Annotated in this window: 57 protein-coding genes (2 of these 57 only partly in view); 31 read left to right on the top strand and 26 right to left on the bottom strand. The window is 58.7% G+C overall.

Features of this window, described 5'->3' with window-relative positions; genetic code table 11:
• Positions 1-589, top strand: partial view of an alpha/beta hydrolase gene (locus V476_RS04200; RefSeq protein WP_024961146.1) — the 3' portion only. The gene continues 440 nt to the left of window position 1, outside the view; the window shows 589 of its 1,029 coding nt (coding positions 441-1,029); the start codon falls outside the window, past its left edge; the stop codon is at positions 587-589.
• A gap of 82 nt (positions 590-671) precedes the next feature.
• Here the strand turns inward: V476_RS04200 and V476_RS04195 are convergent, their stop codons facing one another.
• On the bottom strand, positions 672-1,472 hold the full coding sequence (locus V476_RS04195) for an NAD(P)H-dependent oxidoreductase (RefSeq protein ID WP_024961145.1): 801 nt from the start codon (positions 1,470-1,472) through the stop codon (positions 672-674).
• A gap of 88 nt (positions 1,473-1,560) precedes the next feature.
• Between V476_RS04195 and V476_RS04190 the strand changes: the two genes are divergently transcribed.
• The 3 genes from V476_RS04190 to V476_RS04180 all read left to right on the top strand — a co-directional run bounded on the left by V476_RS04190 (position 1,561) and on the right by V476_RS04180 (position 4,600).
• Positions 1,561-2,460 (top strand): LysR family transcriptional regulator, encoded by a 900-nt coding sequence (locus V476_RS04190; protein WP_024961144.1) that lies wholly within the window; start codon positions 1,561-1,563, stop codon positions 2,458-2,460.
• Between the two features lie 315 nt (positions 2,461-2,775).
• Entirely contained in the window at positions 2,776-4,113 is a 1,338-nt protein-coding gene (locus tag V476_RS04185) for a DEAD/DEAH box helicase (protein ID WP_024961143.1), read from the top strand.
• A gap of 184 nt (positions 4,114-4,297) precedes the next feature.
• On the top strand, positions 4,298-4,600 hold the full coding sequence (locus V476_RS04180) for a hypothetical protein (protein WP_024664873.1): 303 nt from the start codon (positions 4,298-4,300) through the stop codon (positions 4,598-4,600).
• A 106-nt stretch (positions 4,601-4,706) separates the two neighbouring features.
• On the opposite strand, the gene V476_RS04175 is transcribed toward V476_RS04180, so the two are convergent.
• From V476_RS04175 to V476_RS04160, 4 genes are all read right to left on the bottom strand, one after another.
• Complete coding sequence (locus tag V476_RS04175) at positions 4,707-5,570, bottom strand: DUF6279 family lipoprotein (RefSeq protein WP_003425465.1); 864 nt, start codon at positions 5,568-5,570, stop codon at positions 4,707-4,709.
• Between the two features lie 69 nt (positions 5,571-5,639).
• Positions 5,640-6,368, bottom strand: coding sequence for a TorF family putative porin (locus V476_RS04170; protein ID WP_003314494.1), 729 nt, complete (start codon positions 6,366-6,368; stop codon positions 5,640-5,642).
• A gap of 144 nt (positions 6,369-6,512) precedes the next feature.
• On the bottom strand, positions 6,513-7,025 hold the full coding sequence (locus V476_RS04165; RefSeq protein ID WP_003314495.1) for a hypothetical protein: 513 nt from the start codon (positions 7,023-7,025) through the stop codon (positions 6,513-6,515).
• Positions 7,026-7,192: 167 nt separating this feature from the next.
• A complete protein-coding gene (locus tag V476_RS04160) occupies positions 7,193-7,381 on the bottom strand; it encodes a hypothetical protein (protein ID WP_002554403.1) in 189 nt (62 codons plus the stop codon).
• A 306-nt stretch (positions 7,382-7,687) separates the two neighbouring features.
• On the opposite strand from V476_RS04160, the gene V476_RS04155 reads away from it, so the two are divergent.
• Positions 7,688-8,524: a CvfB family protein gene (locus V476_RS04155; RefSeq protein WP_024961142.1), complete on the top strand. Its 837-nt coding sequence runs from the start codon at positions 7,688-7,690 to the stop codon at positions 8,522-8,524.
• Between the two features lie 69 nt (positions 8,525-8,593).
• Here the strand turns inward: V476_RS04155 and V476_RS04150 are convergent, their stop codons facing one another.
• Positions 8,594-9,226: a DsbA family oxidoreductase gene (locus V476_RS04150; protein WP_024961141.1), complete on the bottom strand. Its 633-nt coding sequence runs from the start codon at positions 9,224-9,226 to the stop codon at positions 8,594-8,596.
• A gap of 144 nt (positions 9,227-9,370) precedes the next feature.
• On the opposite strand from V476_RS04150, the gene V476_RS04145 reads away from it, so the two are divergent.
• On the top strand, positions 9,371-9,772 hold the full coding sequence (locus V476_RS04145) for a DUF2177 family protein (protein WP_024961140.1): 402 nt from the start codon (positions 9,371-9,373) through the stop codon (positions 9,770-9,772).
• A gap of 89 nt (positions 9,773-9,861) precedes the next feature.
• Here V476_RS04145 and V476_RS04140 read toward each other — a convergent pair whose 3' ends face one another.
• On the bottom strand, positions 9,862-10,242 hold the full coding sequence (locus V476_RS04140; protein ID WP_003314501.1) for a hypothetical protein: 381 nt from the start codon (positions 10,240-10,242) through the stop codon (positions 9,862-9,864).
• Positions 10,243-10,462: 220 nt separating this feature from the next.
• On the opposite strand from V476_RS04140, the gene V476_RS04135 reads away from it, so the two are divergent.
• The 3 genes from V476_RS04135 to def all read left to right on the top strand — a co-directional run bounded on the left by V476_RS04135 (position 10,463) and on the right by def (position 12,435).
• Positions 10,463-10,654 carry a CsbD family protein gene (locus V476_RS04135; RefSeq protein ID WP_003314503.1) on the top strand — a complete coding sequence of 64 codons (192 nt, stop codon included), beginning with the start codon at positions 10,463-10,465 and terminating at the stop codon, positions 10,652-10,654.
• A 225-nt stretch (positions 10,655-10,879) separates the two neighbouring features.
• A complete protein-coding gene (locus V476_RS04130) occupies positions 10,880-11,845 on the top strand; it encodes a YihY/virulence factor BrkB family protein (protein WP_024961139.1) in 966 nt (321 codons plus the stop codon).
• 50 nt (positions 11,846-11,895) lie between these two features.
• On the top strand, positions 11,896-12,435 hold the full coding sequence (gene def / locus V476_RS04125; RefSeq protein ID WP_003314505.1) for a peptide deformylase: 540 nt from the start codon (positions 11,896-11,898) through the stop codon (positions 12,433-12,435).
• A gap of 24 nt (positions 12,436-12,459) precedes the next feature.
• Here def and V476_RS04120 read toward each other — a convergent pair whose 3' ends face one another.
• The gene (locus tag V476_RS04120) at positions 12,460-12,870 is read right to left on the bottom strand and encodes a GNAT family N-acetyltransferase (protein ID WP_024961138.1); all 411 of its coding nucleotides are present in this window, start codon (positions 12,868-12,870) and stop codon (positions 12,460-12,462) included.
• 120 nt (positions 12,871-12,990) lie between these two features.
• On the opposite strand from V476_RS04120, the gene V476_RS04115 reads away from it, so the two are divergent.
• From V476_RS04115 to V476_RS04080, 8 genes are all read left to right on the top strand, one after another.
• Complete coding sequence (locus tag V476_RS04115) at positions 12,991-14,004, top strand: ABC transporter substrate-binding protein (protein ID WP_024961137.1); 1,014 nt, start codon at positions 12,991-12,993, stop codon at positions 14,002-14,004.
• Positions 14,005-14,137: 133 nt separating this feature from the next.
• On the top strand, positions 14,138-14,638 hold the full coding sequence (locus V476_RS04110; RefSeq protein ID WP_004416660.1) for a hypothetical protein: 501 nt from the start codon (positions 14,138-14,140) through the stop codon (positions 14,636-14,638).
• Positions 14,639-14,669: 31 nt separating this feature from the next.
• Positions 14,670-15,107 carry a nucleoside deaminase gene (locus V476_RS04105; protein ID WP_003393272.1) on the top strand — a complete coding sequence of 146 codons (438 nt, stop codon included), beginning with the start codon at positions 14,670-14,672 and terminating at the stop codon, positions 15,105-15,107.
• A 209-nt stretch (positions 15,108-15,316) separates the two neighbouring features.
• The gene (locus V476_RS04100; RefSeq protein WP_024961136.1) at positions 15,317-16,138 is read left to right on the top strand and encodes an alpha/beta fold hydrolase; all 822 of its coding nucleotides are present in this window, start codon (positions 15,317-15,319) and stop codon (positions 16,136-16,138) included.
• Complete coding sequence (locus V476_RS04095) at positions 16,128-17,315, top strand: PAS domain-containing sensor histidine kinase (RefSeq protein ID WP_024649932.1); 1,188 nt, start codon at positions 16,128-16,130, stop codon at positions 17,313-17,315. Before V476_RS04100 ends, V476_RS04095 begins: the two co-directional genes overlap by 11 nt.
• A 113-nt stretch (positions 17,316-17,428) precedes the next feature.
• Positions 17,429-18,613, top strand: a complete 1,185-nt coding sequence (locus V476_RS04090) for a GAF domain-containing sensor histidine kinase (RefSeq protein WP_024961135.1) — start codon at positions 17,429-17,431, stop codon at positions 18,611-18,613.
• Between the two features lie 250 nt (positions 18,614-18,863).
• Positions 18,864-19,184 (top strand): hypothetical protein, encoded by a 321-nt coding sequence (locus V476_RS04085; RefSeq protein WP_024961134.1) that lies wholly within the window; start codon positions 18,864-18,866, stop codon positions 19,182-19,184.
• Positions 19,185-19,239: 55 nt separating this feature from the next.
• Positions 19,240-20,403: a PQQ-dependent sugar dehydrogenase gene (locus V476_RS04080; protein WP_024961133.1), complete on the top strand. Its 1,164-nt coding sequence runs from the start codon at positions 19,240-19,242 to the stop codon at positions 20,401-20,403.
• Positions 20,404-20,496: 93 nt separating this feature from the next.
• On the opposite strand, the gene V476_RS04075 is transcribed toward V476_RS04080, so the two are convergent.
• Complete coding sequence (locus V476_RS04075; RefSeq protein WP_024961132.1) at positions 20,497-20,805, bottom strand: PepSY domain-containing protein; 309 nt, start codon at positions 20,803-20,805, stop codon at positions 20,497-20,499.
• A 302-nt stretch (positions 20,806-21,107) separates the two neighbouring features.
• Here V476_RS04075 and V476_RS04070 point away from each other — a divergent pair, with 302 nt between their 5' ends.
• The 5 genes from V476_RS04070 to V476_RS04055 all read left to right on the top strand — a co-directional run bounded on the left by V476_RS04070 (position 21,108) and on the right by V476_RS04055 (position 27,810).
• On the top strand, positions 21,108-23,282 hold the full coding sequence (locus V476_RS04070) for a TonB-dependent siderophore receptor (protein ID WP_024961131.1): 2,175 nt from the start codon (positions 21,108-21,110) through the stop codon (positions 23,280-23,282).
• 258 nt (positions 23,283-23,540) lie between these two features.
• Positions 23,541-24,857, top strand: coding sequence for an MFS transporter (locus V476_RS04065; RefSeq protein WP_024961130.1), 1,317 nt, complete (start codon positions 23,541-23,543; stop codon positions 24,855-24,857).
• A 505-nt stretch (positions 24,858-25,362) separates the two neighbouring features.
• A complete protein-coding gene (locus V476_RS26610; protein ID WP_003320199.1) occupies positions 25,363-25,632 on the top strand; it encodes a helix-turn-helix domain-containing protein in 270 nt (89 codons plus the stop codon).
• 181 nt (positions 25,633-25,813) lie between these two features.
• On the top strand, positions 25,814-26,548 hold the full coding sequence (locus tag V476_RS04060; protein WP_024961129.1) for a hypothetical protein: 735 nt from the start codon (positions 25,814-25,816) through the stop codon (positions 26,546-26,548).
• A gap of 392 nt (positions 26,549-26,940) precedes the next feature.
• The gene (locus V476_RS04055) at positions 26,941-27,810 is read left to right on the top strand and encodes a hypothetical protein (RefSeq protein ID WP_024961128.1); all 870 of its coding nucleotides are present in this window, start codon (positions 26,941-26,943) and stop codon (positions 27,808-27,810) included.
• A gap of 4 nt (positions 27,811-27,814) precedes the next feature.
• On the opposite strand, the gene V476_RS04050 is transcribed toward V476_RS04055, so the two are convergent.
• The 6 genes from V476_RS04050 to V476_RS04025 form a co-directional block, all read right to left on the bottom strand.
• Positions 27,815-28,891: a diguanylate cyclase gene (locus tag V476_RS04050; protein ID WP_024961127.1), complete on the bottom strand. Its 1,077-nt coding sequence runs from the start codon at positions 28,889-28,891 to the stop codon at positions 27,815-27,817.
• 298 nt (positions 28,892-29,189) lie between these two features.
• Entirely contained in the window at positions 29,190-30,392 is a 1,203-nt protein-coding gene (locus tag V476_RS04045) for an MFS transporter (RefSeq protein ID WP_024961126.1), read from the bottom strand.
• A 203-nt stretch (positions 30,393-30,595) separates the two neighbouring features.
• Complete coding sequence (locus V476_RS04040; RefSeq protein ID WP_003314521.1) at positions 30,596-31,186, bottom strand: DcrB/PsbP domain-containing protein; 591 nt, start codon at positions 31,184-31,186, stop codon at positions 30,596-30,598.
• Positions 31,187-31,319: 133 nt separating this feature from the next.
• Positions 31,320-32,132 carry an MlaA family lipoprotein gene (locus V476_RS04035; RefSeq protein WP_003393253.1) on the bottom strand — a complete coding sequence of 271 codons (813 nt, stop codon included), beginning with the start codon at positions 32,130-32,132 and terminating at the stop codon, positions 31,320-31,322.
• Positions 32,125-33,423, bottom strand: coding sequence for a lipoprotein (locus tag V476_RS04030; protein ID WP_003314524.1), 1,299 nt, complete (start codon positions 33,421-33,423; stop codon positions 32,125-32,127). Before V476_RS04030 ends, V476_RS04035 begins: the two co-directional genes overlap by 8 nt.
• 887 nt (positions 33,424-34,310) lie before the next feature.
• On the bottom strand, positions 34,311-34,562 hold the full coding sequence (locus V476_RS04025) for a hypothetical protein (RefSeq protein ID WP_027902962.1): 252 nt from the start codon (positions 34,560-34,562) through the stop codon (positions 34,311-34,313).
• A 40-nt stretch (positions 34,563-34,602) separates the two neighbouring features.
• Here V476_RS04025 and V476_RS04020 point away from each other — a divergent pair, with 40 nt between their 5' ends.
• The 3 genes from V476_RS04020 (at position 34,603) to V476_RS04010 (ending at position 37,658) form a co-directional block, all read left to right on the top strand.
• On the top strand, positions 34,603-35,457 hold the full coding sequence (locus V476_RS04020; protein WP_003412711.1) for a glycine betaine ABC transporter substrate-binding protein: 855 nt from the start codon (positions 34,603-34,605) through the stop codon (positions 35,455-35,457).
• 234 nt (positions 35,458-35,691) lie between these two features.
• Entirely contained in the window at positions 35,692-36,003 is a 312-nt protein-coding gene (locus tag V476_RS04015) for a DUF485 domain-containing protein (RefSeq protein WP_003314526.1), read from the top strand.
• A complete protein-coding gene (locus V476_RS04010) occupies positions 36,000-37,658 on the top strand; it encodes a cation acetate symporter (RefSeq protein ID WP_003425409.1) in 1,659 nt (552 codons plus the stop codon). The genes V476_RS04015 and V476_RS04010 overlap by 4 nt, the downstream gene beginning before the upstream one ends.
• A gap of 118 nt (positions 37,659-37,776) precedes the next feature.
• Here the strand turns inward: V476_RS04010 and V476_RS04005 are convergent, their stop codons facing one another.
• Positions 37,777-37,935, bottom strand: coding sequence for a DUF3309 family protein (locus V476_RS04005; RefSeq protein ID WP_002552554.1), 159 nt, complete (start codon positions 37,933-37,935; stop codon positions 37,777-37,779).
• A gap of 316 nt (positions 37,936-38,251) precedes the next feature.
• Here V476_RS04005 and V476_RS04000 point away from each other — a divergent pair, with 316 nt between their 5' ends.
• The 4 genes from V476_RS04000 (at position 38,252) to csrA (ending at position 40,349) form a co-directional block, all read left to right on the top strand.
• Positions 38,252-38,629, top strand: coding sequence for a DUF2784 domain-containing protein (locus tag V476_RS04000; protein ID WP_024961125.1), 378 nt, complete (start codon positions 38,252-38,254; stop codon positions 38,627-38,629).
• Positions 38,630-38,731: 102 nt separating this feature from the next.
• Positions 38,732-39,547: an SDR family oxidoreductase gene (locus V476_RS03995; RefSeq protein WP_016568743.1), complete on the top strand. Its 816-nt coding sequence runs from the start codon at positions 38,732-38,734 to the stop codon at positions 39,545-39,547.
• 104 nt (positions 39,548-39,651) lie between these two features.
• Positions 39,652-39,984: a YnfA family protein gene (locus V476_RS03990; protein ID WP_024961124.1), complete on the top strand. Its 333-nt coding sequence runs from the start codon at positions 39,652-39,654 to the stop codon at positions 39,982-39,984.
• 170 nt (positions 39,985-40,154) lie between these two features.
• Positions 40,155-40,349 (top strand): carbon storage regulator CsrA, encoded by a 195-nt coding sequence (csrA, locus tag V476_RS03985; RefSeq protein ID WP_003314532.1) that lies wholly within the window; start codon positions 40,155-40,157, stop codon positions 40,347-40,349.
• Positions 40,350-40,407: 58 nt separating this feature from the next.
• On the opposite strand, the gene V476_RS03980 is transcribed toward csrA, so the two are convergent.
• From V476_RS03980 to V476_RS03965, 4 genes are all read right to left on the bottom strand, one after another.
• Positions 40,408-40,635: a YheU family protein gene (locus tag V476_RS03980; protein WP_003314533.1), complete on the bottom strand. Its 228-nt coding sequence runs from the start codon at positions 40,633-40,635 to the stop codon at positions 40,408-40,410.
• Between the two features lie 67 nt (positions 40,636-40,702).
• Positions 40,703-41,899: an osmoprotectant NAGGN system M42 family peptidase gene (locus V476_RS03975; RefSeq protein ID WP_003314534.1), complete on the bottom strand. Its 1,197-nt coding sequence runs from the start codon at positions 41,897-41,899 to the stop codon at positions 40,703-40,705.
• A gap of 79 nt (positions 41,900-41,978) precedes the next feature.
• Positions 41,979-43,727 carry an N-acetylglutaminylglutamine synthetase gene (gene ngg / locus V476_RS03970; protein WP_003418255.1) on the bottom strand — a complete coding sequence of 583 codons (1,749 nt, stop codon included), beginning with the start codon at positions 43,725-43,727 and terminating at the stop codon, positions 41,979-41,981.
• 3 nt (positions 43,728-43,730) lie between these two features.
• Positions 43,731-45,503 carry an N-acetylglutaminylglutamine amidotransferase gene (locus tag V476_RS03965; protein WP_003402540.1) on the bottom strand — a complete coding sequence of 591 codons (1,773 nt, stop codon included), beginning with the start codon at positions 45,501-45,503 and terminating at the stop codon, positions 43,731-43,733.
• A 421-nt stretch (positions 45,504-45,924) separates the two neighbouring features.
• Here V476_RS03965 and V476_RS03960 point away from each other — a divergent pair, with 421 nt between their 5' ends.
• Positions 45,925-46,455: a DUF4760 domain-containing protein gene (locus tag V476_RS03960; RefSeq protein WP_024961123.1), complete on the top strand. Its 531-nt coding sequence runs from the start codon at positions 45,925-45,927 to the stop codon at positions 46,453-46,455.
• A gap of 70 nt (positions 46,456-46,525) precedes the next feature.
• On the opposite strand, the gene V476_RS03955 is transcribed toward V476_RS03960, so the two are convergent.
• From V476_RS03955 to mnmC, 4 genes are all read right to left on the bottom strand, one after another.
• Positions 46,526-47,605 carry a lipocalin-like domain-containing protein gene (locus V476_RS03955; protein ID WP_024961122.1) on the bottom strand — a complete coding sequence of 360 codons (1,080 nt, stop codon included), beginning with the start codon at positions 47,603-47,605 and terminating at the stop codon, positions 46,526-46,528.
• Entirely contained in the window at positions 47,595-50,075 is a 2,481-nt protein-coding gene (locus tag V476_RS03950; RefSeq protein WP_024961121.1) for an ABC transporter permease, read from the bottom strand. Before V476_RS03950 ends, V476_RS03955 begins: the two co-directional genes overlap by 11 nt.
• A complete protein-coding gene (locus V476_RS03945) occupies positions 50,075-50,743 on the bottom strand; it encodes an ABC transporter ATP-binding protein (RefSeq protein ID WP_024683928.1) in 669 nt (222 codons plus the stop codon). Before V476_RS03945 ends, V476_RS03950 begins: the two co-directional genes overlap by 1 nt.
• A 170-nt stretch (positions 50,744-50,913) precedes the next feature.
• A complete protein-coding gene (gene mnmC / locus V476_RS03940; protein ID WP_024961120.1) occupies positions 50,914-52,938 on the bottom strand; it encodes a bifunctional tRNA (5-methylaminomethyl-2-thiouridine)(34)-methyltransferase MnmC2/FAD-dependent 5-carboxymethylaminomethyl-2-thiouridine(34) oxidoreductase MnmC1 in 2,025 nt (674 codons plus the stop codon).
• 148 nt (positions 52,939-53,086) lie between these two features.
• On the opposite strand from mnmC, the gene pap reads away from it, so the two are divergent.
• Entirely contained in the window at positions 53,087-54,583 is a 1,497-nt protein-coding gene (gene pap, locus V476_RS03935) for a polyphosphate:AMP phosphotransferase (protein WP_024961119.1), read from the top strand.
• A gap of 38 nt (positions 54,584-54,621) precedes the next feature.
• Here pap and V476_RS03930 read toward each other — a convergent pair whose 3' ends face one another.
• Positions 54,622-55,035 (bottom strand): YbaN family protein, encoded by a 414-nt coding sequence (locus tag V476_RS03930; RefSeq protein ID WP_024961118.1) that lies wholly within the window; start codon positions 55,033-55,035, stop codon positions 54,622-54,624.
• 10 nt (positions 55,036-55,045) lie between these two features.
• On the bottom strand, positions 55,046-55,538 hold the 3' portion of the coding sequence (locus V476_RS03925; RefSeq protein WP_003314545.1) for a UPF0149 family protein. Its footprint extends 95 nt past the window's final position; only the last 493 of its 588 coding nucleotides appear in the window; its start codon lies off the right edge, out of view; its stop codon occupies positions 55,046-55,048.

Here is a 55,538-nt window from a genome sequence, read left to right as displayed (position 1 = left end):
GATTTGCGGCAGTGGCAGCTTTGTCATCAGTGCCGCGAAGATCGACCCGCGCATGAAAGCCATTGCCACGGTGAGCATGTATGACATGGGCGCCGCCAACCGCAACGGCCTGAAACACTCGCAGACGCTGGCGCAGCGCAAGACGATCATTGAGCAGGCGGCATTGCAGCGCGACGTGGAATACAGCGGCGGCGACACCGCGTATACCAGCGGCACCGTACACAAACTGACTGAAAAATCCGGCCCGATCGAACGCGAGTTCTACGATTTCTATCGCACGCCACGGGGCGAGTTCACGCCCGAAGGCCAGTCCCCCGAGTTGACCACTCACCCGACGCTGACCAGCAACGTCAAGTTCATGAACTTCTATCCGTTCAACGACATCGCGACCATCTCGCCACGCCCTATGTTGTTCATCGCCGGTTCAAAGGCGCACTCTCTGGAGTTCAGCGAGGAAGCGTACAAACTGGCCGGCCAGCCCAAGCAACTGATCATCGTGCCGGAAGCCGGGCATGTGGATCTGTACGATCGGGTCGATCTGATCCCGTTCGACAAACTGGGCGAGTTCTTCAAGAACAACCTGAAGTAATCCGCCGGAAGGCAATACGTATGAAAAGGCCCTGCACAAGCAGGGTCTTTTCGTTATCTGTCAGAGACGGTTTCAAATCTGCCTAAAGATCCGCCGGCTCATCCTCATCGCGCAGGTGAATGTCCAGCCCCTGCCGACCCGGTGCAAGATCCGCTCGCAATTTCAGTGCCGGGATCTCGTAGTCGCCGTCGTTCTGCCTGCGAAAGGGCAAGGGCTCGAGGGTGAACAGGGTATCCAGGCGGTCGCCGTAGTCGGCGCAAATCCGCGCAAAGGTTGCGCTGTCCACTTTGCCTGCCCGGTACACAGGGAAGGGCGCGAGCACATCGAAGCCTGGATAGAACAGGATGCCGTGCTGGATAGGAAAGAGCACGTCGTTCAGCGCCCCGTTTACGCCCCGCTCGCTGTAGTGGGACTCCCAGCCGCCCATGGTCACCGTCAGCATGGCGCGCTTGCCTGCCAGCGTTCCTTCGCCGTATCGGTCACCCCAGTGCTGGTCGCTGTGCTCGCCCACGCCGTAGGCGAAACCACAGGCGTATACACGCTCTATCCAGCCTTTCATGATCGCAGGCATCGAAAACCACCAGAGCGGAAACTGGAATATGACGGCGTCTGCCCAGAGCAATCTGGCCTGTTCGGCCTCGATGTCCGGCGGCTGAATACCGGCGGCAAACACGCGTTGCGACTCAAGGGCAGGGTCAAAGCGGCGGTTGTTCTCAAGACCGGGTGCATCGTTGGCGTCGATGATCGCCTTCCAGCCCATCTGGTAAAGGTCGGACACCTGCACCTGATGGCCGTTGTTCTGCAGATGATCGACGGCGAAGTCTTTCAACGACCCGTTCAGCGAGCGCGGTTCTGGGTGGGCGTAGACAATAAGTACGTTCATGAAGGGCTCCGGTTTGTCTGTCATGAGGTAACGCTACAGACTCGATCGGGTATGCTGGAAATCAATCTCCCAAACACTTGGTATGTGCATGAACAATACCTTGCGGCGTATCGACCTCAATCTGCTGGTCACGCTGGATGCATTGCTCTCGGAGCAGAACGTGACCCGCGCGGCGCATCGGCTGAACCTGACCCAGCCCACCGTCAGCCTGCAATTGGGCAGGCTGAGGCAGGTGCTGGAGGATCCCTTGCTGTTGCCGGGACCGCGGGGCATGACCCCGACCGCGCGGGCTGAAGAGCTGCGCGAACCACTCCGTCAGGCACTTGCAGCGCTGGAGTCTGCGTTACTGCCCGGCCGGGATTTCGATCCGGCAACGGCCGATCACACCTGGCGTGTGGCTGCCAGCGACTACGCGACCATCGCATTGATATGGCCGTCGCTCGGCAGGCTGCGCAGCAGTGCTCCGGGTACGCGCCTGGCTCTGTTGAACAAGCACCCTGTCAGCCTGGCCGCGGATCTTGAAAGCGGTCGGCTGGATCTGGCGTTGCACACCCGCGAGGAGGCGCCGCCCAAGCTGCGCCAGCGGTCGTTGATTCATGAGCATTACGTGCTTGCTGCCCGGCATGATCATCCGGACCTTGCGCGACCAGTATCGTTGACACGTTTCTGTGAGCTGGAGCATGCGGTCATGTCTCCCAACGGCGGCGGCTTTGCCGGAAGCACCGACCAGGCCTTGGCGGCGCTGGGTTTAAGTCGGCGGGTCGTGTTGTCGGCACCGCATTTCGGCTCGCTGGTGTCTGCATTGACCAGCAGCGACCTGGTTGCAGTGGTGCCTGAACGGCTGGTGCGCAATCAGCCGATGCTCGTGGTTCAGGAACCACCGCTTTCGATTCCCGGGTTTGAAATGCTCATGCTGTGGCCAGAGCGTTTGCACCGCGATCCGGCTCATATCTGGCTGCGAGAACTGATGGTCTCGGCCATTGATTAAGCCGTGTCAGCGACCGGACTTGACCCGTCGACTGGCTGCCGCCGTGCATGCGACTCAGAGTTTTGCGGTGTTCGAGCATGGCTTTCATGCGTGTGGCGAGGGTAAAAATAACGTCGATGAAACCACCTTGGACTTTGTCTTGATGCTGGATGCGCAGCCCCGTGACGGCGCTCTATGGTTTTGCAACGTTTCGAATGACCGTTATCCGCCCGTTGGTAAACAAAATCGGCCTTTGGTGGTAAAGAAACTCGGCCCCGGCGCTCGAAACCGTTACGCTATGCAGCTGTATTTTTGTTTTTCGTCGAGGTAGCACCCGTGTTTTCCGAATTCGCCCTGCACGAACGCCTGCTCAAAGCTGTGGCCGAGCTTAAATTTGTCGAGCCTACGCCCGTGCAGGCGGCCGCCATTCCGCTCGCACTGCAAGGGCGCGACCTGCGGGTGACTGCGCAAACCGGTAGCGGCAAGACCGCCGCATTTGTGCTGCCGATCCTCAACCGTCTGATCGGCCCGGCCAAGGTTCGCGTCGACATCCGTGCGGTGATCCTGCTGCCGACCCGTGAGCTGGCTCAGCAGACGCTCAAGGAAGTCGAGCGCTTTTCGCAGTTCACTTTCGTCAAGGCCGGGTTGATCACCGGTGGCGAGGACTTCAAGGTTCAGGCCGCCATGCTGCGCAAGGTGCCGGACATTCTGATCGGCACGCCGGGTCGTCTGCTGGAGCAGTTGAACGCAGGCAATCTGGACCTCAAGCACGTTGAAGTGCTGGTACTGGACGAAGCCGACCGCATGCTGGACATGGGCTTCTCCGAAGACGTCGAGCGTCTGGCCGGCGAATGTGCCGGTCGTGAGCAGACCATGCTGTTCTCGGCAACCACCGGCGGCGCTGGCCTGCGGGAAATGATCGGCAAGGTGCTCAAGGATCCACAGCACCTGCAAGTCAACAGCGTCAGCGAGCTGGCTTCCGGCACACGCCACCAGATCATCACTGCTGACCACAACGTGCACAAAGAGCAGGTTCTCAACTGGCTGCTGGCCAACGAGACTTACCAGAAAGCCATTATCTTCACCAACACCAAGGCCATGGCCGACCGTCTGTATGGCCGCCTGGTGGCGCTGGAATACAAGGCGTTCGTGCTGCACGGCGACAAGGACCAGAAGGACCGCAAGGCGGCCATCGACCGTCTCAAGCAAGGCGGCGCGAAAATCATGGTCGCCACCGATGTGGCGGCTCGCGGCCTTGATGTCGAAGGTCTGGACATGGTGATCAACTTCGACATGCCACGCAGCGGCGATGACTACGTCCACCGCGTCGGGCGTACCGGCCGCGCAGGCAGCGACGGTCTGGCGATCTCGCTGATCTGTCATGGCGACTGGAACCTGATGTCGAGCGTGGAGCGCTACCTCAAGCAGAGCTTCGAGCGTCGCGTTATCAAGGAAGTCAAAGGCACCTACGGCGGGCCGAAGAAGGTCAAGGCCTCCGGCAAGGCGGTAGGCGTCAAGAAGAAAAAGACCGACGCGAAGGGCGACAAGAAGAAAGTCGCGGCCAAAGGGCCGACCAAACGCAAGGCGGTCAACCGTCCCAAGTCTGACCTGGTCAGCCAGGACGGCATGGCCCCGCTGAAAAAACGCAGCACCCCGGCCCCGGCTGCCGAGTGATTGCCGTGATCGCTCCCGTGCATTCGGGAGCGATCAACCTCTTTAAAGTACTGACAACGCCTCGCTACACCGCCCGCCAGCTTCTCTGAACCGTCATACGCCTCGCAGGTCACACCCTTTGAGTCGCATGCCCGTGGCTGGAGGTCATGGGTGATCATTCCATGCTGGACGGAGGTTTAGAGAAATGACTTACAACTGGGATCTTATCGAGCGTTTGTTGCACGATGTGCAGAACAACGGCACCGCCTCGACATCCACTGAATTCGAGACGCTGCTCAATCGCAGCTACATCGAACCGCGCCCTCGCGAGGAAGGCGGAGGTGGCTCGACGTACATGCTGACAAAGCGCGGCGCGAGCCTGCTGGCTTTGATCGACAGCAGCATTCCGGGGAATGACCACCCACGTCAGGTGCTCAATGAGCAGGTCGGCGACCCCCTTGACCCCGCGCTCTTCGACACCATCGCCAAAAAGCCCCAGATCGCCTAACACCGCCGACCCCGCGCATGCCGATTCCGGGCAGGACGCAGAGCGTCCGGAACGGCATACCCACCCGGAGCATGGGTGCGATAGCTGTGGTGAGAGGGCTATCGGACTACTTCTGCGACTTCAGGCAATCGAGGTCGGTGAAGTCTTTGCGCATGTCGGCGATGCGGCTCAGCAATTTGGCGCGTTGTTCCGGGGTGCTCAGGGCGGTGATGTCGACGATCAGCGATATCGCGGCTTTCTCGGTCTGGTCGTAGGCCTTGCGGTATTCAGGGGTCCAGAACGTTTCGCGGTCCTGCAGTAGTGCGGCGATGCGTTGCGGAAAGTCGCTGGCCTGCCGCTGCTGCACGGTGGCCAGGAACAGGTTTTGCCAACGCGTACGGTTTTCAATCCAGGCCTTGTTCTGTTCGCCCAGCGATGCAGACCAGGCCTGAATGCGGTCTTTCTGCGCCTGATTGAGCTTGCCGACCCACGGCGTCACGCGTTTCTGCATACGGTCGGCACGTTCTGCGATCTGGCGTTCCAGTGGCTGGTCGAGGTATTTGTTTTCGCGCTTGCGCTGATCCTTGGCGAACGACTCCTGCATCTCCTGCACCTGCTTGTCATCAAAGCGCGACAGCAACTCCACCGCAGACGGGGTGATTTCCTTCGAGATCTTGGCAATCGCCTCTTTGGCTTCGCTGGTACGAGCCTGCAGCCCTTCGTACGTCACCTGGTCGGTCTTGACCATGTCTTCGAGCTTGTCCAGCCAGGTCAGGTATTCCGGCAGCTGGGTGCTGCAGTGCCAGCTCAAATGTTGCTTGAGGCGCACGTCCAGCCAGCCTTTCTGTTCCGAATTCATGTCCAGGTAGTCGCTGAGCGTCCACGGAATGATCACGTCGAGGTTGCGATACGCCAGTCCTACCTGATTGCATCCTGCGAGCAGTGCAACGGTCATCAACAGCGTGACGAATGCTTTGAATAAAGACTGCATGACATCTCCTTGGCGTACTGACGTGCGGTAGAGGAGTGTAGCGTCTGGCAGTTCAACCGGTTTGGGCCTTTAAAAGAATGAACGCACCGCTTTGAGGGTAAACGTCCCGTCACAGCGTGCGTTGTGGCCGCTGTAAACGCTGCAATCGCCGCCGCTCAGGCTGGAGCCGCTGTAGATGAGGTTCATGTCGATGCCCAGCCAGGGGCGTGACAGGTTCAGCGACCAGTCGTTGAAGCCGTTGATCAACCCGCCGTCGGCTGCGGACTGCGGGGTATCGAACTGGTGATTGGCGTACTGCATGCGCACCCCGACGCCGAGTTGCTCGATGGCGCCCAGATCGACGAATACCGTGCTGTCGCGGGTACCGACATCGTTGCTGAAGGCCGCACCGATCCGGCTGTCACGCATGCGCAGACCGGCATAGAACTCGTGGCTGTCGATCTGGCTGGTGTCGGGGTAACTGTAACGAATCATCCCCAGCTCGTAGCCAAGGGTGTTATCGAAGGGCTTCTTGAAGCCCATGTAGGAATCGAGCTCCATCGCGGTATCGGAGGCCAGGCCCACGTTGGGCGCCCACTGCCCGAAGTAGAAACCGCTCTCGTGAGTCAGGTCCATGCCGCCGTGAAAGGAGCCGGAGCCGCCGGTGGGCGTTACCAGACCCTGGGCCATGCTGCGCGTAGGCGTGGTGGCGAGTTTCAGGTCGAAGTCGCCCAGATCCCGCTCCAGAACCTGGGCAGAGACGGACTGACAAACAAGCATGGCGCTGAAAGACAGCACGTGTAAGCGATGGCTGAGCATGGCTCACTCCTTGATCTGCGAGGAGTGTGGTCAGGGATGGCGTATCGAAAATGGCTCAGGAGCCGACACATGCCGCGAGCTAGAGCCTCGCAAGCATACCGTCGAAATGAGCAGAGGGCGGACCGTTCGTCGATCCGTTGTGTGTCAGTTGGCCGCAGTGGTGCGCGCAGAGGGGATGATCAGACCGCGAATCACCACCAGCGCCTGCTCGAACGACGGGTAGCCGCTCTTGGCGACGTCCAGTTGGGCGTATTCAGCCTGGTAACGTTCGGCAAGCTTTGGATCGCTGACGCTCAATTGCTGGGAGAGCAGGGCGATGGCCAGGGGATGCTTGTGTTTCGCAGCGGTTTGCAGCAAATCGATAATCTGCTTTGGGTCGGCCTGCTGGCGAATCAGCAACACGGCCTGATAGAACTCGGCTTCGCCCGACGCGTCGTCAAGTGCGGCGCGGCGCAGCATGGCTTCGGCCAGCTCATAGTTTTCGCGGTTGTCTTCGCTGATCAGCAGTTTGGCCTGCAGCATGTCGTTCTGATACAGCAGGTGCTCCGCCCGGCAAGGGCTGTCGGTGAGCTGACTGTCGTTGGGGCCATTTTCGCAGTGGTGCGACGCGCAGCCGCCAAGGTAGACAAGTGCACCGAAAAGCATCCAGTTCTTCATTCGAGCATTCCACAAAGAAGATAACGTCCAGAGCGTGATCCAGCTCGTGGTCATAGTGATATCAGAGGAGAGAGTAGCAGCGTGGCCGGAAGAATATCCAGCGAAGGATGGTCAATCTAGCGCCTTGAGTGTCAAGGCGCGTAGAGATCGACAGGCAGGACGCGGTTTTACTTTTTACCGAGATTGATCTGCTTGGAAGGTGCGAAGGTCTGGCCACTCACGCCTTTGGCAATTTGCTGGATTTCACCGCCGGACTTCAGGAAAGCTGCAATCTGCGCGTTGATCGAGTCGCTCGTTTCAACGGCTGGGGCGGGTTTGGCTTTCGAGTGGGATGCTTTGATACGCATGGCTGCCATTTACCTTCATAAACGTAATACGGCCAGCCAGAGTACAGGAAACGCTTGATTATTGCTTGGTGAATATGGCATTCGCCCGAGCCGGGCCTGTAATCGGTGGCTGGCCGGATTTCCTATAAATGGTGCTAACCGACTGTTTTCAGATATAAATTTTCGATGAGGCGCTGCGCCGCCGCCCAGCAAGACCGATCAATGGGTAACCGGGAAACTGACGAGTGGAGGCTGCATCGCCACCTTCGGCCACGCAACGCGAACCGGGACTCAAAGTCGGGTAGAATGCCGCCCACGTAATGAGGGTATCTGGAAATGGCTTTAATCGGGCGCTACAACAGCTTGCAAATCGTCAAGCACACGAACTTCGGTCTGTATCTGGACGGTGCGCAGGATGGTGAAATCCTTCTGCCCAATCGGTACATCCCCAAGGACGTTCCTACGGAAGATGAAGACTGGCTCAATGTGTTCGTCTATCTGGACAGCGAAGACAAGCTGCTCGCCACCACTGAAAAGCCCAAGGTGCAGGTCGGTGAGTTCGCCAGCCTGAAGGTGGTTGAAGTCAACAGCATCGGTGTGTTCCTCGACTGGGGCCTGCCCAAGGACCTGTTGCTGCCGTACTCCGAAGAGAAGCGCACGCTGCAGGCCGGTGATTACTGCGTGGTTCACGTCTACCTCGACAAGCACACACGGCGCATCACCGCCACTGCGCGTCTGGACCGCTACCTGGATAAAACTCCCGCCAATTACAGCGTGGGGCAGGAAGTCGATTTGCTGGTCGCCGAAGCGACCGACATGGGCTTCAAGGCGATCATCAACAACAAGCACTGGGGCCTGATTCACAAGAACGAAGTGTTCAAGTTCATGCGCGCCGGCAAGCAGGAAAAAGGCTACATCAAGGAAATTCGCAGCGACGGCAATATCAGCCTGAGCCTGCAGCCCGTCGGTGCAGAGGCCGCAAGCAGCCTGAATTCGAAGATTCTTGCCAAGCTGCGCGAGAACGACGGCACGCTGCCGGTCAGCGATAAAAGTGATCCGCAGGTCATCAGCGGCCTGTTTGGCGTCAGCAAGGGCAACTTCAAAAAGGCCATTGGTGCGTTGTACAAGCAGGGCCAGATCGTGATTTACGCCGACCGTATCGAGCTGGTCTGATACGGCATCGCAGCCTGGGTGCCCTTGAGTTAATCGATGTGAGCTGCAATCGACGCAGCTTGCGGCACCTCAGGCCCAGGTGGCGAGCGCGTCTATTTCCTGGCTCAGGCGCTCGAACGGCAAGGTGCCGTTGAATACCCGGGCGTCTTCCAGTGCCTCGCCACTGCGTCGCAGCAGCAGGACCGGCACCGCTCTGAGTCCAAGCTTTTGCGCCAATTGCTGGTCGTCCATCACGGCCTTTTCGAAATGACCGGCGTTGAGTGCCTGCTCCATCGCTTGCCGATCCAGTCCGGTGGTGGCGGCCAGCTCGAGCAACGTGTGCGTCTCGCCGATATCCAGCCCCTTTTCGAAGAAAGCCCGATAAGCCTCTTTGTGGAAGGCTTCAAAACTTCCTGCGTTCCTGGAAAACGCCGCGGCTTCCAGCACCTTGCGGCTGCGCGGCTGAACGCTGGGCATCTTCATTGTCACCTGACGCCTGTCGGCCATCGGCAGCACTGAGCGAGACCAGGTTTCACGCAGATAATCGGCACTCGGGTCGAGCAGTGCCAGCGGATCAGGGCGCAGTTCAAAGGCATGCCAATTGAATTCGAGCCGTTCACCGTAGGTTTGCTGAAGCTGTTCCAGGACGGCCAGTTGCAGGTAGCAGAAGGGGCAGACGTAGTCGCTCCAGACATCTATTTTCAGGGGACCAACAGTGTTCATGTGCTTGAAACTCCATAACGCTCGTTAACACTGACTCCCTTAACCTTTTAAAAGTCCTGAAGTTGGATGGATCAATGTCTACCTTTGGTCGGTCATACCCTCAAGCGGGCTTTCCCGGCCCTGAAACTTCATCAAGGACGCGCCATGAAAAGAATACTGATCGCTTACTTCGGCACATTGCTGGCGTTTCTGATCCTCGACGGACTGTGGCTGGGCGTGTTGATGGGGCCGACCTACCGTGAATGGCTCGGACCGCTGATGCTCGATACGCCCGTATTAGGACCTGCCGTCGCGTTTTATCTGCTGTATGGGGCGGGGGTGGTGTTTTTCGGCGTCATGCCTGCGCTCAGAGCGCAACGACTGAGCCATGCGACATTGTGCAGCGGTCTGCTGGGGCTGATTGCCTATGGCACCTATGACCTGACCAACTGGGCCACCTTGCAGGGCTGGCCGGGGCAGCTGGCGCTGGTGGATCATGCGTGGGGCACGATTGTGTCGGCGCTGGCCGGTACGGCGGGCTATCTGGCGGTACGTCGATTTGCGTGAAGCAGTGGGCGGGGTGGGCGTTGCCGGTTCGCAACGTTCACCCCGCACAGTACGGGAACGCAGCAACTGATTTGCCGCCGCGTTGACAGCTACTTCTGCAGGAAACTGGCAAAACTCAGGTTGCTGCCCTTGGGGCGCATGTCCTTGAGGAAAGAGTCCTTGTCGGCGCTCAGCTCCAGGCTGACGGTCGGCTTGCGCTTGTCGGCATTGCGCACTTCAAGGCCTTCCATGTGATCGCGCATGAAGACCGTGGTCACTTTCAAATGCAGCAACTGGTCGGTTTCAGGCGTGTGCAGCAGCAGGTGCAGCCACTCGTACTGACCTACTTGCAGGCGCGGGACAGGCAGGTCGAACCACCAGATGTTTCTTTTGTGGTCCAGCACGGCGAAATGCGTGTTGTTGACGCCCAGCACTGCACCACCCAGATCCTGGTTTCTGCGTGCGATGGCCAGCTTTTTATCGAGTTTCATAACGTTCCTGTGAATCGGTGTGTTCAGCGTGTCGGCCCTGCCGGACAACGGTGGCGCGCATTCTCGCACAAACTCTGCCGCAAACCTGCCCCAATGCACGGCAGATGAGCGGCAACAGGGCCCCGAAAATAGTTGAAACTCTTTGCCTCCCACACAGGTCAATCTTTCGTCGAGTACGACATCCGATTCCAGTGCGGTCTTCAGACCCAGGAGATTTTCGATGAGCAGCACCAGCGATAAAGCCAAAGGTATGGCCAACGAAGCAGTTGGTAACGTCAAGCAGGCTGTTGGCAAGGCTACCGACAATGACAAGCTGCAGGCTGAAGGCAAGGTACAAGAGCTGAAAGGCGAAGGCCAGCAGGCCGTAGGCAAGGTCAAGGACGCGATCAAGAAGGGCGTTGACAAGGCTTGAGTCGATTGTTTCCGGCGCGTTGGCGCCGGGAGCGGGCATTACCGATAACGGTCATCCACGGATGGCCGTTATGCTTTCTGCTCTGCGGGACTGAAACCTTTCATGGCCTGTCCAGTCAATGTGCCATCGGTATTCGTGTGTGGCTCTGTCAGCGCGATATGGCACCTACGGCATGCCGGTTTTCAGGATGTAAGGTTTTCCAGTAAGGGAGCGAGAGGAAGCGCCATGATTTTCCCCCATTTGCGTAAATTGAAAGTCGGCAAGGTGCTGGTGAGAACCGTCAACGAGTTCCTCGATGACGAGATGTCCACCTATGCATCGGCACTGGCTTACCAGATGCTGTTTTCTCTGTTTCCGTTCCTGCTGTTTCTGATCGCGCTGATCGGTTTCTTGCATCTGCCGGACTTTTTCTCCTGGTTGCGATTGCAATCGGAGTTCCTCTTGCCGCCGCAGGCGCTCGAGCAGGTCAACCCGGTCATCGACCAGTTGCAGCAGTCCAAGGGTGGCTTGCTGTCGATCGGTATCGTCATCGCGCTTTGGACCGCGTCAGCGGGCGTGCGCCTGATGATGAGCGCCATGAACGCTGCGTACGACGTCGTCGAAGGGCGTCCTATCTGGAAGCGTCTGCCGCTGTCGATTCTCTACACCGTAGGCATTGCCGGCATGTTGCTGGCGGCGGCCGCCTTCATGGTGCTCGGGCCGCAGGTCATGAACTGGATTGCCGCGCAGATCGGCATGGAAGACTTCATCGTCACACTGTGGACCATCCTGCGCTGGCCCGCGATCATCATTCTGCTGATGGTCGCTGTGGCACTGATCTATTACGTGATGCCTGACGTCAAACAGGAGTTTCGCTTCATCACCCCAGGCTCGGTGCTGGCCGTGGTGGTGTGGATCTTTGCTTCCCTGGCCTTCGGTTTTTACGTCAAGACCTTTGCCGACTACAACGCCATGTACGGCAGCATCGGCGCGATCATCGTGCTGCTGCTGTATTTCTACATCTCGGCGGCGGTGCTGTTGCTGGGGGCGGAAATGAATGCGGTGATCGAGCACATGTCCGCTGAAGGCAAGGACGCAGGCGAGAAGGAAGCCGGTGACGGCGGGGAAGAAAGCAGCGAGACAGACAAGCAGCATGTCTCCGGTCTGGGCCGCGACCACTCAGTGCCGCTGCAGAAGGCTGACGAAGCCTGATCGATTTCTGTGGCAAGATCGCTTTTTAAGTCGGCAAGAGACAGGCAGTCATGATCCACAAAATCCTGAAGATGGGCGATGAGCGCTTGTTGCGCATCGCCCCTCCGGTGCCCGCAGAGATGTTCGGCAGCAGCGAGCTCGATACGCTGATTGCTGACATGTTCGAAACCATGCACAGCGTCGGCGGTGTTGGCTTGGCGGCACCGCAGATCGGCATTGACCTGCAACTGGTGATTTTCGGTTTCGAGCGCAACGAGCGCTATCCCCAGGCCGAGGCGGTCCCGCAGACGATCCTCATCAACCCGCTGATTACCCCGCTGAGCCCGACGCTGGAAGAGGGCTGGGAAGGGTGTCTGTCAGTGCCCGGATTGCGCGGCATGGTGGACCGTTATCAGAGCATTCGTTACGAAGGCTTCGATCCTCAAGGCCAGCCCATCGAGCGTGTTGCCCATGGCTTTCACGCGCGGGTCGTTCAGCATGAATGCGACCACCTGATCGGTCGGCTTTACCCGTCGCGTATCACCGATTTCAGCAAATTCGGCTTCATGGACGTGATGTTTCCGGACATGGACCCCAACGCCGACGAGTGATCGTCGTGTGGCACAGCGAAGCCGTCAGGCTTCGCGGCACAGTGCGATCAGCGGCTTGCTGCGGCTGTAACGCATGAATCTTTCGCCCAGAGCCTGTGGCAGACGCTGTGCCGTCTCGAACCCTGAGCGCTGGTAGAAGCCCAGCAGATCAGGATGGCAGAACAGCCACACCGGCCCGCCCAGAGGTTGCAATGCCGCTTCGATCAGGCCCCGCGCCACTGCTTGTCCACGCAGCGCCGGCGCCACGAACAGCCCGGTCAGCCAATGCCCCTCTGCAACAGGCGTCAAGCACAACGCGCCGATGATTTCTGCCTGCTTTGCAACCCATGCCTGGCCTTGGCTGGCAGCGCGCATTGACGACTGGTGCTCGCGGTAGAACTTGCCCAGCAATGGGCGACATTCATCAGGTAGCGGGTAGAACTGGATTTCGGACATCGCGGCTGCGCTTGAAATAGGAGCCTTGCATCATACAGAGGCTCAAGCCGTGACAACTAATCGGCGCAGGCTGGTGTCGATACTTTCAGACCCGTTTCTTCCGCGCCATTTGAGGTGAGCATGAAATCAATAACACGACTACTGGGCTGTTCACTTCTGGCGCTGGGCCTACTGGGGCAGACCGCGACAGCGGCTGAAAAAACCAAGCCTATCCAGTTTGGCGCGCTGACCTGGGAAAGCGGCAGCCTGATCACTGAAGTCCTGCGTACCATTGTCGAGAAGGGCTATGGCTACCCGACCGATACCCTGCCAGGCAGTACGGTCAGCCTGGAAACCGCGCTGGCGAAAAATGACATTCAGGTGATCGCCGAAGAGTGGACCGGACGCAGTCCGGTGTGGGTCAAGGCTGAAGAGGAAGGCAAGGTGCTCGGCCTGGGCAACATCGTCAAAGATGCGACCGAAGGCTGGTGGGTGCCCGAGTACGTGATCAAGGGCGACGCCGCCAAAGGTATCAAGCCGCTGGCGCCTGACCTGAAGTCTGTCGCGGACCTGGCGCGCTACAAGGACGTCTTCAAAGACCCGGAATCGCCGGACAAGGGCCGATTCCTCAACAGCCCGAGCGGCTGGACCTCGGAAATCGTCAACACCCAGAAACTCAAGGCTTATGGCCTGGCCGACAGTTTCGTCAATTTCCGCACCGGCTCGGGCGCAGCACTGGACGCCGAGGTCGCATCGTCCATCCGGCTCGGCAAGCCGGTGTTGTTTTACTACTGGTCACCTACGCCCCTGTTGGGCAAGTACAAGCTGATTAAACTGGACGAGCCCGCCTTTGACGCTGAAGCCTGGAAAACCCTGACCGACGCCAGCAACCCCAACCCGCGCGGCACGTCTTCGCTGGCGGCAACGCTGTCGATCGGCGTATCGGCAGAGTTCAGCAAGCAATACCCTGAGCTGGTGAGTGTCTTCAAGGGCGTGGATTTCCCGATTGACCTGCTGAACAAGACCCTGGGCGAAATGAGTGACAAGCATGAGGATGCCAAGGTCGTGGCTGCACGTTTTCTCAAGCAGCATCCCGACGTCTGGAAAGCCTGGGTGCCTGCCGATGTGGCGGAACGGGTCAGCAGCGGTCTTTGATTATCGCCCTGCTGAATGACACGCGGCGCATAGCTGATAACGGCATCGATGACCGGTATGCGACGCGCCGAGTGGTAAAGCCCCGCCGAGCTGATAAGTTCAGGTTTGGGTCAATCGATGCTCGGGAGGCGTCATGACTGATCACGCTCGGGGCTCGCGCGGTACTTGGCAGACCTGCCTGGCATTGCTTGCCTGTCTGTGCCTGGACGCGATGCATCCGGCCAGCGCCGAAGAGGCCGACGACATGGCGCTGGCCCTGGTGGAACAACGAAACCTGGGCGAAGGCCTTGCCTGGCTGGGCTATCAGGTCGCCTCGCGCACGGCGACGTTTGCCGGTATCGTGCAGGCTGTCGGCAAGACTGAAGCGCAGGAACTGGTACAGAAGGAATTGCAGCGCCTCAAGCCGGAATATCAGGCGCAGTGGGACCGCAATCTGGCAGCCGCTTATGCTCATGCCTTTACCGCCGAGGAATTGCGTTCGCTCAATCAGGGGGCGGACTCGCCTGCATTAGGGAACAGATTCAGGTCGAGAAACACCCAGGTCAGCGTCGATATGAAAGCCCGATCATCGGAGCTGCTGGGACAATTTGTCAGTCGTGCGCTGAGCAATGCCGAGGCAGCACTGCGACGCTGACAGCTATTTTGACGAGACGAGGCAAAAAAACATGGACGCATTCATGCAGGCAGCATTCGATGAGGCGCAACTCGGGCTGAAGGAAGGCGGAATCCCTATCGGCTCGGTCATCGTCCACGGCGGCAAAATCATCGGTCGAGGCCACAACCGTCGTGTACAAGAGGGCAGTGCGACGAAGCATGGCGAGATGGATGCGCTGGAAAATGCCGGTCGCCAGCCTGCCAGTGTCTACCGTGACTCGGTCCTCTACACCACGCTGTCGCCTTGTGCGATGTGCAGCGGTGCGATCCTGCTCTACGGGATTCGCAAAGTGATCATCGGTGAGAATGAGTCCTTCATGGGCGAGGAAGAACTGCTGCGCTCGCGTGGCGTGCAGATCGACGTGCTGGACAACCCTGAGTGCACACACATGATGAAAGACTTTATCGCCAGCAAGCCCGAACTGTGGAACGAAGACATCGGCGAGTGAATCCCGCGTCTTGTCAGCCCCACGCTCCGCGCTCATCGTAAATCTGACTGCTCATCGTGCCAATGCTCCGCATTGGCATGCAGTTCGTGACGCTCCTGCCTTAAAGTGCGGTTTGTGCCACTAATGTGCCTTTAACGGTGATAATCTCCTCCCATCTTTATCACGGTATACATACCCAGCCGTTTACCTGGCCATTTTTGGAGCCCGACATGTCGGTCCAGCAGCGCAACAACGTCAATATTTCAGGCGACGGACCGATTACTCTGATTTTCGCTCATGGATTCGGCTGCGATCAGAACATGTGGCGTTTTATGGCGCCGCACTTCGCAGCGCGCTTCAAGGTCGTGCTGTTCGACCTGGTGGGCAACGGCAATTCTGATGTGTCGGCCTGGTATCCGCACAAGTATTCGTCGCTCAAGGGCTATGCAACTGACTTGTTGCAAGTGGTCAACGAGTTCGCCGCAGAGGGGCCGGTGGTGCACGTCGGTCATTCGGTCAGTTGCATGATTGCCGTGCTGGCCGAGCTTCAGTCGCCCGGCCGGTTCGACGGTCACATCATGATTGGTCCATCCCCGCACTACCTCAACGAGGAAGATTACATGGGGGGATTCACTCGCGCCGATGTGGATTCGTTGCTTGAGACGCTGGAAAGCAATTACCTTGGCTGGTCGAGCACCATGGCGCCCGCACTCATGGGCGCCTCGGACCGGCCTGAACTGAGCGAAGAACTCGCCAACAGTTTTTGTCGCACCAATGCCGAGATCGCCAGACAGTTTGCCCGCGTGACGTTTTTATCCGACCATCGTGCCGATGTCGCGCAACTCAAGAGCAGAACACTCATTCTGCAAAGCAGCGACGATATGGTGGTGCCAGTCGAAGTGGGTGAATATTTGCACCGCGTCATTACCGACAGCACCCTGCGCATGATCGACAACGTAGGGCATTACCCACACATGAGCGCAGCCCAGGAATGCATTACTGCGATGAATCAGTTTCTGGCCTTTTACGAGAGCGCCGCACATGACCGTTGAACAGGTGAGTCTGCCTGTTACGGAAGATCTTTACGAGCATGCGCCCTGTGGTCTGTTGATCACGTTGCCCAACGGCACTATCGAGCGCGCCAACCTGACGTTTTGCCGATGGCTGGGGCTGGAGCGCGACGCTGTTGTGGGCCGCCGCTTTCAGGAACTGCTGAGTCTGGCAGGCAAGGCCTTTCTGCAGACTCACTGGGCGCCCACGCTGCTGGCACAAGGTTCAATTGCCGAGGTCAAGGTCGAGCTGATTCATGCCGATGGCCGCCCCATTCCGATGATGCTCAATGCCGTACGCCGCGAGTACCCGTCGGGGTATCTGCATGAAGTGGCCGTGTTCCTGGCCGAAGAGCGCAACAAGTACGAGCGCGAACTGCTGGCTGCCCGCAAGATCGCCGAAGAGCTCCTGCAACAGCAGATGACCGTGCAGAGCGAGCTGACCTCGGCGCGCAATCGCTTGCGTCTGGCGCATGCCGAGGCGGAGATCCGGGCTATTTTTGCCGAACAGATGATTGGCATCGTCAGCCACGACCTGCGCAACCCGCTGGCCGCGATCAAGATGGCTGCCGGGCTGCTGGAGCGCACGCCGCTGGAGTCGCGGCAGGAACGGATTCTGGGACACATCAATCATTCCACCGACCGCGCCGATCGCATGATTGTCGATCTGCTGGATTTCACTCACGCCCGGGTCGGCAGTGGGATTACCGTCGTTCCTCAGCCTATCGACTTTCACGCAGTCGTCGCCCGGGGCGTCGAAGAGCTGCGCCAGGTTTTCCCGGATCGGGTGCTGACCCATCGCAGCGAAGGGCAGGGCGCGTGTTCGGCTGATCCTGACCGCCTGCTGCAGATGCTTGGCAATCTGGTCAGCAATGCCATCAATTACGGCACCGACGACGGCGAGGTTTTGATTACGTCGTCGTTCGACACCTGGATGATCAAGCTGTCGGTGCACAACGTGGGTGAACCGATACCCATGGAGAAGGTAGACGACCTGTACGAGCCCGTCGTACGCGTGGTCAGCGACAGTGACGAGACGCGCACCGTCGGGCTCGGGCTGTTTATCGTGCGCGAGATCGTTCGAGCCCATCTGGGCGATGTGACGGTTCGTTCTTCGGCTGAAGAGGGCACGACCTTCACCGTGGCGTTTCCGCGTCCCCCGGCGAAAACCGAGGTTTGATCAGGTTTCATGCAGATTGACGATCAACCCGTGTTATTCACGGGTGCAGAAAAATCGTTACAGTTCTAAACTTACGAGCTGCGTCATCACATCAAGGCTCATACAGGTTCTACATGCGGCGATCCCTTTCAAATGATGTGGCCACGATCAGTCGGATCAGTGCGGTGCCGGCCATCCTGCAAGTTATTGCCGAATCCACCGGGTTGGGTTTCGCCGCCGTGGCGCGTGTAACCGAAACCACCTGGACGGCCTGTGCGGTCCTGGACAAGCTCGATTTCGGTTTGAAACCCGGCGGCGAGCTGGAGCTGAGCAGCACCATCTGCCACGAGATTCGCAGCTCCCACAAGGCTGTGGTGATTGATCATGTTGCTGAAGATCCGTTGTTCTGTGCGCATGACACACCACGTCTGTACAGCTTCCAGAGCTATATCTCGGTGCCGATCTTTCTTTCCGATGGCTCCTTTTTCGGCACCATCTGTGCGCTGGATCCCAAGCCGGCGAAGCTGATCGGTACGCCCATCGAGGCCATGATGGTGTCGTTCGCACGTCTTCTGGCGCTGCAGATCGAGGCCGAGGAAAACCTGCAACAGGCGCGTGAAGACCTGCTCGCCGAACGTGAGGTGGCTGAGCTGCGCGAGCAGTTTATCGCCGTCCTGGGGCACGACCTGCGCAACCCGCTGTTTGCCATCAATGCCAGCGCCGAATTGCTGCTGCGCCGTCCGCTGGATGAAAAGGCCGAGCAGATCGTGTACCACATCCTGACCTCTGGCCAGCGCGCCTCGCAGCTGGTCGATGACGTGCTCGATTTTGCCCGTGGCCGCATGGGTCATGGCATTCCTCTCAGTATCCATGAGGCGCCCGGCCTGGATAAAACCCTGGAACATGTGATTTCAGAGGTGCAGCGTGTTCACCCGTCGCGGCCGATTCACTCGAACATAGGCGCGCTGGAGCGTATCCGCTGCGATCACGAGCGAATCGCGCAATTGCTTTCCAACCTGGTGTCCAACGCGATCAGCCATGGTGATGCCGAGAGCCCGGTCGAAGTGACGGCAGGCGTGCATGGCGAGGTATTTGTGCTCAGCGTTACCAATCAGGGAGAGCCGATACCTGAATCGGTTCGTGCGCAACTGTTCCTGCCGTACTCGAGACCCATCACCGACGAGCCGCAAGCCGGGCTCGGACTGGGGTTGTACATCGCCAGCGAGATAGCCATCGCTCATGGGGGTACGCTCGAGGTGTGCTCGACGCGAGAGCAGGGCACGGTCTTTACCTTCAGCATGCCGTTGAAGTCTGCGTAGGCACCCTGAGCCAGCTTGTGCGTTTTGAGCGCACCGGCTGTCTGCAGTGTGGCTTTTGTTATCCGCAAAACCTTGGGCTGCAGGCCGTTGCGTCGTTCGGCTGCGACAGCCCTGACCATCCTTGTTACAAACTCTCCCAGCGCTTTGCTTGCTCATTGGCAGTGTCGCGTCGAACCTGAGGCCCGGGTTGCCATCAAAGGCCTGAGCCTTCACGGTTACTCCGAAGTTTTCACTTTGCCCAGAGGTAGTGATGAACAGTTTTGTGCGCAATCTTGTCGGCGGCGTGCTTGTTGCGTCATGCAGCATCGGTGCGATCCAGGCGCAGACGCTGCCAAACAGCACCCTCAACAACGGTGCCAGCAGCAACCCCTATAACAGCCCGATTCACCGTGCCAACCCCAACAGCCGCCAAGGCACCGAGTCCAGCGTGCCCCCGTCTCGTGGCCCCAACATTGCGCCGCCGGTGCGCAAGCCCACTCTGGAAAACGGTGGCATCGGCAACGGCTATCCTACGCGCCAGAACACGCCACGCCCTTCTACACCGACAACCGACCCCAAGCGCGGCAACTGAATTTTCAAACCGGCGAACCCGTGTGGACGTCGACTCAATGCATAAGGAAACGCTCATGCTTAGAAAAACCCTGATCGCGACATTGTGTACTGCAGCCATTCTGAGCCTGCCACTGACGGCCAGCGCCGCTACGGAGTCCTACAAAAGCGAACTGGGCACCGTCACGGTGACGCCCGTTGTCGAAGGTCTGGACCATCCGTGGGGGCTGGCCTTTCTGCCTGACAAGCAAGGCATGCTGGTGACAGAGCGTTCCGGCAACCTGCGCGTGGTGTCGGCGGATGGCAAATTATCTGCACCGCTTTCCGGGGTGCCCCAAGTCTGGGCGCAGAAGCAGGGCGGTCTGCTCGATGTCGTGCTGTCTCCGGACTTCGCCAAGGACCGCATGGTCTATCTGACCTACTCCGAGGGCAGCGGCAAGACTGCCGCCGACGGTGATACCGCCGGCACTGCCGCTGGGCGTGGTCGCCTGTCCAAAGACATGACCCGTCTGGAAGACTTCGAAGTTATCTTCCGCCAGGAACCGAAACTGTCGGTGGGCAACCACTTCGGCGCGCGGATGGTCTTCGATCGCGACGGTTACCTGTTCATCGCGCTGGGCGAAAACAACCAGCGCCCCACTGCGCAGGATCTGGACAAGTTGCAGGGCAAGATCGTGCGCATCTACCCGGACGGCAGCGTACCGAAAGACAATCCGTTCGTGGGCCAGAAGGGCGTACGCCCCGAGATATGGTCCTATGGCCATCGCAATCAGCAGGGCGCCGCGCTGGATCCCTGGACCGGGACGTTGTGGACCAACGAGCATGGTCCCAAGGGCGGTGATGAGCTGAATATCATCGAGCGTGGCGCGAATTATGGCTGGCCGATCGCGACCCACGGTATCGACTACTCGGGTCAGCCGATTCCGGAGTCCAAGGGCAAGGTTGTCGAAGGAACCAAAATTCCGTTCCAGGTCTGGGAAGTGTCGCCGGGCCTCAGTGGCATGGCGTTCTATGACCACAGCCTTTTCAAGGCATGGGATCACAGTGTATTCATCGGTGCGCTGGCCACTGAAGAGTTGATCAGGCTGCAGTTCGAGAATGACAAAATCGTTCATGAAGAGCGTCTGTTGAAAGACATGAAACAGCGCATACGGGATGTTCGTCAGGGACCGGATGGTTACTTGTATCTGTTGACCGACGACGATAAGGGCAGTCTGCTGAAAGTGGGCTTGGCTCAGTAATAAACTGTTAATCGCTTGAAAAAGAAAATTCCCACAATATTGTGGGAATTTTCTTATGAGTTGCTTGCGGTGGTAACCATTAAAGCAATCGGATCAAGTATCCTTTTTGTCACTTACCACTTCGCCTGTCTTGGCATCAACGTCGTAGTTCCACTCCACACCCTTGGCGTCTTTCAGTTCGATCTGATAGATCAGGCGGCCAGTGCCGTCTTTTTCCAGCTCGGTATCGCGGACCGTGAAGCCCTGGTGCTTGGCAACGGCATTGTTGTTGAACTGTTCGAAGTCACCCAACGCCTGAGACTTGTACAGGCGGATCACTTCATCGGGACCAACGTCAGCCTGAGCGGCACCTGCAACAGCAGTGAGGGCAACAGCGGCGAAAACGGCAGGCATAAGTTTCATGGGGTATTCCTTTCTGATTGATCTGTCTTGATTGATTCATCACACGCTGATTGGTTCAGCGGTTTTGTTGAACTCAGATTATCCGCGCTTACTTAATTCACGCTTAATTATTCAAGTGTGCGAAGCGTTTTGAAGCCGGTCTCGCCCTGCTGATTCGTAAGTAAAGTTTTCCCCAGCACTTCGTTTAAAGGCAAAGCATCACGTAAAGGTTGAAAAAAACCGACAGTGAACGTAAAAGGTTGGCCCCCTGCCGGAAGGTGCGTCGCGTCTGTCCAGGCATCTGTCCTTGCGGAGTCTGCTCGATGAGAACGCCTTACCGACCTGCCATGCGCCACGCCTGGCGATTGTTACCGTTGGGTATGGCGGTTGCCTCGCCGTTGCTGGCCGCAGAGGTGCTCAGCCTGGATGCGGTCAACGTCACTGGGTTCAGCGAGCCGGAAAGCACCGGCGACTATAAAGCCGAGCGGGCATCGATCTTCGGTTTCGATCAGGCTTCTCTGCTGGACACGCCCGCCTCGGTGTCGGTGTTCAGCGCCGCGTTGATCAAGGACCGTCAGGCAAAGCTGCTGAGTGAAGTGCTGCGCAACGACGCGTCGGTCGGCGACGGCTATGCCCCGGTGGGCTATTACGAAAACTTTGTGGTGCGCGGGTTTTCGTTGAACGCCGCCAACAGTTATCGCATCAATGGCCGCAGCATTGCCGGTGAGCAGAACGTAGCGCTGGAGAACAAGCAGCAGGTCGAGTTGCTCAAGGGGCTTTCCGGCCTGCAGAGCGGCGTGGCCGAGCCCAGTGGGGTCATCAATTATCAGACCAAACGGGCGCAGGACGTTCGCTCGGTCACGGTCTCGACCAACGAACACGGCGAACGCTACATCGCGACCGACGTCGGGGGCTGGTTCGGCAGCGAACAGCAATTCGGCCTGCGCGCCAACCTTGCCCACGAAGACATTCGTTCGTATGTCGAACACGCCGATGGCCAGCGCGATTTTGCCTCCCTGGCGTTCGACTGGAACATCAGCGAGCGCGCCCTGCTGCAACTCGATGTCGAGTACCAGACCAAAGAACAGCGTTCGGTGCCCGGTTATCAGCTTCTGGGCGGCACTGCGCTGCCTCACGACGCCTCGCCACGTAAATTGCTGGGCTACCAGAATTGGTCCAATCCGGTCGGTATCGACTCGCTGAACATGAACGGACGTTTCGAATATCGCTTCAATGACAGCTGGAAGGGCAGTCTCAGTGCTTCGCGCAGTCGCGTGGTCATCGATGACTACAGTGCCTTTGCGTGGGGGTGTTACGGCTCGGCCAGTTGCGCCGGGCAAGCGGTGCCTAACCATTTCAGTGCCGAGGGCGGTTATGACATCTATGATTTCCGCAGCCCGGACGATACGCGTCGCAACGATGAAGTCGAAGCAGCCATGTCCGGTACATTCGCTACCGGATCGCTGGGGCACGAACTGACCTTCGGCAGCAGTGCCTACCGCCGCACGGTCGACACGCGCGGGACCTTCAACGAATTCGTCGGCTCGGGCAATATCAATGAGGCACCTGAGCAGGTGGCACCCTCCACCCTGGGGCTTCCGCATACCGAGCGCCGCCTGGACAGCCGCCAGTATGCGCTGTTTGCCACCGACCGGATCAGCTTCAACGAGCACTGGCAAACCGTGCTGGGCGGACGCGGGGTGCGGCTCGACGAGCAGGCATTCAACGAGGACGGCAGTGATGCGCGACACACCGAGCGCTATGTGTTTCTGCCGCAGGCGGCGCTGATCTACAAGTCGGTGGACAATGTTTCGCTCTACACCAGCTACAGCAAGGGCCTGTCGCTGGGCGGGACGGCGGCGTGGTTCACCACCAATGCCAGTGAAATTCTTGCGCCGACCGTATCCCGACAGCTGGAAGCAGGCGTCAAGTATGACTGGCAGCGCATGAGCCTGACCGCCGCAGTGTTTCAGGCTCGTCAGGCCTACCAGTATTCCAGACCCAACGATGACGGTACGTTCACTTACGTACAGCAAGGCGAGCAGAAAAACACCGGCCTTGAACTGGGGGCAAGTGGCTGGGTGACTGACCGCCTGCAGATATCCGCCAGTGCGGCGGCCATCCGGGCGCGCGTTGAAGACAGCGGCACCGAGGCCTATGACGATCACCAGGCCCTCAATGTGCCCAGATACCGTGGCACCCTGCAAGCCGACTACAGCCTGCCGGTGCCCGGGCTCGCATTGCTCGGCGGAGTGCAGTACAGCGCCAGCAAGTACGCTGACCGTGAAGGTACCGTGCAGGTCAATGACTACGCACTGTTCAATATCGGCAGCCGTTACAGCACCCGAATCAGCGGTTACGACACGGTCCTGCGCCTGACGGTAGACAATCTGTTCGACAAACGCTATTGGCGTGATGCCGGAGAGTATCTGGGTGACGACTACCTGTTCATGGGCGCGCCCAGAACGGCGAGACTGTCAGCCTCCGTCAACTTTTAGCGAAGGGTTCTGGTACGCGGAGCATCGGCACGCCAGTCGAGATGATCGTTCGGCACACTCCCGCATGGCAATGCAGTTCTCGACGCTCTGCGTCGCAAGAGGACGCGGAGCGTCCAGAGCGGCATGCGACTCGCACGATAGTCGGGATCATCGTTCCCGCTACAGGCCTCAGCTCCGTATCAGTGCGCCCGCAAGCTTTGCTATTCTTCGCGCCCTGTGAGCGTCAGGCGCTCTTTTCAGCCATGTTTCGGGGGCTTCATGACGGCCATCGTTCAATCCACTCCGCAACCTTTCACCAAAGGCGACTACAAGACACTGAGTCTTGCCGCGCTGGGTGGGGCGCTGGAAATCTACGACTTCATCATTTTTGTGTTCTTTGCGCTGACCCTCAGCCAGCTGTTCTTTCCCCCTGACATGCCAGAGTGGCTGCGTCTGCTGCAAAGCTTCGGGATCTTCGTGACCGGCTATCTGGCGCGCCCGCTGGGCGGGATTCTCATGGCGCACTTCGCCGACCGGCTGGGGCGCAAGCGCGTGTTCAGCCTGAGCATTCTGATGATGGCCCTGCCTTGTCTGCTGATCGGCGTCATGCCCACTTACGCACAGATCGGTTACTGGGCGCCGCTGGTCCTGCTGGCGCTGCGCATCCTGCAAGGAGCCGCTGTGGGCGGCGAAGTGCCAAGCGCCTGGGTATTCGTGGCAGAACACGCGCCCAAGGGGCACCGCGGCTATGCACTGGGCGTACTGCAAGCCGGCCTGACATTCGGATACCTGCTGGGTGCACTGACCGCAACATGGCTGGCGCGGGTCTTCAGCCCCGGCGAAATTCTTGACTGGGCATGGCGTATTCCGTTCCTGCTCGGTGGCATATTCGGTGTGGTTGGGGTCTGGTTGCGCCGCTGGCTAAACGAAACCCCGGTGTTCATTGCCCTGCATGCCCAGCGTGAACACCTGCCGGCGCTGCCGCTTGGCCAGGTGCTGCGCGATCATCGCCAATCCTTGCTGCCTGCTGCGCTGCTGACCTTTGTGCTGACCTCAGCAGTGGTGGTCCTGGTGGTGGTTACTCCGACTGTCATGCAGCAGCGCTTTGGTATCAGTGCCAGCGACACCTTTGCCCTGAGTGCCGTCGGTATCGTGTTTCTCAATATAGGCTGCGTGCTGGCAGGCATGCTGGTCGACCGTATCGGCGCCTGGCGCGGCATCCTGTTCTACAGCCTGCTGATGCCGATGGGCATCGGCGTGCTTTACACCAGCCTCATCGAGCAATGGATGCCACTGGGCATCGCCTACGCGATTGCCGGACTGGCGTGCGGGATTGTCGGTGTGGTGCCGTCGGTGATGATCGGACTGTTCCCGGCGAACATCCGTGTGTCAGGGATCTCGTTCACTTACAACATCGCCTACGCCTTCTGGGCCAGCACCACGCCATTGCTGCTGATTGCCCTGGTGCCCTGGAATATCTGGGTGTGCGTGCTGTATAGCCTGATCATGGGCGCCACGGGCCTGATGACCGCTGCAGTATTCGGCCTGCGCCGGGGCATGGTGGTGGATGACCTGGCAAGCGGTAAAGCCGGATAACTCCGGGCGGGGGGCGCGGCGACCGCTGTTCTCGCACACACCGGCAATGCCCGCTGCTCACCTCTTCTGTGGGGTGAGTGGCAACTCGAACATGGCCGGAAAGTTCCGGGCGGCAGACGCATCAATTGTAACAAGTGATTGTAATTCCGTTTAGTCAAGTCTATCTTGCCCCTCTCTATAGTGTTTACGTTATTTATCTAGTGCATCCTTGATTCGTGCCCGTGGAAAATATTTCGTCAGGTGGGTCATTCATGGTATCGATAAATAGGAATACGTAATTATTCTGTATTTGCTGTAGGAGGTTTCCTCAGTATTTAAATATTAAAGATTTTTCTTGCAGCTTGCAGCTTGCAGCTTGCAGCTTGCAGCTTTATTGCGAAGCTTTGAGGGTTATCTCGTGTTAATGCAAAACAAGACTAAATAAAATGATTTCTGTGCCGATTTACTGTTTGGGTCATGGAAGACGAATGTAAGAAACATCCTACAAATTTGCCTGTTAGGCAAAATGATGGCGAGGGGAAGTATCATGTGGGTGACAATGAGAGAGCAGGAGGTTCTTGGCCTGTTGTTGCAGGGATGTACGAACAAGGAAATTGCCAGGCAGCTCAGTATCAGTGACTACACCGTTCGCGATCACGTATCTTCGCTGCTAAGAAAGAATCAAGTGAGGACGCGTGCCGAGCTCATGGCCCGGTGTGTATCTCTATTGCTTCCGGGGAACACTGTCCAACCCCCTACATCTGTCGGATTGCGCAGCGAGCCAGCACATACATAATGTGTCTTGTCGCAATCTGTAACTTGTTAATGCAATGAGCACTGTCGACGTTTGGCAGTGCAATCAATAATACCGTGCTGCTCTGTGACGCCTGTCAGGCACTGCTTCCTGCTGTCTGCATAAAGGACTATCCGAAACCTGTTCGCACGACGAACTGTAAACAATAAAAAAGGAGCCACTCATGACTGTTTGTTTTGTTCGGGGCGAGCCAGGTGCCGACACGTCGTTGCGGCTGGATCCGCAGCGGCCTGATTTTAATATGACAACGGACTTCCAGCATCTGACAACCCGGCAGTCCGCTCTTTCCGTCGCGCAACTGGCCGAGCAACAGGCAAAGCTGTCCGGCCCCGTTGGCCTGTTTGCCAAACTCTGTCGGCAGCTTCGTTCGCATGGGCGTCAGTCACCCTTGCTCGAAGACATTGCACAGCTTGAGGGCCGCAAGCGTCAATGGCTGGCCGAGCGCGCCGTACAATTTGCACTCGGGCTGCACGGCCGTCGGTCAGAAGCCGAGAACCCGTTCAAGGGCCTGGTGCGCGAAGACCTGTGCTGCATCGTATTCGATGAGCCATCGCCGCACACGCTGGTCGAGCGTTACGCCGCCAGCGAAGCGCTGCGGGCTCAGGACAGTGAGTACTTCGTCAAACTCATAGCCACCACGCGCAATACCGTCGAACGGCGAATCGTCTTTCATGGTCTGCTCGAACACTTCGACCGGCTGTTGCCCATCGAGAAGAGCATCTATCCATTGAACTATCGCACTGTTCAGCAAGCGCATCTCGATCATGAAGAAGCCCTCTATGGCGCACTGATAAAGCAGCAGCCCATCGGCACATTGCTTGAGAGGCATACGCCTGAGTGGCTGCTGGATAATCTGTCCGCATTTGAACTTTCCATTGACCGAGAGTGTGTCGGGTAGGTGGCGGCAAGGCGTATCAAGCAAGTCTGAGAAGTCACTATCATTTAGTGGGTGTTGATACCGGTCGGTGGATGTGGTTTTTTACAAGCGATTTAGGTTTTGTCTAATAAAAGATTTCAAGCTCAGTGCGTGGTGAATGATAAGGAATAGCCTTTTAAGGCGTACACGAATCGAGCTGTATTCAGATTGATCCAGGTATGCCAGGTGATACTGAACAATTTAATAGCTTGGGGTTCAGCTATGCATCGGATGTTTTGATAAAACACCAAGCTGTCAATGGGCCTTGGCAAAGCAAACCTGCCGGGCCAGAAACAGTCACCTTTCATTTAACGTATTGATTGTCAATCCCTGGCTATAACCGCCAGGGATCTTTCGGGGCAGGAGCCAACGTCATGCGAGTCATAAGTTCCGGAGCAGATGCACTGATAGCCGCGCAAAAACTTGACGATAAAAGAGCGGCAAAAAACATGCCCTCAATTGCCAATCCCGCCCTCCGATCAACCTCTCCAGACTCTGCGGTGACCATCAGCGGGCAGGCCCTCCTGAAACACAGGGTGTTCGGATTCGCGGACTCTGCTCGTTCTGCACCCATGCTAGGAAAAGCCGAATGTGGAATGTCCATGCCCCAGGCGTTTTTTCTAACCCGGGATGATCGGAGTCTGTTGGGTGACGTTTACGGTTGGGCGAGTGATCAGGGAGTTGATTTGAGCTATGTCGATGACCTGGCGTTTCAGTTGGCTTCTTACAGGGAGAGTGATGATGGAGGGATAATGCTTCGTCATAACCAGGGCAAAACATATGACATGGAAGGCCACAAGGTGTTCTACAGTTTTACCGAGCCGCACGCGGCCACCGCCAAGCGTATTACCGAAAGCGATGGGTTAAAAACAACGCGGCTGGATCAGGGGTTCGTTCGCTTCATCACTGACAAGGACTATGGGTCCATAGGTCACAATAATTTTGAGTTCATGGAAAAAGTCATCAACAGGTTTTCAACGGCGGGGGAAAGGGACGAACAACTGGGTGCAGACTTCACTACTTATAAAAGCCAGAAGAGTGACTACATAAGGACGCTGTCCAAGGAAAAATACACGCCTGGTGAAGGCGACTCTCGAGAAACGACCTCCGTAAAAAAAGCCGCTAAACCCAAGGAAGTAACTCTGGAAAGCCTGCGTAACGATATGCGCGAGACGTTTCTGAAAGCGATGGGGGTCACGAGTCTCTCATCCCTGTTCGACATGCTGTTCAAGGATAAGCGTTGACGGATCAGGCTTGTGCGCCAAGCGACTGGAGTTCTGGTTGCGCATCCTGATGGCTGGCGACGCGGTTGCGGCCGGTGCTCTTGGCCAGATACAGCGCTTTGTCTGCTTCGTGCAGCCACGACGAGGCATCGGGCATTTCAGGGGAGTAGGCGGCAATGCCGATACTGAGGCTGACCTTGAGATCGCAATGCAGGGTGTAGGTCATTTCATCTATCGCCAGGCACAGGCGCTCAAGAATTTCCTTTGCTTGAAGCAAGCAGGTGTCGGGCAAAATGACGCAGAACTCATCGCCGCCACAACGCCCGATCAGGTCGGAATCGCGCAGGTTTTCTGTCAGTGCCTCGCTGATACTCTGCAATACCGTGTCGCCCATCAGGTGACCATAAGTGTCGTTGATGACCTTGAAGTGATCGATATCGATCAACGCGATGACGCACTCCTGATACGCGTTCTGGCTACTGGCGTACTCCAGGTCAAGCAGGTCCTTCCACGCTCCGTGATTGAGCAGACCGGTCAGGCTGTCGGTACGGCTGACCTTGCGCAGGATGTTGCGGTGCTCCCACAGTTTGAGTGTGACCTGATGGCTCAGCCAGCCGATGAAAATAGGGTAGGTCACCAGTACCGGAAGGCAGGCGTAGATCTGCGCCATGTTGCCATGCAGATTGACGACAGGGTCGAGCGCGGCCAGCGAAATCAGCACGCCCAGTGCCTGCATGCACAGGCCTTGCAGCATCAGACGTGGCCCGGCGGCGGCCATGTTATGCATGGCCATCATGGCGAGGACCGTTATACCGGGAACTGCGCTGAAACCCATCGCGCCAACCCAGAAACCGCCCATCATCGAATCGAAAAGCAGATTTCGCCATTCAGCCTGGTAGGGCTCGCGCGACGTTCTTGCGAGCTGGTAAGCAACATGCGGCCATACGAGGCTGTAGAGCAGTGCCAACAACCACGCCCAGTGTGCTGTATTCACGTAATACAGAGAAACAGCGACCGTCACAAAGCCAACGCTTACACCGAAACATCTCGGGGCGTAGATCCGCTTGGCGAATGCCATCCCTCTGCGGTGATAGGTGCTCATAGATTCTTACCGGACATTACTTTCGAATCGGTCAGAAATCGACGCCGCTTGACCGAAGGGCTGGAGTTTGAGCGTTCACTAGTGGCAAGGGAAGAGTATTTTGCCGAGGGGTGTCAAATAACTACATATTGATGAAGCTGGCTGTTTAAAAGTCAATTAAATGACATAAACAGTACTAAAACCTGTTCAAAAATATGACGAAACATACAATTTAATACACCGTGAATAACCGGGGCAGCGTGTCTGGTTGTTGGCAGACACACCGCCCGGCGAGTTCAGGCAAGCGACGGTCAGGCGATTACAACGTTGCCTTGTTTTGCTGCGTGCTGGTCATCCATGCAACGGCGATGGACAGCAGCGCAACAACAGCGGCGACATACCCTACGGCACCCAGCCCCAGGTGCTCGATGGTAAGGCCTCCGATGATCGATCCCAGACCGATCCCGGCATTGGCGGCCGAAACATTCAAGGTCCCGGCCAGTGCCTGGGCCTGAGGCGCTGCTTTCATCACCCTGATCTGGCAGATCGGAAACAACGCCGTATGCGCGATGCCCCAAATCACCAGTACCACGGCCAGCAACGGCATGGAGCCTGCGGCCGGTACGCTTGCGGTCATGCCCAGCGCGAGCAACAGCGCAAAGGCCATGGTCGAGCCGAGCGGGCTGCGGTCCACACAACGTCCACCCAGGGCATTGCCGATCAGGCCGACCGCGCCGAAGCCCATCAACCACCAACCCACTTGAGCCGATTCGATGCCCGCGATGCGTTCCAGCGTGTCAGCCAGGTAGGTGTAGGCACCGAACATGGCCGTGAACAGCAGGATGGACAGCAGCAGGTTGGCGAGGAAGAACGGATCCCGGAGAATTTTTGCCTGCTCGGCGAGGCCGACTTTTGCGGTAGGTTCGATACGCGGCATCGACAGTGCCAGCAACAGAGCCATTAACGCTGACAGCAGCGTCAGCGCCCAGAATGCCCCGCGCCAGCCCACGGCATCAGCAAATACTGTACCCAGCGGGATACCGAACAGCATGGCAGCCGAGATGCCGAGGTAGACCTGCGCAACGGCCTTGCCAGCGCGCTTCGGTCCGGCCAGCAGGCTTGCCGTTTCACTGGCGGTGCCCCAGAACACCGGCAAGGCCAGTGCCGGAATGAACCGCGCCAGCGCCAGCACCCAGATATTGCTCGACACCGCCGCCAGTGCGTTGGAGGCGGCGAAGATCAGCAGAATGACGATGAACGTGCGCTTGCGGTCCAGGTGCGAGAGCATGGCTGTCAGCGGTGGGCCAAAGAGCATCACCGTGAAGGCGAACAGCGTTACCAGCAAGCCGGCGGTAGAGATGGAGATCCCCAGATCACGGGCCATTGAAGGCAACAGACCGATGATGAGAAATTCAGTGGTGACGATCACGAAGCCGGCCAGGGCCAGAATCGCGATGGACAAGCCGGCGCCGGTCGAGCTTTCGCTACGGGCGCCGGAGGCAGTGGTTTCCAGAGAAGGCATAGTGCAGACCCATTAAAAATAAGTCCGCCAGCTTATTGCAGAAATGAGCTTCTATCTTTGCCAAGTTTTCCCTTTGTTGTGGACTGGAATTCACTAATAAGGATTCGTAGGCATCCTGCCCAAGGTCCAGACCCTGGGCGAGTGATTATGCGAGGTGTTTCGCGCGGATCAAGTCGCATCGGAGCGGCTGACCGGTCCGCAGATCATTGGCCGATGACAGTCTTCACCAGCGCGGCGTGCTCTTTCGGATTTTTTGCATTGGAGACCACGTTCAGCACGGCTGCGCGGGTACCCGATGCAGCGACGATCGATGTGCTCAGCACCTGAGCGTCGCTCATGGTTGCCGAGGTATCCAGTTGGCGCACACCAAGACCATTCTTCTTGACGATCTTCTTGTCACCCAGCTTTTTGAAGTCCTTGTAGCCGGTACTCTGCTGGGCAAGGATGCCGGTGACCAGCCCGTCAAGTACTGCTCCGTCGTTATCGTTGGCCTGCACGCCCATTGGCATAGGCGTTTCGGTAACGATCAGCACGCGCTTTTCGGCCGCATTGGTGTAGAGCGACCCGGTCACACCCTGAGCCTTGGCTTTTGCATCAATCTCGGGCATCTCGCCCTGTACGTAGCCCGCAGGAATGGTGAAGGCCAGTTTGCCGCCCAGCAGCGAAGCGTTTTGCACTGCGGCAGCGGCGGGCGCAGCGGCCTGCGGTTTGGTGGCAGCCTGAACGCTGACCATGCTCTGACATGCTGCCAGTGCGACACATACAGCCATTGCCTTGAAACCGAAAAAGCGCATGGAAATTCCTTTTTGTCTGTTAATGACGGAGGCGTTTGCCCTGAGGCATGTGATTGACCAGACAGGTAAAAGTGCCCATAAAAAAACGACCAGCCCGATCACTCCGGCTGGCCGTCGTTTTGCTGCGTTATGCTTATTCGGCGATCTGCAGCTTGCGCGACTCGGTATAGACGTAGCGCACTTTTTCATACTCGAACGGCGAGTTGAGCTGACCGTAACGGAAGCTGGTGACGTAACGGCGGTCAACGGCACGCAACACGGTGATTTCCGGATGGTCGCTGCTGACTTCAGCCACGTTGAGGAAGTTGATCTGGTTTTCAGCCGTGTAGTCGAACAGCATGCCGCCGGTGTCACGCAGGTTCGATGGGCCGAACAATGGCAACACCAGATAAGGTCCTGAAGGCACGCCGTAGAAGCCCAGGGTCTGGCCGAAGTCTTCGCTCTGGCGCGGCAGGCCCATCATGGTCGCCGGGTCCCACAGACCGGCGATGCCGATGGTGGTGTTGAGCAGCAGACGGCCAGTGGTGTCCAGCGAGCGCTCGCCCTTGAACTGCAGCAGGCTGTTCAACAGGTTGGAGACGTCGCCCAGGTTGCTGAAAAAGTTGCTCACACCGCTGCGTACGAAGCCAGGAGTGATGTAGCGGTAGCCGTCCACCACCGGCAGGAATACCCATTCATCGAAACGGTAGTTGAAGTGGTAGACCCGGCGGTTCCAGGATTCCAGCGGATCATAGACTTCCAGTGCGTTGATGGAAGCGCGCTCGAACTCACGCTGATCCAGCCCTGGGTTGAATTGCAGCGACTTCAGCGGCTGAGTGAAACCATCAGCATCGGTCTGACGGGCCACAGTGGCCGGGTGCTGAGCCTTGTTGCTGGTATCCGCGTCAGCGGCCTGGACTGTGCCGGCACAGAGCAGAGCGGCAAGAAGTAAAAGACGTTTAGCCACGGAAAAACTCCAGCATGGCGTCGGTGTTGACGCGGTAATTAAGGTTGCCGCAATGCCCGCCGTACGGGTAAACGGTCAGGCGATCGCCAAAGGTCTTGCGCAGGAAGCCGAGGTCACCCGAACCCAGGATCACGTCGTCGGCGTTGTGCATGACGGCAATCTTGGTGTTGCTGTGCAGGTAGTCCTTCAGGGCGTAGAGGCTGACCTGGTCGACCAGTTGCAGCAGGCTACCGCCGTCGGTGCGTGCACGCCACATCGGGATGACCTGTTCGGTCAGGTAGCAATCGAAGTCGCACTGCAGGGCGCGCTTGAGGAACGGCGTCAGGCTGGTGCCTTCGGTGATCGGGAATTTCGGTGGCGTAATCAGACCGCGACGGTTGATCAGGTCGGAGGTGAACGCGATGTCAGCCGACGAGAAGCGGAACGAGGTACCGATCAGCATCGCCATCTGTTCATTGGTCAGGTGCTGCTTGGACTGCTGGAAGTCGAACAGCAGTGCGTCATTGAGGTCGATGTAGCCTTTTTGGCGGAAGTAGCGGGTCAGCTTGGCCAGCACCAGTTCATAGAACGTGGTGGTGTTGTTGATGCCCTTGACGTTGGTCTGTACCAGTTTGTCGAGGTTGCTGATCGAGGTGTAGAGATTGACCGGCGGGTTGAGCAGCAGGACCTTCTTGAAGTTGAAGCTGCGACGGGTTTCGTCCAGCTTGCTGACGAATGCAGCATTCAGTGCGCCAAGGCTGTAACCGGTCAGGTAATAGTCGGTTACCGGCAGTTGCGCCTGCTGAGCCCGAATGGCCTGCATCACGCGATAAATGTCTTCTGCGTCGTCGGTGGAGACGCCAGGAGTCGCAAAGCGCGAGGCCGAGGTCATGAAGTCATAGCTGGTGGGCGAAGACAGCTGCACGACGTGGTAGCCCGCGCCGTAATAAAGCTTTTTCAGGAATTCATTGATGGTGCTGTTATACGGCGCGCCCGTGCCGGCGATCAGGAAGATCAGCGGGGCAGCGTGGTCTTGTTTGGCCAGGCGATAATGCAACTTTTTCACCGCCCAGAAGTTGTCGGGCAGGGTGAACTCGCGCTCGGGATGCAGGTTCAGGGTGTAGACATCCTGATCGATATCTTCATCGTCAGGCAGGTCGGGGCGCAGAGCGGGCGGTGTGGTCGCAATGGTCGCTTCAAACGGATTAGTCAGCGGGTAGCCATAGGTGGCGGAGTCGACGGTGGTTGCCAGAGCGGACGCACTTAAACACAAGCCACCTATAACAGTGGCGAGGCGCAGAAAACGGAGCATGACTAAATCCCTTGGGAAAGAAGTGCTGATGAGATACGCAGGCTATGACCAAGGTGTAGTGCCAAAGTGCCCCATCCACCGGTTAACCCTGTAAATAAGACGGAACAATACACGTTCTTTGGATTTTGCAATGCAGATATGCGGTTTATTTTTGCGTGACTAGCGTATTTGCTGGCCCGGCTCGACGTTTGCAGTGCTGGTGAAGGTTGGCAGGCCATGGCCTGGAGGCGAAATTTGCGGCTTGCGTAAAGCACAAAGGAGAGCCGTAGCTCTCCTCCAATGTGGTTCACGTGCTCTTTTTATTGTTATGGGGCGGCCTGTTATTGTTGTTGGCGGCCAGTCCCTTTACAGCGTTGTTGTGCGACCCCCATACGGGGTCAAGAGCAAACGTATTTTTTTGAGCGCTGATTCGCTTTAATCACCTGCCTGCACAACAGGGTGATCCCACCGGTTCTGGAGCTACCTGACGGTAGTTTTATTGTTCTCGGGCCGGTCGCGAGGCCTTTCATTGAAAGGTCCCTGTAAAGCTGATCCACTCCCAAAAAATCTGTTAGCTGCGCCTCTGTCCGTTTTGTTCTTGTTGTGTCAGAGCCGTTACGTATTGTTTTTATTGGTTTGCTGCATCGTTTGTTGTTTTTGTTGTATCAGAGATATAGCAGGACCCGTGCCAGTTTTTGAAAACTCTTTTAAATCAGTAGCTTGTGAATTCTGATGGTTGGCGCGTGGTCGTAGAGCCGGAAAAAATGTTTCCGTGTTACCCGTTCGCGGTGGTGATCGTAAAGCTGCGGTAACACATCGTGTTTCCTTCGTAGCATGAGCCAGAGTGGTGCGCTGCAGGTCTGTGTCGTCTATACGACGATGGTATGGGGGAGGGCGTTCTCCTCTGGTCATAAAGGTGTGCCCCTGCCGCTAATGGCCAGCTTCAGACGTTTTTCGCTGTGCGTTGTCGTTGATGGCTCGTTGTTGTCGTTTCCCATTGCCCCAGTGTCGCAGACAGAGCATGCCTGCCTGTCGTGCAGGTCGATGATCAGGGTGGCGTTGCGGTGCGTTTGATTGCGCGTGGCAGCGATAAAAACGTGCAAGGCGCCGCGTGCCCTAAGGTCGGGCGCGGGGGCGGTCTGGAGAACAACGTTAACCATGCCCCGACAACCGTCGGTGCAGACTTCCGGGGAAGCGACAATGATGATGCGAAAAATACTGGGGGCGGGTGCCGCTCTGGTACTTGCGGTCAGCTCCACGCTGGCGATTGCCGAAACCAAGACCCTGACCATTGGCTATGTGGAAGGCTGGTCCGACAGTGTCGCGACCACCTTCGTGGCCTCCGAAGTGATCAAGCAAAAGCTTGGTTATGACGTCAAGTTGCAGTCTGTCGCCGCTGGGATCATGTGGCAGGCGGTGGCAACCGACAAGCTTGATCTGATGCTGTCTGCGTGGCTTCCGGGCACGCATGGCGAGTACTACGCCAAGTACAAGGATCAGGTCGTCAACTACGGGCCTAACTTCAAGGACGCCAAGATTGGCTTGATCGTGCCTGAATACGTCAAGGCCAAAACCATCGAAGACCTGAAGACCGATGCTTCCTTCAACAAGAAGATCACCGGCATCGATGCGGGCTCGGGCGTGATGCTCAAGACCGATCAGGCCATCAAGGACTACGGTCTGGACGGCTATAAACTGCAGGCGAGCTCCGGCGCAGGCATGATTGCCGAGCTGACCCGCGCGGAAAAGGCGAAGAAGTCCATCGTCGTCACCGGCTGGGTGCCGCACTGGATGTTCGCCAAGTGGAAACTGCGTTTCCTGGACGATCCGAAAGGTGTCTACGGCGAGGCTGAAACCGTCGACAACGTGGGCAGCCTGGGGCTGGAGAAGAAAGCTCCTGAAGTCGTGGCCTTCCTGAAAAAATTCCAGTGGGCGTCCAAGGATGAAATCGGTGAGGTGATGCTGGCGATTCAGGACGGTGCCAAACCTGAAGCTGCAGCGAAGGACTGGGTCGCCAAGCACCCCGACCGCGTCGCCGCATGGACTGCCAAATAGTCGCAAAGTGTCTGAATAGCCCTTCTCAAGGCCGTCTGGTGTTATCGCCAGACGGCCTTTTGTTTTTCTGCCCCGGAGTATTTTCCGTGCGACCGACTGCCGGTGGGTTCAGACCGTGCGAGAAGAGGTATCCACAGCTAATGTCGTTCTAATACTAAGGTCGTCTGGAGTGCGCGCCGGACCCGACTAAAGTGCATTACGTGACATCTCATCTGTGCTGCGAGGACAAAAACAATGAACGACAGCATTTACCTCTCGATTCAAAACAGCCCCCGTTTCAAGGAGCTGGTCTCCAAAAGAGAGCGTTTCGCCTGGATTCTCTCGGCGATCATGCTTGGCCTGTATGCGGCCTTTATTCTTTTGATTGCTTACGGACCCCATATTCTGGGGGCCAAACTAAGTCCCACTTCGACCATTACCTGGGGAATGCCGATAGGCGTAGGGCTGATCCTTTCCGCGTTCATATTGACCGCCATCTATGTTCGCCGTGCCAACGGTGAATTCGATGACCTGAACAACGCGATCCTCAAGGAGGCTCAGCAATGATCCGGCGCCTATCAGCAGCACTTGGCCTGGCCGCCTTCGCGCCGACCCTCTGGGCGGCAGACGCGTTGACGGGTGCAGTGCAGAAACAACCCCTGAACGTCGCCGCGATCGTCATGTTCGTGGTCTTCGTCGCTTTCACGCTGTACATCACCTACTGGGCATCGAAAAAGAACAAGACTGCGTCGGACTATTATTCGGCAGGTGGCAAGATCACCGGCTTCCAGAACGGTCTGGCGATTGCCGGTGACTACATGTCGGCAGCGTCCTTTCTGGGGATTTCCGCACTGGTCTACACCTCCGGCTACGATGGCTTGATCTACTCGATCGGCTTCCTGGTGGGCTGGCCGATCATCCTGTTCCTGATCGCCGAACGCCTGCGCAACCTGGGTAAATATACCTTTGCCGACGTGGCCTCGTACCGCCTCAAGCAAAAGGAGATTCGCACCCTGTCTGCCTGCGGCTCGCTGGTGGTGGTGGCGTTTTACCTGATTGCGCAGATGGTGGGTGCCGGCAAACTGATCCAGCTGCTGTTCGGTCTGGACTACGCCGTTGCGGTGGTGCTGGTCGGTATTCTGATGTGTCTTTATGTGCTGTTCGGCGGCATGCTCGCCACCACCTGGGTGCAGATCATCAAGGCGGTGATGTTGCTGTCCGGTGCGTCGTTCATGGCACTGATGGTCATGAAGCACGTCAACTTCGACTTCAACATGCTGTTCTCCGAAGCGATCAAGGTTCACCCCAAAGGTGAAGCGATCATGAGCCCTGGCGGGCTGGTGAAAGACCCGATCTCGGCGTTCTCGCTGGGTCTGGCCCTGATGTTCGGTACTGCCGGCCTGCCACACATCCTGATGCGCTTCTTCACCGTGAGCGATGCCAAGGAAGCCCGCAAGTCGGTGCTCTACGCGACCGGCTTTATCGGCTACTTCTACATCCTGACCTTCATCATCGGTTTCGGCGCGATCCTGCTGGTCAGCACCAATCCGGCGTTCAAGGATGCGGCAGGCGCCTTGCTGGGCGGTAACAACATGGCGGCGATTCACCTCGCCGATGCCGTCGGTGGCAGTCTGTTCCTGGGCTTCATCTCGGCAGTCGCCTTCGCCACCATTCTGGCAGTGGTTGCCGGTCTGACCCTGGCGGGTGCTTCGGCGGTTTCTCACGACTTGTATGCCAGCGTCATCAAGGCAGGCAAAGCCAACGAGAAGGACGAGATCCGTATCTCGAAAATCACCACCATCGCCTTGGCGGTCGTGGCGATCTTTCTGGGTATTGCCTTTGAAAGCCAGAACATCGCCTTCATGGTGGGCCTGGCGTTCTCGGTCGCGGCAAGCTGCAACTTCCCGATCCTGCTGCTTTCCATGTACTGGAAAAACCTGACCACCCGTGGCGCCATGATTGGCGGCTGGATGGGCCTGATCAGCGCAGTGGTGCTGATGGTGCTGGGTCCGACCATCTGGGTGCAGATACTGCATCACGAGAAAGCCATTTTCCCTTACGAATACCCTGCGTTGTTTTCCATCGCCATAGCCTTCGTAGGGATCTGGTTCTTCTCCATCACCGACAAGTCGAAAGCGGCGGAGGGCGAGCGCGCTCTGTTCTTCCCGCAATTCGTCCGCTCGCAGACCGGGCTGGGTGCCAGTGGTGCGGTTTCACACTAAGGCATGAGTGTTATGAACTAAGCAGCCTTCGGGCTGCTTTTTCATGGGCGATAAAAAACCCCGCTTGAAAAAGCGGGGTTTCTTATTGGCTACATGCGCTGCTGCGTGGAGCAGCAGGTCATATCTTGCCGAGCAACACCAGAATCAGCAGGATCACCAGGATCGTACCGATGATGCCCGACGGACCGTAGCCCCAGCTGCGCGAGTGCGGGAATACTGGCAAACCGCCAACTAGCAGCAGAATCAGAACGATGATAAGAATAGTGCCGATGCCCATGGTGAGTTCCCTCTTTACATTAATGTTAATTAGCAGATGCAGTTGAAACGTCACACCGAACGGTATGAAGTGGCCTGCTTGACTCATCGGACTCTGGGCGTTGGAGAAAGGTTCGATCTATTTTAAATAATTTATTACACATTTGAAAATCATTGAAAATCAGAGGCTTGCCGTATTTTTGTCTGACAATAAATGGGGCTTTTTTTGACTTGGCGCGTTTGAATCGGTCTTAAAAACAATTGAACTAAAGACCCTGGAAAGTCTCAGCGCGATGCGAACTTTCTACCTGAGGCATGGCCCGCAAGAGGACACAATGATGGTTTATCGAGTGGCGGCGGATGCCGTGGTCGTGTTTCATCTACTGTTCATTGTGTTCGTCCTGTTCGGCGGACTCCTGGTATTGAGAAGGCCCTGGCTGGCACTGCTGCACGTTCCTGCTGCGGCCTGGGGGACAGCGGTCGAGTTTCTGCACCTGTATTGCCCGCTGACACCGCTGGAAAACACCCTGCGCAGCAACGCTGGAGGGCAGGGCTATACCGGGGGCTTCGTTGAGCATTATCTGATCCCGCTGATTTACCCGGCCGGGCTTACGCCGGGCATGCAGCTTTGGCTGGGTGGCATCGTCGTGCTGCTCAACGTGTCGGTGTATGGCCTGTTGCTGCTGCGTTATGTGGCCCGGTCCAGGCGTCCATAGGGCTGCGGTTTGCTCCAGGCATTCAGCGTCTTGATGGTGGGTTTGTGGTGCTTCTAGTGTGATTACACTCAGACAACTCCTGCACATCACAAGGCACTCGCTATGCAAAACCGCATCATGATTACTGGCGCCGGCTCAGGTCTGGGTCGTGAAATTGCACTGCGCTGGGCACGCGAAGGGTGGCGGCTGGCACTCTCGGACATCAATGATGCCGGCTTGCAGGAGACCCTTGCGCTGGTACGCGAAGCGGGTGGTGACGGCTTCGTACAGCGTTGCGACGTTCGCGATTACAGCCAGCTCACCGCGTTTGCTCAAGCGTGCGAACAGCGTTTTGGCGGCATCGACGTCATCGTCAACAATGCGGGGGTGGCTTCCGGGGGCTTCTTCAACGAGTTGTCGCTGGAGGACTGGGACTGGCAGATCGCGATCAATCTGATGGGGGTGGTCAAGGGCTGCAAGGCGTTCCTGCCGATGCTGCTGGCCAGCAAGGGCCGGATCATCAACATCGCCTCGATGGCAGCGCTGATGCAGGCGCCGGCGATGAGCAATTACAACGTCGCCAAGGCCGGGGTCGTCGCGCTTTCCGAGAGCCTGCTGGTTGAGTTGCATGACCAGGGAATTGGTGTTCATGTGGTCTGCCCGTCGTTCTTTCAGACCAACCTGCTGGATTCCTTCCGCGGCCCCACGCCCGCGATGAAGGCGCAGATCGGCAGGTTGCTGGAGAAGTCGCCGATCACCGCCGGGGATATCGCCGACTGCATCTTCAGGCAGGTCGGCGAAGGCGAGTTCATGATCCTGCCTCACGAAGAAGGCCGCATGGCCTGGGAAATGAAACGCAAGCAGCCACAGGCGATGTATGACGAAATGACCGTCATGTGCGCCAAGATGCGTGCCAAGGCGCAGAAGGGGCATGCCTGACTGACCCGGACGCTCCGCGTCCTCTTGGGTGGTATCAAGGTCATGACCGCACTGTTTTCTGATAGGGTTGCGTGCATATTTCAGCCCTGACCTGTGAATCTTTCATGCTCAATTACCTGTGGTTCTTCCTTGCCGCCCTGTTCGAGATATTCGGTTGCTATGCCTTCTGGCTGTGGTTACGGCAAGGCAAGAGCGCGCTGTGGGTGATTCCTGCACTTGTCAGCCTGACGGTGTTTGCACTGTTGCTGACACGTGTGGAGGCGGCTTATGCGGGCCGAGCCTACGCGGCGTATGGCGGGATCTACATTGTCGCGTCGATTGCCTGGCTGGGCCTGGTCGAGCGGGTCAGGCCATTGGGCACGGACTGGCTGGGTCTGGCTTTCTGCGTCATCGGTGCGACCATCATTCTGCTCGGGCCGCGTTGGTCCGCCGGTTGATTAACCACAGCCGCTAACGACATTTCCCACGGATTTGGCCGGAAAGTAAGACGTTTCCTTCAGTCTTTTCCGGTGCTGTTGCAGGACGTTACTGATTTGCCATCAGTGCATTGAAGCGCCGTGTCTCGCCATGCACCCTGCCTCTTTTGCGCAACGCAAGGGTGGGAAAAATGCTGGTACTGACGCGGGAAATTGGCGAAACGTTTTCCATCGGTGATGACATCACCGTGCAGATCCTGGGGATCAACGGCAATCAGGTCAGGCTCGGGATCAATGCCCCGAAAGACGTCAAGGTTCATCGCGCCGAGGTCTACAAACGAATTGCCAGGACGCTTGCCCAACAGGCAACAACGCCGCTTCAGTGAGCGGCGTTGTCAGCAAACGAGGTCGTAGGTGAATGACCTGACGCAGGCCCTGTAGGGGCTATTCGAAAAACTCCTTCGGCACGTCGTGCTTGAGCATCAGCTGACACTGCTGGCTCTCAAGGTCGAAAAAGATCACCGCCTGACCCTTGGTCAACGCATGACGCACGCGCAATACCCGGGTTTGCAGGGGTGTTTCGTCGCCATTATCGGTGCCCTCACGGGTGACGAAGTCCTCGATCAGGCGAGTGAGGGTGTCAGGTTCCAGTTGGTCGTAGGGGATCAGCATGGCGGTTCTCGTGTCGATGAGCGGCGATGATAGAACTGCGGTGCCGTGCACCGCAATTCACAGGGCCTCAACTCTCTTCGCGATTCTGCCCGATAAGGCTGTCAACGGGTGGCACGCGGGTATCGGATTCCATCTGCGCATCGTGCTCAATCTGATGGCTGAAGCGCTCCAGCGAGCTCTGCGCTGGTTTGGCATCGCTGGCGAATACCGGCGGGCTGAGGATGTAGGCACCCAGCAACTTGCTCAGCGCTGCCAGACTGTCGATATGCGTGCGCTCGTAGCCATGCGTCGCGTCACAGCCGAAGGCCAGCAGGGCGGTGCGGATGTCATGCCCCGAGGTCACGGCCGAGTGCGCATCACTGTAGTAATAGCGGAACAGGTCACGGCGCACCGGCAACTCGTTGTCCACGCCCAGCCGCAGCAGATGGCGGGACAGGTGGTAGTCGTAAGGACCGCCCGAGTCCTGCATCGCCACGCTGACGGCGTGTTCGCTGGAATGTTGACCCGGCGCAACCGGTGCAATGTCGATGCCGACGAACTCGCTCACGTCCCAAGGCAGTACACCCGCTGCGCCCGTCCCGGTTTCTTCGGTGATGGTGAACAGCGGGTGGCAGTCGATCAACGGCTCGGCACCGCTTTCGACAATGGACTTCAGGGCGGCGAGCAGTGCTGCCACACCGGCCTTGTCATCCAGGTGACGGGCACTGATATGTCCGCTCTCGGTGAACTCCGGCAGCGGGTCGAAGGCCACGAAGTCACCGATGCCGATGCCCAGTGATTCGCAGTCGGCGCGCGTGGTGCAATAGGCGTCCAGGCGCAGCTCGACGTGGTCCCAACTGATCGGCATTTCGTCCACGGCGGTGTTGAACGCGTGACCGGAAGCCATCAGCGGCAGAACGCTGCCACGGATCACGCCGGTGTCGGTGAACACGCTGACCCGGCTGCCTTCGGCAAAGCGGCTCGACCAGCAGCCGACCGCAGCCAGCGCCAGGCGGCCGTTGTCTTTGACTTCCCGAACACTGGCACCAATGGTGTCCAGGTGCGCCGATACGGCCCGGTCAGGGCTGTTCTGCTTGCCCTTCAGCGTGGCGCGAATCGTCCCGCGGCGGGTCAGTTCGAACGGGATCCCGAGCTCTTCCAGTCGCTCGGCCACGTAACGCACAATGGTGTCTGTGAAGCCGGTGGGGCTTGGGATCGCGAGCATTTCCAACAGAACTTTCTGCAGGTATTTCAGATCCGGATCGGGGATATTTGCAGGGGTCATGGATGCTCCTTATGGAACAGTTGCAAGCCACGGGCTGCAAAGGCTGATGCGCCTCTTGCAGCCGTGCCCGCAGCTGCGATCAGATATGCACAGGCAGGCTGTGCGGAAACAACAGATCGACGAAACGTTCGGCGGTGGGTTGCGGTTCGTGATTGGCAAGCCCTACGCGTTCATTGGCTTCGATGAACACGTATTCAGGCTGATCGGCGGCCGGCACCATCAGGTCCAGGCCGACGACCGGGATGTCCAGCGCCCGCGCGGCACGCACCGCTGCGTCGCTGAGCACCGGGTGCAGAATGGCCGTTACATCTTCCAGGCAGCCGCCGGTGTGCAGGTTGGCAGCACGGCGCACGGCCAGGCGCTGATCCATCGGCAGAATATCGGCATAGTCGAAACCGGCCTCGCGCACTGTACGCTCGGTTTCCTGATCCATCGGAATACGGCTTTCGCCATCCGTTGCTGCGGCGCGGCGTCGGCTTTGGGCTTCGATCAACTGTTTGATGGTGTGGCGGCCGTCACCGATGATTTCAGCCGGACGGCGTATCGCCGCAGCCACGACCTGAAAGCCGATCACCACGATGCGCAAGTCCAGGCCTTCATGAAAGCTTTCCAGAATCACGCGAGTGTCGAACTGGCGGGCCTGCTCGATAGCACTCTGTACATCGTCAATGGTGCGCAGATCAACCGCTACGCCCTGGCCTTGTTCACCGTCCAGCGGCTTGACCACGATTTGTCCGTGCGCTTCGAGAAACGCCAGATTGTCGTCTGCGCTGCCCGCCCTTTGCTGAGCGGGCAGGCGCAGGCCGGCAGCCTTCAGGGCACGATGGGTCAGGCTCTTGTCCTGACACAGGGTCATGCTCACCGCGCTGGTCAGATCGCTCAACGATTCGCGGCAGCGTATACGACGACCGCCGTAGCTGAGGGTGAACAGCCCGGCATCCGCATCATCCACCTGCACGTCAATGCCGCGCCGATGGGCTTCCTCGACAATGATCCGCGCATACGGATTGAAGTCCGCCTGCGGGCCAGGGCCGAGAAACAACGACTCGTTGATACCGTTCTTACGCTTGATGGCGAACGTCGGCAGGTTACGGAAATTCAATTTGGCGTACAGCGCCTTGGCCTGATCGTTGTCATGCAGCACCGACAGGTCGAGGTAGCTGAGGCCGCGACTCATGAAGTGCTCGATCAGATGCCGAACCAGCACTTCGCCGACACCCGGCCGCGTGCATTGCGGATCAACCGCCAGGCACCAGAGGCTGCTGCCTTTCTCCGGGTCATTGAAGGCCTTCTGATGATTGAGGCCCATGACGCTGCCGATGATCGTCTTGCTGCCTTCGTCCTCGGCCACCCAATACACCGGGCCACCTTCGTGGCGCGGGGTCAGCAACTCGGGGTCGATGGGCAACATGCCGCGCGCCAGATACAGGTTGTTGATGGCCTGCCAGTCGTTCTCGTTGTGCGCACGGCGGATACGGTAGCCGCGAAACACACGCTGCGCCGGGCGGTAATCGCTGAACCACAGACGCAGCGTGTCCGACGGGTCGAGAAACAACTGCTGCGGCGATTGCGCCAACACCTGTTGCGGCGCTGCCACATACAGCGCGATGTCGCGCTCGCCGGGTTTTTCGTTGAGCAGGTCCTGAGCCAGCGCGGCCGGATCAGGGTAGGTGTGACCGATCAGCAAACGTCCCCAGCCACAGTGCAGCGCCAGAGGGTCTGCATCTATCTGGCTGCCGTCTTCAGCGAGTCGTGCTTGCAGACGTTCGTACGAGGGCGACTGGCCGCGCAACAGGCGCTGGCTATAAGTCGTCGCGTTCTGTTTCATCGATCACAGTCCCTGTTCGCTGAGCCAAAGGTTCAGCGCTGCCAGTTGCCACAGCTTGGAGCCGCGCAATGGCGTGAGCTGGCCCTCGGGGTTGGTCAGCAGCTTGTCGACCATCGCAGGGTTGAACAGGCCGCGGTCCTGACTGGAGTCGGTCAGCAACTCGCGCACCCAGTTAAGCGTGTCGCCCTGCAAGTGTTTGAGGCCAGGCACCGGGAAGTAGCCTTTTTTGCGATCGATCACTTCCGAAGGAATGACCATGCGCGCAGCTTCTTTCAGCACCTGTTTGCCACCGTCGGGCAGCTTGAATTTACCCGGAATGCGAGCCGACAGTTCGACCAGACGATAGTCAAGGAACGGTGTGCGCGCTTCCAGGCCCCAGGCCATGGTCATGTTGTCGACACGCTTGACCGGGTCATCGACCAGCATCACGGTGCTGTCCAGACGCAAGGCCTTGTCGACGGCAGCGCTGGCGCCTGGCTGGGCAAAGTGATCGCGAACGAAATCACCGGCGGCGTCATTGGCAGTGCGCCACTTCGGCTGCACAGTCTCGGCGTATTCTGCGTAGCTGCGGTCTACAAATGCATCGCGGTAGGCTGCAACCGGATCGCTTGCGCCGTCGACTTGCGGGTACCAGTGGTAACCGGCGAACAGCTCATCGGCGCCTTGGCCGCTCTGTACCACCTTGCAGTGTTTCGACACTTCACGCGACAGCAGGTAGAAGGCGATGCAGTCGTGGCTGACCATCGGCTCGCTCATGGCGCGGAACGCCGCAGGCAACTGCTCGATGATCTCGCGTTCCTGAATACGCAACTGGTGATGGCGCGTGCCGTAATGCTTGGCGATCAGGTCGGAATACTGAAATTCGTCGCCACGCTCGCCGCCGGCATCCTGGAAGCCGATGGAGAAGGTCGACAGGTCCTCGACACCCACTTCACGCAGCAGACCTACCAGCATGCTCGAGTCGACGCCGCCGGACAGCAGCACACCGACGTCCACTGCAGCACGCTGACGGATCGCTACCGCTTCACGCGTACTGTCCAGTACGCGGTCGCGCCAGTCTTCGAGGGTGAGGTTTTTCTCGTCTTCGTGCGGGCCGTAGGGCAGCGTCCACCAGACTTTCTGTTCGACCTTGCCGCTGGCGTCGATACGCATCCAGCTGGCTGGCGGAAGTTTTTCGACGCCGGCCAGCAAAGTGCGCGGCGCAGGCACCACCGCATGGAAGTTGAGGTAATGGTTGAGCGCCACCGGATCAAGCATCCCGCTAATGTCACCACCTTTGAGCAGGGCAGGCAGCGAGGATGCGAAGCGCAGGCGCTTGTCGGTTTTCGACAGGTACAACGGCTTGACGCCGAGGCGGTCACGGGCGATGAACAGCTGCTTGCTGTCACGTTCCCAGATGGCAAAGGCGAACATGCCGTTGAGCTTGGGCAGCATGTCTGCGCCCCATGCGTGATAGCCCTTGAGCAACACTTCGGTGTCACCGCCGGAATGGAACTGATAGCCAAGGCTTTCCAACTCGGCACGCAATTCAGGGAAGTTGTAGATCGCGCCGTTGAAGGCCAAGGACAGGCCCAGATTGCTGTCGATCATCGGCTGCGCCGAGCCGTCCGACAGGTCCATGATTTTCAGGCGACGATGACCAAGGGCAACAGGCCCCTGGCTATGAAACCCCCACGCATCCGGGCCGCGAGGCGCCAGCTCATGGGTAATGCGTTCAACAGCGGCTAGGTCCGCTGGTTGATGGTCGAAACGTAATTCACCTGCTAATCCGCACATAAGTCCTTACCGGGTTTCCGTTGGGGAGGTGACTGAGAAAGTGCAGTCACCCAGAAACTGACCCAGTGAGGGCATGGTAGTTTTAGATCAAAAAGTTATAAGCGTTTGTTTTCAGCTGGTTAGTAACGTGCTTCTGGAATTGATGCGCTTACTGGGTTCGGTTTGCTGTCGTGCTTACCGCACCCGCTTTAAGACGGATTTTTCTGACATGTAAAGCGGATTCGGCTCATTGACGGTGATGTTTGCAGCACGCTAGTTTGGGGCCTATGAAAGCACGCCAACTCACTCGGCATACATAAAGGGGTATCGGTATGAACAAGCACATTGCACCGGTTTGCGAAGAGTACGAAGGCTTTTAAACCCGTTCAGGAATTTCAAATGGAGGCCCCGATCGGCCTCCATTTTTTATGAGAAAAATCATATGGATATGTGTCTGGCTCTGGCCGAACTGCTGGCAAAAGAAGCGCTTCGCAATGTTCTTCTGTTCTGCGGAGTGCTCACTGCGATCGTTTCGATGTACATGGTGTTGGCGACTGCAAAGAAGAAACAGACCGCAGACCTGTTATTTGGGTGCCGGCTGGATGAGCAGCTACAGCTGGGTAACGCGCGCATTGCCGCCATGCATGATGCCCAGTCGCCGATGAAGGATTTGCTGTTGTCTTGCACCGAGGCTGATCGCAAGGAAAAGGAAGCGGTCAAGTACGTGCTTAACCATTGGGAGCGAGTGGCCGTCGGTATTGTTCAAGGGATCTACCACGAGGAAATGCTGCGGCAGTCCAACCATTCGAATGTCGTGAGCCTGTACAAGAAAGCTAAGCCCTTTATAGACGCGGTGCGTTACAAGGAGCAGAAGGACACGTTTTACAGACATTTTGAAAAAATGGCCTTGTCCTGGGATGAGCGTCCTCTGAAAAATCTGAGCACATGGCCCTATTTCAAAAAGTCAGCCTGACGCGCGTCGTTGGCTCTCGCAGCGCCAACAGGTGTTTCGAATTGAAAGTGCAACCGCCAGCAGGATCCGCTCAATACCCGGTCATCTCCAGATACCCCACGCCTTCCTGGCTCCCGCTGAACTTCACCGGCCCCTCCCAGTAGGGAATACTCACGCCCATCCAGGCGGCCGGGTTCAGCGCGTTGGTGGTGATGTCCAGGTTTCGGTCGGGGACCCTGACTCTCCAGCGGGTGGGCACTTTATGCTCGCCGATCGAGGTTTCTTTCAATGGCTCAAGGCTGATCTCGTTGGCGTGCAGCATCCGGGTGGTGCCGTCGGCGCTGATCCAGTTACCGGTCAGGTAGGGGGCACCGTTCTTGTGGCGGATGCGATAGAGCATCAGGCGATCGCCATCTGCCAGTTGCAGCGAAAACCAGTCCCAGCCGCTCTGGTTGGCGGTCAGTGGCTGGCTGCTCCATTCCCGGTCCAGCCACGCTTTACCGGTGACCTGATGTGTTTTGCCCTCAATGACCACGCTGCCTTTGGCGTCGAAGAAGGGCTGGCTGTAGTAGTAAGACGCCTGGCCCGCCTCCGATTTCTGGCTGTAGCCCTGTTCGCCCTGCAGCACCAGCGGTTTACTGGATGTCAGGTTCAGGTCGTAGCGAAAGTCCTTGCCGCTGGCCTTTAGCTGCATGGCAGTCAGTGGATCACCGCTGTGAACACTGCTGGTAAAGGCCCAGTCATCGATCCATGCCGAGAAGGGGGCCAGGGTCACGTCGGCCTGACCGATACCGCCGCGTGCGTAACGCTCTGCTACATAGTGGCCGCTGCTCGAGGTTGCCGCCGCATGGCCCAGCCAGATCGTGCCGTCATTCCAGCCGCTGCCAGTCTGTTGGCCGGGGCGCAGGGCATTGCGAAACAACGTCCACTGCACGCCGAACTGCTGGCCCGCGTCATCCTTGAGGGTGGCGGTGATGTACCACCACTCGATACGAAAGCCGGGATGCTGGCCGTGGTCTTGCGGGAATGAAAAGACCTTGCCCGGCGTCACCTGCGCGTAACTGTCGGCGGTATTGCCCAGTCCGGCGAATCCGCTTTCAGGTTGTGGTTTGTCGTCGCAGGCAGCGAGCAGCCCGACGAGGACCAGCGGCATCAGCCATTTACTGTTCATTGGCGAATGTCCTGAGTAGATCCGCTGGACGGCTGCGGTACAGCTTCAGCAGCGGCCAGGCCGAGGCCAGCAAAGTCGCCAGCATCGCCAGCGCCATCAATTGCAGCAGTTGCAGCGGGAACACCTGCAGCGGCAGGCGCCAGCCAAAGGCGCGAACGTTGATCACCGCATCCAGGCACCAGGCCAGCAGCAGCCCGAGTGGCAGCGCGAGCACCAGTGTCAGGACCGCCAGCAGCCAGGTCTGTCCCAGGTTGAGCAGCATCAGTTGCCGTCGCGTGACGCCCAGCGCCCATAACGGGGCGAGCTGCCCGAGGCGGCTCTGGCTTTGAGTCAGCAGGCTGATGAACAGCGCCACGCCAGCAACGCCCAGTGTCAGGCTGTTGAGAGCGGCAGTGGCGGCAAACGTACGTTCAAAGACCTGGCTCGACCAACCCTTGAGCTGGCTCTGATCGATGATGTGATTGTCGTCCAGCTTGAAACGCGCTTGCAGCCGGGTGACCAGCGACGGGGTTGCCGCCTGATCGACCCTGAGGTTGAAACGCACCGGCATCGATTGCGGCCAGTGGGCGAGCAGGTGCCGGGCATTGACCAGCAGATGTCCCTTGGGGTTGCCATAGTCGGCATAGATCCCGACGATGCGCGGGGTCCACTTGCCAGTGGGCACCGGGATGCTCAGCGTATCTTCCAGCCCCAGTTGCAGGCGGCGTGCCAATTGTTCGCTGAGCATCACCGTGTCTTCATCGCGCAAAACATTCCACGGATCACCAGCGACGGATTCCAGCAATGCCCAGTGCTGGCGATAGGTGCCGTGATCGATCACACCAAACAGGTCGGCAGGCCAACCCTGGACTTGCACCGGCACCTGCCAGTTGGGCAGCACGGCGCTGACATCCTGTTGCTGGCTCAGCCAGGTGTTCAGCGGCCCGGCCAGCTCGGGGTTCTGCGGGCTGACATACAGTTCAGCGGTCAGGCGTTGCTCCAGCCAACTATTGAATGTCTGGCGAAAGCCCGAGGTCATGCTGCCTGCGCCGATGTTTGCGGCCATCGCCAGCAACAGGGCCATCAGCGCCAGGCTCAGGGCGGGCAACTGTTGACGGCAATCCGCCAGAAACCATTGCCCGAGCACCGAGCGGCTGCGCTTCAACAGGCCGCCAAGCATGGCGTCCAGCAAAACCGGCAGGGCCAGCGCGGCGCTGAGCAGCAGGGCGGACATCATCACAAACCCCAGCATCAGACTGGTGCCGAACAACAGCGCGCTCACGGCAACCACCGCGCCCAGCACCGCCACCCAAGCCTGGCGCTGCAACCACCGCGCATGGGCTTGCTGCCATGCCTGGGCATCGGCCAGTGCCAGCAACGGCAGGCGCGCAGCCCGCAACAGGCTATTGGCACCGGCCAGCAACGCGCCAAGCAGACTCAGGCCGATACCGCTCAGCCACCACCACAGACTGAGGTTCAACTGGCCGGCGACCTCCGCGCCGTACAAGCCGCGCAGGCTGGCCGCGACATCCGGCAATAACAGGCTGGCCAGCAGATAGCCGCTGACCACGCCAAAAATACCGCCCAACAGCGCCAGTGCCCCAAGTTCTACGCCCAGCGCAGCGATCAACAGACGTGCGCTGACGCCACAGGCACGCAGGTTGCGCAGCAGGCCACGGCGCTGTTCAAGGGCCAGGCCAATGGCGGCGTGGACAATGAACAGGCCGACGATGAAGGACAGCACTCCGAGTGCGTTCAGGTTCAGATGGAAGCTTTCGGTGAGACGCTCCAGATTGTTTTCTTCGCCGCTTTTCTTGATCACCAGCAGGTCATTCAGGGCTGCCGGCAGCGCAGGGTTTTGCCGGGCAAAATCCTTGGCCAGCAACAGTGCGGACAACTGCCCTGGCTGGCCCAACAACGGTTGCGCAAAGCCTATGTCCGTCAGCAAAACGCCAGGCGCCATGTCGGGTTTGGCGTGCAAGGGGGGCAGCGCGACGCCGGTTTCGGTCAGCGGCTGCTGGCCTTCCTCAAGCCCAAGTGCTTGCAGGGTTTGCGGCGCAATCCAGGTCATGCCCGGCGGCGTGAGAAAGTCCACGACCTGTTCGGCGTTCAACGTCTGTCCGGCCAGTGCCGAGCCGGGCGGCAAGGTCACCGGCTCGATACCCATCAGTTGCAGGCGACGGTCTTCACGCCCTTTAAGCACAATACGGCCTTGCAGCATGGGCGACACGGGCCAGCCTTCGCGGCGCAGCTCGATAAACAATGCTTGCGGGAACAGCCCGCCGCTGCTGGCGGTGATACGGGTCTGCGGCTCGCCGCCAATCAACTGGCTGGCACGCTGGTAGCTTTCCCGCGCCTGGCTATTGAGCGCCTGCACACCGGTCAACAGCGCGGTGGCCAGCCACAAGCCGGTCAGCACACTGAAAAACTGCACCGGATGACGGCGCCAATGGCTCAGCAGGGCGCGCAGCGTCCAATAGAAAACCCGCATCAGCGTTTGCCTTCGTCAGCCAGACGCCCCAGATGCAGCACTACTTTGCGCGACAGCCGCTGCGCGACGCGCGGGCTGTGGGTGACCATCAGCAGACTGGTGGGGCTGTCGGCGAGGATATCCAGCAGCAGTTGCAGCACCTCGTCGCTGGTGGCTTCGTCGAGATTGCCGGTGGGTTCGTCAGCCAGCAGCAGGCCGGGTCGCGAGGCGAGGGCGCGGCCTATCGCTACACGTTGCTGCTGTCCGCCGGAGAGTTGTTCGGGATAGCGATCCAGCAGCGCGGCCAGGCCCAGTCGCTCGATCAAATGCGTCTGCCAGGCTGCATCAACGCGCCCGGCCAGCCGTGCCTGAAACGCCAGGTTGTCGGCTATTTTCAGGCTGCCGATCAGGTTGAACTGCTGAAACACCAGACCGATCTCGGTACGCCGCCAGTTGGCCAACTGGCTTTCGTTCATCAGGTCCAGACGCTGGCCTGCGACCTCGATGCTGCCATCGTCGACCTGATCCAGGCCCGCCACCAGATGCAGCAAGGTGCTCTTGCCACTGCCGGACTCACCCATCAACGCCAGGCTTTCGCCCTGTGCCAGATGCAGATCGACACCACGCAAGACATCCAGCGGTCCCTGTGCCGTGGTGTAGCGCTTGAATACGTTTCGCACTTGCAGCATGAGCAACCCAATCGTTCTGACAGACGCTCAAGAGTAGCGCCTGAGCGTGCTCGTAGGAAATATCGTGCGACGCTCTGCGTCGTCATGCCGTTCAGGACGCTTTGCGTCTTCTTTGCGACGCAGAGCGTCGAGAGCTGTATTCCCACGCTGGAGCGTAGGGAACGATCATCTCAACTAGCGTGCGATGCCCCACGTTGGTCCTGCTTTTCAGGCGACTTCCCGCCGCCGCGAATCAGCCCGCGCAGCGCGAACCGGTTGGGGTGACAGGCCTCGGCCACGCTACGTGGCAAAGGCAGTGGTTCGTTGTCGAGCCAGGCGGCGATCAGTTCGCCACACAGCGGCGCGGTGATCAGCCCGCGCGAACCGTGGCCGCTGTTGACGTACAGGCCGTCCAGCCACGGGCAGGCGCTGTCCGGCACCTGACGTGCATCCTTGCCCAGTGCGGCATAGGCCTGCATGAACGCCTTGCGGTCGGCCAGCGGACCGACGATGGGCAGATAATCCGGGCTGGTACAGCGAAACGCAGCGCGCCCCTGCAATTGTTCGGGCGACAAAGCGGCGGCCTCAAGGCGTGAAGTGAGGTCTTCCGAAATTTCCCGCAACAGCCCCAGATTGTCCAGATGATCGGCCAGGTTCGGCGTCAGATCAGTGCTGTTGAAATCGAAACTGGCGCCCAGCGTATGTTCGCCCAGGCGCGCCGGAGCCACATAACCCTCGGCGCACACCACGCTGCGCAATGCCGTGCTGGCTTGAGTCTGCGGCAAACGGGTGATCTGCCCGCGGATGCGTTTGAGCGGCAAGTCGGCGCTCTGTGAAAACTGCTGAATATCAGCTGCACCGGCCAGCACCACGACCGGAGCGCTGTCGATCAACCGTTCGTGACTCCAGACCTGCCACTGATCATCGACACGTCTCAGCTCCAGTGCCTGCTGATGAGTGATCAGGCTGATATTGGCGTGCGCAGCCTGTGCGTGACACAACGCAGGCGGATGAACCCAGCCGCCTTCGGGGTAAAAAAGCCCGCCACTGTTCAGCGCAACGCCGCTCTGCGCTTCTGCCGCGGGCTGCTCCAGCAGGTGCAGGAGTGATTCGGGGAAGGCATCGGCCAGTTGTTTCTGGCGCAGCGCTTCCTTGTCGTCGAAGGTCAGTTGCAGCACCCCGCAAGCGTCCCAGTCGACCCCGCGCTGCAAGCGCTCAAGCAGCCTTCGTGTATGACCGAAACCGCTGAGGATCAACTGTGACAGCGCCGTACCGTGCGCCGACAGTTTCAGGTACAGCACGCCCTGCGGGTTGCCGGATGCTTCCTGTGCCGGTGCGGCGTGGCGCTCCAGCAGGCTGACCTGCCAACCGCGTTGCGCCAGACTCTGTGCCGTGGCGCAGCCGGCCAGCCCCGCGCCAATCACAAGCGCTTTACGCTCGCCGCCAATCGGCGCGGGGCGGGCGAACCAAGGCTTGGCAGCAGCGGGGAGCGCTACGTCCTCTGGCCAAGCGATAAAAGCGCCACGCAGGACTTCCCATTTGTGGCCGATGCCCGGTACGCGCTTCATCTTGAACCCTGCCGCATTCAGCGAGCGGCGCACCCAGCCGGTGCTGGTGAAGGTGCCTATCGTGGTGCTCGATGTGGACAGGCGCGCCAGTTCGGCAAACAGCTCGGGGGTCCACATTTCCGGGTTTTTCGCTGGCGCAAAACCGTCGAGAAACCAGGCGTCCACCTGCCCGTCCAGTTGCGGCAGCATCTGCAGCGCATCGCCGATAAGTAGCGTAAGCGTCACGCGGCCGCCCGCGAACACCAGACGCTGAAAGCCTTCATGCACAGCCACATACTGATCGAGCAATTGACCCGCAAACGGCGACAGCTCGGGCCACAACGCCAGGGCACGCTGCAGGTCGGCATGGCTCAACGGGTATTTCTCGACGCTGACGAACTGCAGGCGCGCATTGGCGGGCGCGCACTCGTCGAACAACTGCCAGGCACAAAGGAAATTCAGCCCGGTGCCGAAGCCGGTTTCACCAATGATCAACCGGCCTTCATCCGGCAATTCGGTGAAGCGCCGGCGCAGGTCGTTCTGCACCAGAAACACATGGCGCGTTTCGTCCAGACCGGACTCGGTGGAAAAGTACACGTCGGAAAAATCGCGGGAACGCGGGTTGCCGTGTTCGTCCCAGTCGATCTGGGCGTGGCGGGTAATGGTCATGTCGGGCTCAGCGAAGGCAGTGGCGGCATTTTAGCCGTCTGCGCAGAGAAAAGTGCTATCAAGGATGTGCGGATTGACCGATGCCTGCAATCAATGGTCACAATCTCCATCAGGCGTTCTCTGAGCCCACATCAATCAGGAGCTGTGCATGTTTGAATCCGCTGAAATCGGTCATGTCATTGACGATGAGACTTACGAGGCAGCGTTGCCGCAACTGCGCGAAGCGTTGCTCGAAGCGCAGATAGACCTGCACGAGCAGGCTGGTCGCCAGATCATCGTGCTGATCAACGGCATAGAAGGCGCGGGCAAGGGCGAGACCGTCAAACTGCTCAGTGAGTGGATGGACCCGCGCCTGATCGAGGTGCGCACCTTCGATCAGCAGACCGACGAAGAACTCGCTCATCCGCCCGTCTGGCGCTACTGGCGGCAATTGCCGGCCAAGGGCCGCATGGGTATTTTCTTTGGCAACTGGTACAGCCAGATGCTCCAGGACAGGGTTCACGGGCGCTTCAAGGACGCCGTGCTCGATCAGGCCATCAGCGGCGCCGAACGTCTGGAAAAGATGCTCTGCGATGAAGGCGCGCTGATCTTCAAGTTCTGGTTTCACCTGTCCAAAAAACAGATGAAGCTGCGCCTCAAGACCCTCAAGGATGATCCGTTGCACAGCTGGCGCATCAGCCCGCTGGACTGGCAGCAGTCCAAGACCTACGACAAGTTCGTGCGCTTCGGCGAACGGGTCCTGCGTCGCACCAGTCGTGAATACGCCCCCTGGCATGTGATCGAGGGTGTGGACGCCAACTACCGCAGCCTGACCGTCGGCCGGCTGTTGCTGGAAGGCATGCAGGCCGCGCTGAACAAGGCCGAGCCCGAGACCGCTGCGCTGACGGTCGGGCCGCTGGCGATTCACAGTAACGAGCTGACCCTGCTCGACAGCCTCGACCTGAGCCTGAACCTGAGCAAGGACGATTATCAGCAACAGTTGATTACCGAGCAGGCGCGGCTGTCCGGCAACATGCGCGACAAGCGCATGAAAAGCCACGCGCTGCTGGCAGTGTTTGAAGGCAACGATGCGGCAGGCAAGGGCGGTGCGATCCGACGTGTGGCGGCGGCACTGGACCCGCGTCAATACGCCATCGTGCCGATCGCCGCGCCCACCCAGGACGAGCGCGCGCAACCGTATCTGTGGCGTTTCTGGCGGCAGATACCGGCGCGCGGCAAATTCACCATCTTCGATCGCTCGTGGTACGGCCGCGTGCTGGTTGAGCGGGTCGAGGGTTTTTGCAGCGAGTCGGACTGGAAGCGCGCGTATTCGGAAATCAATGACTTCGAAGAGCAGCTCACCGACGCAGGCGTTGTGGTGGTCAAGTTCTGGCTGGCCATCGATCAGCAGACCCAACTGGAGCGTTTCAAGGAGCGCGAAAAGATCCCGTTCAAGCGCTACAAGATCACCGAGGACGACTGGCGCAACCGCAAGAAATGGCCTGACTACCGCCAGGCAGTCGGCGACATGGTGGATCGCACCAGCACCGAAATCGCGCCGTGGACATTGATCGAGGCCAACGACAAGCGCTGGGCCAGGGTCAAGGTATTACGCACCCTCAACGAAGCGCTGGAAGCGGCGTTCGCCAAGGACAAGAAGAACTGATGATCTGAGTGTTGCGGTGGCGTCGGCTTCGCTCGGCGCTATCGCTTGCAACAGCCTGGTGCTCGCGTCTTCTGCCTGAGGATATAGCTCGTCACCAGCACTGCGCTGGTCAGCATGAAGACCCGTGCCCAGGGTGAGGGCACCAGGTAGCACGACAGGCTGATGCTCAGCCACATCAGGCCGATGGCGTAGACCTTGCCCTTGAGCGGGATGCCATTGCCTTCGAGGTAATCACGAATCCACGGACCGAGTTGCGGGTGGTTGACCAGCCAGTCGTAGAAGCGCGGAGAGCTGCGCGCGAAGCAGGCCGCGGCCAGCAGCAGAAAAGGCGTGGTGGGCAGCACCGGCAGGAAAATACCGACCACGCCCAATATCACGCTCAGCCAGCCAATCGCTACAAGCAGATAGCGCACCGACCGGTGACGGCTGGTGCGCGGTGAGCCTTGCGCCATAGGCGCCGACTCAGTGATGGCGGGGCTTGAGGATCGCCGGCTTTTCGTCCGGTGCCTGGCAGAGCAGGTACAGGGCGGTCAGCGCTTCGGGGATCTGCACGATCATGTCGTCCATCAGGTTGGCGTCCTGGGCGATGTCGGCGAACTCCGGCTGTTCGTCGAACAGGCCCGAACCGACCATGATCGGCAGGAGCATTTCGCTGACTTCTTCCTCGGCACTTTCAAACCAGGCGTTTTCACGCAGGAACACGCCTTCCATGAAGCCGATGCACCAGCCGCGCAGGTCAGAATCATCAGGGTCGTCGCCCAGGTCCAGATCGCACGGCAGCTCGAACTCTTCGTCCGAAGCCAGCTGGCGGGCAATGTGTGCCTTGAGGGCAATCAGCGTCGCTTCGACTTCTGTCTGTTGCGCTTCGCTGGAGTACTGCGGCGGCTCGGAGAACAGCGCGTCGATCCACTCGCGCTCCGGCACCTCTTCAGCGCAGATTGACAAGGCGGTCAGG

It is taken from the genome of Pseudomonas syringae KCTC 12500 (genome assembly GCF_000507185.2).
Taxonomy (GTDB): Bacteria; Pseudomonadota; Gammaproteobacteria; order Pseudomonadales; family Pseudomonadaceae; genus Aquipseudomonas; species Aquipseudomonas syringae.
Note: the sequence above shows the minus strand (reverse complement) of the source record. Positions and strands in the feature narration are given on the sequence as shown.

Bases quoted from the DNA above. Each gene is read 5' to 3' on its own strand.
- V476_RS04045 (WP_024961126.1), bottom strand. From the start codon at position 30,392: ATGCCTTCTCTGGAAACCACTGCCTCCGGCGCCCGTAGCGAAAGCTCG.
- V476_RS04025 (WP_027902962.1), bottom strand. From the start codon at position 34,562: ATGGTTAACGTTGTTCTCCAGACCGCCCCCGCGCCCGACCTTAGGGCA.
- V476_RS04170 (WP_003314494.1), bottom strand. From the start codon at position 6,368: ATGCTCAGCCATCGCTTACACGTGCTGTCTTTCAGCGCCATGCTTGTT.
- V476_RS04010 (WP_003425409.1), top strand. From the start codon at position 36,000: ATGATCCGGCGCCTATCAGCAGCACTTGGCCTGGCCGCCTTCGCGCCG.
- V476_RS04190 (WP_024961144.1), top strand. From the start codon at position 1,561: ATGAACAATACCTTGCGGCGTATCGACCTCAATCTGCTGGTCACGCTG.
- V476_RS04180 (WP_024664873.1), top strand. From the start codon at position 4,298: ATGACTTACAACTGGGATCTTATCGAGCGTTTGTTGCACGATGTGCAG.
- V476_RS03980 (WP_003314533.1), bottom strand. From the start codon at position 40,635: ATGCTGATCCCCTACGACCAACTGGAACCTGACACCCTCACTCGCCTG.
- V476_RS04155 (WP_024961142.1), top strand. From the start codon at position 7,688: ATGGCTTTAATCGGGCGCTACAACAGCTTGCAAATCGTCAAGCACACG.
- V476_RS04195 (WP_024961145.1), bottom strand. From the start codon at position 1,472: ATGAACGTACTTATTGTCTACGCCCACCCAGAACCGCGCTCGCTGAAC.
- ngg (WP_003418255.1), bottom strand. From the start codon at position 43,727: ATGAAACAGAACGCGACGACTTATAGCCAGCGCCTGTTGCGCGGCCAG.
- V476_RS03975 (WP_003314534.1), bottom strand. From the start codon at position 41,899: ATGACCCCTGCAAATATCCCCGATCCGGATCTGAAATACCTGCAGAAA.
- V476_RS04130 (WP_024961139.1), top strand. From the start codon at position 10,880: ATGATTTTCCCCCATTTGCGTAAATTGAAAGTCGGCAAGGTGCTGGTG.
- V476_RS04115 (WP_024961137.1), top strand. From the start codon at position 12,991: ATGAAATCAATAACACGACTACTGGGCTGTTCACTTCTGGCGCTGGGC.
- V476_RS04150 (WP_024961141.1), bottom strand. From the start codon at position 9,226: ATGAACACTGTTGGTCCCCTGAAAATAGATGTCTGGAGCGACTACGTC.
- V476_RS04120 (WP_024961138.1), bottom strand. From the start codon at position 12,870: ATGTCCGAAATCCAGTTCTACCCGCTACCTGATGAATGTCGCCCATTG.
- V476_RS03955 (WP_024961122.1), bottom strand. From the start codon at position 47,605: ATGAACAGTAAATGGCTGATGCCGCTGGTCCTCGTCGGGCTGCTCGCT.
- V476_RS04030 (WP_003314524.1), bottom strand. From the start codon at position 33,423: ATGCTCCGTTTTCTGCGCCTCGCCACTGTTATAGGTGGCTTGTGTTTA.
- V476_RS04000 (WP_024961125.1), top strand. From the start codon at position 38,252: ATGGTTTATCGAGTGGCGGCGGATGCCGTGGTCGTGTTTCATCTACTG.
- V476_RS04090 (WP_024961135.1), top strand. From the start codon at position 17,429: ATGCGGCGATCCCTTTCAAATGATGTGGCCACGATCAGTCGGATCAGT.
- V476_RS04020 (WP_003412711.1), top strand. From the start codon at position 34,603: ATGATGATGCGAAAAATACTGGGGGCGGGTGCCGCTCTGGTACTTGCG.
- V476_RS04085 (WP_024961134.1), top strand. From the start codon at position 18,864: ATGAACAGTTTTGTGCGCAATCTTGTCGGCGGCGTGCTTGTTGCGTCA.
- V476_RS04050 (WP_024961127.1), bottom strand. From the start codon at position 28,891: ATGAGCACCTATCACCGCAGAGGGATGGCATTCGCCAAGCGGATCTAC.
- V476_RS04055 (WP_024961128.1), top strand. From the start codon at position 26,941: ATGCGAGTCATAAGTTCCGGAGCAGATGCACTGATAGCCGCGCAAAAA.
- V476_RS26610 (WP_003320199.1), top strand. From the start codon at position 25,363: ATGATGGCGAGGGGAAGTATCATGTGGGTGACAATGAGAGAGCAGGAG.
- V476_RS03950 (WP_024961121.1), bottom strand. From the start codon at position 50,075: ATGCGGGTTTTCTATTGGACGCTGCGCGCCCTGCTGAGCCATTGGCGC.
- mnmC (WP_024961120.1), bottom strand. From the start codon at position 52,938: ATGACCATTACCCGCCACGCCCAGATCGACTGGGACGAACACGGCAAC.
- V476_RS04075 (WP_024961132.1), bottom strand. From the start codon at position 20,805: ATGAAACTTATGCCTGCCGTTTTCGCCGCTGTTGCCCTCACTGCTGTT.
- V476_RS04100 (WP_024961136.1), top strand. From the start codon at position 15,317: ATGTCGGTCCAGCAGCGCAACAACGTCAATATTTCAGGCGACGGACCG.
- V476_RS04160 (WP_002554403.1), bottom strand. From the start codon at position 7,381: ATGGCAGCCATGCGTATCAAAGCATCCCACTCGAAAGCCAAACCCGCC.
- V476_RS04040 (WP_003314521.1), bottom strand. From the start codon at position 31,186: ATGCGCTTTTTCGGTTTCAAGGCAATGGCTGTATGTGTCGCACTGGCA.
- def (WP_003314505.1), top strand. From the start codon at position 11,896: ATGATCCACAAAATCCTGAAGATGGGCGATGAGCGCTTGTTGCGCATC.
- V476_RS04110 (WP_004416660.1), top strand. From the start codon at position 14,138: ATGACTGATCACGCTCGGGGCTCGCGCGGTACTTGGCAGACCTGCCTG.
- V476_RS03990 (WP_024961124.1), top strand. From the start codon at position 39,652: ATGCTCAATTACCTGTGGTTCTTCCTTGCCGCCCTGTTCGAGATATTC.
- V476_RS04140 (WP_003314501.1), bottom strand. From the start codon at position 10,242: ATGAAACTCGATAAAAAGCTGGCCATCGCACGCAGAAACCAGGATCTG.
- V476_RS03930 (WP_024961118.1), bottom strand. From the start codon at position 55,035: ATGGCGCAAGGCTCACCGCGCACCAGCCGTCACCGGTCGGTGCGCTAT.
- V476_RS04175 (WP_003425465.1), bottom strand. From the start codon at position 5,570: ATGCAGTCTTTATTCAAAGCATTCGTCACGCTGTTGATGACCGTTGCA.
- V476_RS04145 (WP_024961140.1), top strand. From the start codon at position 9,371: ATGAAAAGAATACTGATCGCTTACTTCGGCACATTGCTGGCGTTTCTG.
- V476_RS03965 (WP_003402540.1), bottom strand. From the start codon at position 45,503: ATGTGCGGATTAGCAGGTGAATTACGTTTCGACCATCAACCAGCGGAC.
- V476_RS03995 (WP_016568743.1), top strand. From the start codon at position 38,732: ATGCAAAACCGCATCATGATTACTGGCGCCGGCTCAGGTCTGGGTCGT.
- V476_RS04165 (WP_003314495.1), bottom strand. From the start codon at position 7,025: ATGAAGAACTGGATGCTTTTCGGTGCACTTGTCTACCTTGGCGGCTGC.
- V476_RS04135 (WP_003314503.1), top strand. From the start codon at position 10,463: ATGAGCAGCACCAGCGATAAAGCCAAAGGTATGGCCAACGAAGCAGTT.
- V476_RS04060 (WP_024961129.1), top strand. From the start codon at position 25,814: ATGACTGTTTGTTTTGTTCGGGGCGAGCCAGGTGCCGACACGTCGTTG.
- V476_RS04065 (WP_024961130.1), top strand. From the start codon at position 23,541: ATGACGGCCATCGTTCAATCCACTCCGCAACCTTTCACCAAAGGCGAC.
- csrA (WP_003314532.1), top strand. From the start codon at position 40,155: ATGCTGGTACTGACGCGGGAAATTGGCGAAACGTTTTCCATCGGTGAT.
- V476_RS04070 (WP_024961131.1), top strand. From the start codon at position 21,108: ATGAGAACGCCTTACCGACCTGCCATGCGCCACGCCTGGCGATTGTTA.
- V476_RS04105 (WP_003393272.1), top strand. From the start codon at position 14,670: ATGGACGCATTCATGCAGGCAGCATTCGATGAGGCGCAACTCGGGCTG.
- V476_RS04005 (WP_002552554.1), bottom strand. From the start codon at position 37,935: ATGGGCATCGGCACTATTCTTATCATCGTTCTGATTCTGCTGCTAGTT.
- V476_RS04080 (WP_024961133.1), top strand. From the start codon at position 19,240: ATGCTTAGAAAAACCCTGATCGCGACATTGTGTACTGCAGCCATTCTG.
- V476_RS04015 (WP_003314526.1), top strand. From the start codon at position 35,692: ATGAACGACAGCATTTACCTCTCGATTCAAAACAGCCCCCGTTTCAAG.
- V476_RS04095 (WP_024649932.1), top strand. From the start codon at position 16,128: ATGACCGTTGAACAGGTGAGTCTGCCTGTTACGGAAGATCTTTACGAG.
- pap (WP_024961119.1), top strand. From the start codon at position 53,087: ATGTTTGAATCCGCTGAAATCGGTCATGTCATTGACGATGAGACTTAC.
- V476_RS03960 (WP_024961123.1), top strand. From the start codon at position 45,925: ATGGATATGTGTCTGGCTCTGGCCGAACTGCTGGCAAAAGAAGCGCTT.
- V476_RS03945 (WP_024683928.1), bottom strand. From the start codon at position 50,743: ATGCTGCAAGTGCGAAACGTATTCAAGCGCTACACCACGGCACAGGGA.